Annotated in this window: 55 protein-coding genes (2 of these 55 only partly in view); 41 read left to right on the top strand and 14 right to left on the bottom strand. The window is 69.6% G+C overall.

The window, feature by feature from the left end; genetic code table 11:
• Together prfA and hemA are read right to left on the bottom strand one after the other, a co-directional pair.
• Positions 1-565, bottom strand: the 5' portion of a protein-coding gene (prfA, locus tag JJB11_RS12760; protein ID WP_201171429.1) for a peptide chain release factor 1. The gene continues 533 nt to the left of window position 1, outside the view; 565 of the gene's 1,098 nt are visible here — the first part of the coding sequence; its start codon is at positions 563-565; its stop codon lies off the left edge, out of view.
• A gap of 132 nt (positions 566-697) precedes the next feature.
• Entirely contained in the window at positions 698-1,969 is a 1,272-nt protein-coding gene (gene hemA, locus JJB11_RS12755) for a glutamyl-tRNA reductase (RefSeq protein WP_201171427.1), read from the bottom strand.
• Between the two features lie 56 nt (positions 1,970-2,025).
• Between hemA and JJB11_RS12750 the strand changes: the two genes are divergently transcribed.
• The 5 genes from JJB11_RS12750 to queF are packed head-to-tail and all read left to right on the top strand — an operon-like array spanning position 2,026 to position 5,714.
• Positions 2,026-2,322 (top strand): hypothetical protein, encoded by a 297-nt coding sequence (locus tag JJB11_RS12750; protein ID WP_201964794.1) that lies wholly within the window; start codon positions 2,026-2,028, stop codon positions 2,320-2,322.
• Positions 2,323-2,340: 18 nt separating this feature from the next.
• Complete coding sequence (yaaA, locus tag JJB11_RS12745) at positions 2,341-3,117, top strand: peroxide stress protein YaaA (RefSeq protein ID WP_201171425.1); 777 nt, start codon at positions 2,341-2,343, stop codon at positions 3,115-3,117.
• Positions 3,114-3,977 (top strand): 2OG-Fe(II) oxygenase, encoded by an 864-nt coding sequence (locus tag JJB11_RS12740; protein ID WP_201171423.1) that lies wholly within the window; start codon positions 3,114-3,116, stop codon positions 3,975-3,977. Before yaaA ends, JJB11_RS12740 begins: the two co-directional genes overlap by 4 nt.
• A gap of 4 nt (positions 3,978-3,981) precedes the next feature.
• Positions 3,982-4,872 carry an alpha/beta fold hydrolase gene (locus tag JJB11_RS12735; protein WP_201171421.1) on the top strand — a complete coding sequence of 297 codons (891 nt, stop codon included), beginning with the start codon at positions 3,982-3,984 and terminating at the stop codon, positions 4,870-4,872.
• Complete coding sequence (gene queF / locus JJB11_RS12730; RefSeq protein ID WP_201171419.1) at positions 4,869-5,714, top strand: NADPH-dependent 7-cyano-7-deazaguanine reductase QueF; 846 nt, start codon at positions 4,869-4,871, stop codon at positions 5,712-5,714. The genes JJB11_RS12735 and queF overlap by 4 nt, the downstream gene beginning before the upstream one ends.
• Positions 5,715-5,720: 6 nt before the next feature.
• Here the strand turns inward: queF and JJB11_RS12725 are convergent, their stop codons facing one another.
• The 4 genes from JJB11_RS12725 to argH form a co-directional block, all read right to left on the bottom strand.
• A complete protein-coding gene (locus JJB11_RS12725; protein ID WP_201171415.1) occupies positions 5,721-5,984 on the bottom strand; it encodes a hypothetical protein in 264 nt (87 codons plus the stop codon).
• Positions 5,985-6,076: 92 nt separating this feature from the next.
• The gene (locus JJB11_RS12720) at positions 6,077-7,327 is read right to left on the bottom strand and encodes a Y-family DNA polymerase (protein WP_201171414.1); all 1,251 of its coding nucleotides are present in this window, start codon (positions 7,325-7,327) and stop codon (positions 6,077-6,079) included.
• 33 nt (positions 7,328-7,360) lie between these two features.
• Positions 7,361-8,509 carry an alpha-hydroxy acid oxidase gene (locus tag JJB11_RS12715; RefSeq protein ID WP_201171413.1) on the bottom strand — a complete coding sequence of 383 codons (1,149 nt, stop codon included), beginning with the start codon at positions 8,507-8,509 and terminating at the stop codon, positions 7,361-7,363.
• A 55-nt stretch (positions 8,510-8,564) separates the two neighbouring features.
• A complete protein-coding gene (gene argH, locus JJB11_RS12710) occupies positions 8,565-9,956 on the bottom strand; it encodes an argininosuccinate lyase (RefSeq protein ID WP_201171411.1) in 1,392 nt (463 codons plus the stop codon).
• Between the two features lie 101 nt (positions 9,957-10,057).
• On the opposite strand from argH, the gene JJB11_RS12705 reads away from it, so the two are divergent.
• Genes JJB11_RS12705 through JJB11_RS12690 form a run of 4 tightly spaced genes read left to right on the top strand, consistent with a single transcriptional unit; the run spans position 10,058 to position 13,330 of the window.
• Positions 10,058-11,083 (top strand): sensor histidine kinase, encoded by a 1,026-nt coding sequence (locus JJB11_RS12705; protein WP_201171410.1) that lies wholly within the window; start codon positions 10,058-10,060, stop codon positions 11,081-11,083.
• Between the two features lie 19 nt (positions 11,084-11,102).
• Positions 11,103-11,840 carry a LytR/AlgR family response regulator transcription factor gene (locus tag JJB11_RS12700; RefSeq protein ID WP_201171409.1) on the top strand — a complete coding sequence of 246 codons (738 nt, stop codon included), beginning with the start codon at positions 11,103-11,105 and terminating at the stop codon, positions 11,838-11,840.
• A 49-nt stretch (positions 11,841-11,889) separates the two neighbouring features.
• Positions 11,890-13,074 carry an AI-2E family transporter gene (locus tag JJB11_RS12695; RefSeq protein ID WP_201964793.1) on the top strand — a complete coding sequence of 395 codons (1,185 nt, stop codon included), beginning with the start codon at positions 11,890-11,892 and terminating at the stop codon, positions 13,072-13,074.
• Between the two features lie 4 nt (positions 13,075-13,078).
• Complete coding sequence (locus JJB11_RS12690) at positions 13,079-13,330, top strand: DUF3297 family protein (protein ID WP_201171408.1); 252 nt, start codon at positions 13,079-13,081, stop codon at positions 13,328-13,330.
• Between the two features lie 65 nt (positions 13,331-13,395).
• On the opposite strand, the gene treF is transcribed toward JJB11_RS12690, so the two are convergent.
• The 3 genes from treF to ppc all read right to left on the bottom strand — a co-directional run bounded on the left by treF (position 13,396) and on the right by ppc (position 18,681).
• The gene (treF, locus tag JJB11_RS12685) at positions 13,396-14,985 is read right to left on the bottom strand and encodes an alpha,alpha-trehalase TreF (protein WP_201171407.1); all 1,590 of its coding nucleotides are present in this window, start codon (positions 14,983-14,985) and stop codon (positions 13,396-13,398) included.
• Positions 14,982-15,776: an SDR family NAD(P)-dependent oxidoreductase gene (locus JJB11_RS12680; RefSeq protein ID WP_201171406.1), complete on the bottom strand. Its 795-nt coding sequence runs from the start codon at positions 15,774-15,776 to the stop codon at positions 14,982-14,984. The genes treF and JJB11_RS12680 overlap by 4 nt, the downstream gene beginning before the upstream one ends.
• A gap of 106 nt (positions 15,777-15,882) precedes the next feature.
• Complete coding sequence (ppc, locus tag JJB11_RS12675; protein ID WP_201171404.1) at positions 15,883-18,681, bottom strand: phosphoenolpyruvate carboxylase; 2,799 nt, start codon at positions 18,679-18,681, stop codon at positions 15,883-15,885.
• A gap of 72 nt (positions 18,682-18,753) precedes the next feature.
• Between ppc and hemC the strand changes: the two genes are divergently transcribed.
• Genes hemC through JJB11_RS12655 form a run of 4 tightly spaced genes read left to right on the top strand, consistent with a single transcriptional unit; the run spans position 18,754 to position 22,744 of the window.
• On the top strand, positions 18,754-19,656 hold the full coding sequence (gene hemC / locus JJB11_RS12670; RefSeq protein ID WP_201964792.1) for a hydroxymethylbilane synthase: 903 nt from the start codon (positions 18,754-18,756) through the stop codon (positions 19,654-19,656).
• Positions 19,657-19,664: 8 nt separating this feature from the next.
• Positions 19,665-20,420 (top strand): uroporphyrinogen-III synthase, encoded by a 756-nt coding sequence (locus JJB11_RS12665; protein ID WP_201171401.1) that lies wholly within the window; start codon positions 19,665-19,667, stop codon positions 20,418-20,420.
• Complete coding sequence (locus tag JJB11_RS12660; protein WP_201171399.1) at positions 20,417-21,487, top strand: uroporphyrinogen-III C-methyltransferase; 1,071 nt, start codon at positions 20,417-20,419, stop codon at positions 21,485-21,487. Before JJB11_RS12665 ends, JJB11_RS12660 begins: the two co-directional genes overlap by 4 nt.
• Positions 21,488-21,490: 3 nt before the next feature.
• Positions 21,491-22,744 carry a heme biosynthesis HemY N-terminal domain-containing protein gene (locus JJB11_RS12655; protein WP_201171394.1) on the top strand — a complete coding sequence of 418 codons (1,254 nt, stop codon included), beginning with the start codon at positions 21,491-21,493 and terminating at the stop codon, positions 22,742-22,744.
• A gap of 196 nt (positions 22,745-22,940) precedes the next feature.
• Here JJB11_RS12655 and JJB11_RS12650 read toward each other — a convergent pair whose 3' ends face one another.
• The gene (locus JJB11_RS12650) at positions 22,941-26,147 is read right to left on the bottom strand and encodes an Rne/Rng family ribonuclease (RefSeq protein ID WP_201171392.1); all 3,207 of its coding nucleotides are present in this window, start codon (positions 26,145-26,147) and stop codon (positions 22,941-22,943) included.
• A gap of 499 nt (positions 26,148-26,646) precedes the next feature.
• On the opposite strand from JJB11_RS12650, the gene JJB11_RS12645 reads away from it, so the two are divergent.
• Genes JJB11_RS12645 through JJB11_RS12630 form a run of 4 tightly spaced genes read left to right on the top strand, consistent with a single transcriptional unit; the run spans position 26,647 to position 29,710 of the window.
• A complete protein-coding gene (locus JJB11_RS12645) occupies positions 26,647-27,687 on the top strand; it encodes an RluA family pseudouridine synthase (protein WP_201171389.1) in 1,041 nt (346 codons plus the stop codon).
• The gene (locus JJB11_RS12640; RefSeq protein WP_201171387.1) at positions 27,644-28,312 is read left to right on the top strand and encodes an HAD family hydrolase; all 669 of its coding nucleotides are present in this window, start codon (positions 27,644-27,646) and stop codon (positions 28,310-28,312) included. Before JJB11_RS12645 ends, JJB11_RS12640 begins: the two co-directional genes overlap by 44 nt.
• The gene (locus JJB11_RS12635; RefSeq protein WP_201171384.1) at positions 28,309-28,683 is read left to right on the top strand and encodes a Rieske (2Fe-2S) protein; all 375 of its coding nucleotides are present in this window, start codon (positions 28,309-28,311) and stop codon (positions 28,681-28,683) included. Before JJB11_RS12640 ends, JJB11_RS12635 begins: the two co-directional genes overlap by 4 nt.
• Before the next feature lie 10 nt (positions 28,684-28,693).
• Positions 28,694-29,710: a S49 family peptidase gene (locus JJB11_RS12630; protein ID WP_201171371.1), complete on the top strand. Its 1,017-nt coding sequence runs from the start codon at positions 28,694-28,696 to the stop codon at positions 29,708-29,710.
• Between the two features lie 33 nt (positions 29,711-29,743).
• Here JJB11_RS12630 and JJB11_RS12625 read toward each other — a convergent pair whose 3' ends face one another.
• Together JJB11_RS12625 and JJB11_RS12620 are read right to left on the bottom strand one after the other, a co-directional pair.
• A complete protein-coding gene (locus JJB11_RS12625) occupies positions 29,744-30,505 on the bottom strand; it encodes an SAM-dependent methyltransferase (protein ID WP_201171369.1) in 762 nt (253 codons plus the stop codon).
• Positions 30,505-31,110 carry a Maf family nucleotide pyrophosphatase gene (locus tag JJB11_RS12620; protein WP_201171367.1) on the bottom strand — a complete coding sequence of 202 codons (606 nt, stop codon included), beginning with the start codon at positions 31,108-31,110 and terminating at the stop codon, positions 30,505-30,507. The genes JJB11_RS12625 and JJB11_RS12620 overlap by 1 nt, the downstream gene beginning before the upstream one ends.
• Before the next feature lie 25 nt (positions 31,111-31,135).
• On the opposite strand from JJB11_RS12620, the gene JJB11_RS12615 reads away from it, so the two are divergent.
• From JJB11_RS12615 to JJB11_RS12555, 13 genes are all read left to right on the top strand, one after another.
• Positions 31,136-31,678, top strand: coding sequence for a YceD family protein (locus tag JJB11_RS12615; RefSeq protein ID WP_201171365.1), 543 nt, complete (start codon positions 31,136-31,138; stop codon positions 31,676-31,678).
• Positions 31,679-31,822: 144 nt separating this feature from the next.
• A complete protein-coding gene (gene rpmF, locus JJB11_RS12610) occupies positions 31,823-32,005 on the top strand; it encodes a 50S ribosomal protein L32 (RefSeq protein WP_187074695.1) in 183 nt (60 codons plus the stop codon).
• 102 nt (positions 32,006-32,107) lie between these two features.
• Positions 32,108-33,157, top strand: coding sequence for a phosphate acyltransferase PlsX (gene plsX / locus JJB11_RS12605; RefSeq protein WP_201171363.1), 1,050 nt, complete (start codon positions 32,108-32,110; stop codon positions 33,155-33,157).
• Between the two features lie 2 nt (positions 33,158-33,159).
• On the top strand, positions 33,160-34,137 hold the full coding sequence (locus JJB11_RS12600; protein ID WP_201171361.1) for a beta-ketoacyl-ACP synthase III: 978 nt from the start codon (positions 33,160-33,162) through the stop codon (positions 34,135-34,137).
• Positions 34,138-34,175: 38 nt separating this feature from the next.
• Entirely contained in the window at positions 34,176-35,126 is a 951-nt protein-coding gene (gene fabD / locus JJB11_RS12595; RefSeq protein ID WP_201171359.1) for an ACP S-malonyltransferase, read from the top strand.
• Positions 35,123-35,875, top strand: a complete 753-nt coding sequence (gene fabG, locus JJB11_RS12590; protein ID WP_201171357.1) for a 3-oxoacyl-ACP reductase FabG — start codon at positions 35,123-35,125, stop codon at positions 35,873-35,875. The genes fabD and fabG overlap by 4 nt, the downstream gene beginning before the upstream one ends.
• A gap of 94 nt (positions 35,876-35,969) precedes the next feature.
• On the top strand, positions 35,970-36,209 hold the full coding sequence (acpP, locus tag JJB11_RS12585) for an acyl carrier protein (RefSeq protein WP_187074699.1): 240 nt from the start codon (positions 35,970-35,972) through the stop codon (positions 36,207-36,209).
• A gap of 6 nt (positions 36,210-36,215) precedes the next feature.
• Complete coding sequence (gene fabF, locus JJB11_RS12580; protein WP_201171353.1) at positions 36,216-37,457, top strand: beta-ketoacyl-ACP synthase II; 1,242 nt, start codon at positions 36,216-36,218, stop codon at positions 37,455-37,457.
• A gap of 7 nt (positions 37,458-37,464) precedes the next feature.
• Positions 37,465-37,920, top strand: a complete 456-nt coding sequence (locus JJB11_RS12575; protein WP_201171345.1) for a hypothetical protein — start codon at positions 37,465-37,467, stop codon at positions 37,918-37,920.
• Positions 37,917-38,552 carry an RNA polymerase sigma factor RpoE gene (rpoE, locus tag JJB11_RS12570; RefSeq protein ID WP_201171343.1) on the top strand — a complete coding sequence of 212 codons (636 nt, stop codon included), beginning with the start codon at positions 37,917-37,919 and terminating at the stop codon, positions 38,550-38,552. Before JJB11_RS12575 ends, rpoE begins: the two co-directional genes overlap by 4 nt.
• Positions 38,553-38,572: 20 nt before the next feature.
• Complete coding sequence (locus tag JJB11_RS12565; RefSeq protein WP_201171340.1) at positions 38,573-39,133, top strand: sigma-E factor negative regulatory protein; 561 nt, start codon at positions 38,573-38,575, stop codon at positions 39,131-39,133.
• Positions 39,133-40,182 carry a MucB/RseB C-terminal domain-containing protein gene (locus tag JJB11_RS12560; RefSeq protein WP_201171337.1) on the top strand — a complete coding sequence of 350 codons (1,050 nt, stop codon included), beginning with the start codon at positions 39,133-39,135 and terminating at the stop codon, positions 40,180-40,182. The genes JJB11_RS12565 and JJB11_RS12560 overlap by 1 nt, the downstream gene beginning before the upstream one ends.
• 179 nt (positions 40,183-40,361) lie before the next feature.
• Positions 40,362-41,876: a DegQ family serine endoprotease gene (locus tag JJB11_RS12555; RefSeq protein ID WP_201171319.1), complete on the top strand. Its 1,515-nt coding sequence runs from the start codon at positions 40,362-40,364 to the stop codon at positions 41,874-41,876.
• Between the two features lie 129 nt (positions 41,877-42,005).
• Here JJB11_RS12555 and JJB11_RS12550 read toward each other — a convergent pair whose 3' ends face one another.
• Positions 42,006-42,326: a hypothetical protein gene (locus tag JJB11_RS12550; RefSeq protein WP_207189990.1), complete on the bottom strand. Its 321-nt coding sequence runs from the start codon at positions 42,324-42,326 to the stop codon at positions 42,006-42,008.
• Between the two features lie 59 nt (positions 42,327-42,385).
• Between JJB11_RS12550 and lepA the strand changes: the two genes are divergently transcribed.
• From lepA to JJB11_RS12500, 10 genes are all read left to right on the top strand, one after another.
• Entirely contained in the window at positions 42,386-44,197 is a 1,812-nt protein-coding gene (gene lepA / locus JJB11_RS12545; RefSeq protein ID WP_201171313.1) for a translation elongation factor 4, read from the top strand.
• A gap of 94 nt (positions 44,198-44,291) precedes the next feature.
• A complete protein-coding gene (gene lepB, locus JJB11_RS12540) occupies positions 44,292-45,257 on the top strand; it encodes a signal peptidase I (protein WP_201171311.1) in 966 nt (321 codons plus the stop codon).
• A gap of 20 nt (positions 45,258-45,277) precedes the next feature.
• Positions 45,278-45,634: a DUF4845 domain-containing protein gene (locus JJB11_RS12535; RefSeq protein WP_201171309.1), complete on the top strand. Its 357-nt coding sequence runs from the start codon at positions 45,278-45,280 to the stop codon at positions 45,632-45,634.
• Between the two features lie 8 nt (positions 45,635-45,642).
• Entirely contained in the window at positions 45,643-46,326 is a 684-nt protein-coding gene (gene rnc / locus JJB11_RS12530; RefSeq protein WP_201171307.1) for a ribonuclease III, read from the top strand.
• The gene (gene era, locus JJB11_RS12525; protein WP_201171305.1) at positions 46,323-47,273 is read left to right on the top strand and encodes a GTPase Era; all 951 of its coding nucleotides are present in this window, start codon (positions 46,323-46,325) and stop codon (positions 47,271-47,273) included. Before rnc ends, era begins: the two co-directional genes overlap by 4 nt.
• 33 nt (positions 47,274-47,306) lie before the next feature.
• Positions 47,307-48,053: a DNA repair protein RecO gene (recO, locus tag JJB11_RS12520; RefSeq protein WP_201171303.1), complete on the top strand. Its 747-nt coding sequence runs from the start codon at positions 47,307-47,309 to the stop codon at positions 48,051-48,053.
• Between the two features lie 25 nt (positions 48,054-48,078).
• Positions 48,079-48,861: a pyridoxine 5'-phosphate synthase gene (locus JJB11_RS12515; protein ID WP_201171301.1), complete on the top strand. Its 783-nt coding sequence runs from the start codon at positions 48,079-48,081 to the stop codon at positions 48,859-48,861.
• Positions 48,858-49,268 carry a holo-ACP synthase gene (acpS, locus tag JJB11_RS12510; protein ID WP_201171299.1) on the top strand — a complete coding sequence of 137 codons (411 nt, stop codon included), beginning with the start codon at positions 48,858-48,860 and terminating at the stop codon, positions 49,266-49,268. Before JJB11_RS12515 ends, acpS begins: the two co-directional genes overlap by 4 nt.
• Positions 49,261-50,349: a beta-N-acetylhexosaminidase gene (gene nagZ, locus JJB11_RS12505; protein WP_201171296.1), complete on the top strand. Its 1,089-nt coding sequence runs from the start codon at positions 49,261-49,263 to the stop codon at positions 50,347-50,349. Before acpS ends, nagZ begins: the two co-directional genes overlap by 8 nt.
• Positions 50,350-50,472: 123 nt before the next feature.
• Entirely contained in the window at positions 50,473-51,597 is a 1,125-nt protein-coding gene (locus JJB11_RS12500) for a tetratricopeptide repeat protein (protein WP_201171293.1), read from the top strand.
• Here JJB11_RS12500 and JJB11_RS12495 read toward each other — a convergent pair.
• The gene (locus tag JJB11_RS12495; protein ID WP_201171290.1) at positions 51,576-52,130 is read right to left on the bottom strand and encodes a hypothetical protein; all 555 of its coding nucleotides are present in this window, start codon (positions 52,128-52,130) and stop codon (positions 51,576-51,578) included. The two genes, JJB11_RS12500 and JJB11_RS12495, sit on opposite strands and share 22 nt — an antisense overlap.
• A gap of 143 nt (positions 52,131-52,273) precedes the next feature.
• On the opposite strand from JJB11_RS12495, the gene JJB11_RS12490 reads away from it, so the two are divergent.
• Positions 52,274-55,371 carry the beginning of a LysM peptidoglycan-binding domain-containing protein gene (locus JJB11_RS12490; RefSeq protein WP_201171287.1) on the top strand. Its footprint extends 10,744 nt past the window's final position, so 3,098 of the gene's 13,842 nt are visible here — the first part of the coding sequence; the start codon lies at positions 52,274-52,276; the stop codon falls past the right edge of the window.

Here is a 55,371-nt window from a genome sequence, read left to right as displayed (position 1 = left end):
CCGGCACGCGCTGCACGCGGTGGCCGCCCGACTCGAACTTGAGCTTGCCGAAGGCCCCGTCGCCGACGAAGCGCACCACCACCTCCTTGAAGCCGCCGACTTCCCCGGGACTGTCGCTCACGATCTCCGTGCGCCAGCCCTGGCGCTCGGCGTACTTCGTGTACATGCGCAGCAGGTCGCCCGCGAACAGCGCCGACTCGTCGCCGCCGGTGCCGGCGCGGATTTCCAGGAACACGTTGCGCACGTCGTCCGGGTCCCTGGGCAGCAGCAGCGACTGCAATTCGTTCTCCAGCCCCGGCAGCTCCGCGTCGGCGACGGCGATCTCCTCCTTCGCCATCTCCGCGAAATCGGGGTCGTCCAGCATCTCGCGCGCCTGCGCGAGATCGCGCTCGCGCTGCAGGAAGCGCTGGTACACGCCGTTCACCTCGGTGACCTCGGCGTGCTCGCGCGTGAGCTCGCGAAAGCGCTCCATGTCGTTCACCACCTCGGGCTGCGACAGGTAGAAGTCCAGCTCCTGCAGGCGGACGGGAAAGCGCTCGAGTTGCTGGCGGAGGAAGGGTTTCATGGATTCGCTGGTCAATGACGCTGCGGGCTTCGCCCCTTCGCGTCATTTTTCAGCGGTTCGACCAGCCAAAAAAAGCCCGGGGCGGCCCGGCGCTTCTCTGGAGACAGAAGAGGCCGGCTGGACGGGGCCCAGCTAACGCTCTTTGCGCAGGAAGAATTGCTCGATCGCGGCGCTGGCGCGCTGGCGGGCTTCGGCGTCGCCGGCGCGCAGTTCGGCCATCGGCCCGTGCAGCATCTTTTGCGTCAGGCCGCGCGACAAGGCTTCGAGCACGGTGTCGACGTCCTCGCCGCGGGCGAGGAGCTTGCGGGCGCGGGCGAGTTCGGCGGCGCGCCACTCGTCCGCCTGGTGGTTCAACTGCTGGATCAGGGGCACGGCGTGGCGCTGGTCCATCCAGTGCACGAAGCTCTGGACGCCGGCGTCGATGATCGCCTCGGCCTGGGCGACGGCGGCCTGCCGGTTGGCGGCGCCGGTGTGCACCACCTTCGCGAGGTCGTCCACCGTGTACAGGTACACGTCTTCCAGTGCCTTCACCTCGGGCTCGATGTCGCGCGGCACCGCCAGGTCCACCATGAACATCGGCCGGTGCTTGCGGGCGCGCAGCGCGCGCTCCACGGCGCCGAGGCCAATGATGGGCAACTGGCTCGCGGTGGAACTGACCACCACGTCGAATTCATGCAGGCGCGCCGGCAGGTCCGCCAGCCGCATCACCTCGCCGCCGAAGCGCGTGGCGAGCTTCTCGCCGCGTTCGAGCGTGCGGTTGGCCACGACGATGGCCTTCGGCCCCTTGGCCGCGAAGTGCGTGGCGGCCAGCTCGATCATCTCGCCCGCGCCGACGAACAGCACCCGCACCTGGCTCAGGTCTTCGAAGAGCTGCCCCGCCAGGCGTACCGACGCGGCGGACATGCTGATGGAGTGCGAGCCGATCTCGGTGGAGGTGCGCACCTCCTTCGCCACGGCGAAGGAACGCTGGAACAGCTGGTTCAGCGTGGTGCCCAGGGCGCCGGCCTGTTCCGCCACGCGCACCGCGTCCTTCAGCTGGCCCAGGATCTGCGGTTCGCCCAGCACCATCGAGTCGAGGCCGCTCGCCACGCGGAAGGCATGGCGAGCGACGCTGGCGTCCTGCAAGGTGTAGGCGTGGTGGCGCAGCGTGCTCTCGGAGACGCCGCCGGAATGCGCGAGCCATTCCACCGTGGTGTCGATCTCGTGCTGCGCACCCGCGCAATAGATCTCCGTGCGATTGCACGTCGAGAGGATCGCCGCTTCCGGCTGGCGGCCCAGGCGCGCGCCCACGTTGTCGCGCAATGCGTTCAGCGTCGGCGCGATCTGGTCGAGGGCGAACGCGAACCGGCCTCGCAAATCCAGCGGTGCCGTCGTGTGGTTGATGCCCAATGCCCAGACTGCCATTCGCCCAATTATAAAATCCGATCCAGATCAAGCACTTAGACTGGCTCGATTGCCACTTGCTCCAGATCAACCGCGTGAGCCCACTCGCCTCCCTCCTGCACCTGCTCAGCTTCTTCGCCCCGGCCCTGGTGGTCGCCGCTTTCGTCGCCCTGGCCGCGCGCGTCCTGCTGCCACCCGCCGCCCGGCCGTCCTCCTGGGGGTTCGCCTTCGTCCTGAACTTCGCGGCCGGGGCGGTCGCCTTGGGCGCCGGGCTGTGGTACTTCGGCCACGACGGGAAGATGGCGACGTATGCTGCGCTGGTGCTGGCCGTCGCCAGCACCCAATGGCTGGCCGGCCGTGCCTGGCGCGGCTAGACCCCCGACCCGAATCCCATGCTGTTCCTCCTTTCCCCGGCCAAGACCCTGGACTATGCGTCCGCCTTGCCCGAAGCGCCGCACACGCTGCCCGAGTTCGCCGACGATGCCGCGAAGCTGATCGAGGTGCTGCGCCGCAAGTCCCCGGCCGAGATCGCGACGCTCATGGAGCTCAGCGATCCGCTGGCCGCGCTGAACGTGGCCCGCTACCAGGCCTGGTCGCGCAAGTTCACGGCGCGCAATGCGCGCCCCGCGGTCCTGGCCTTCGACGGTGACGTGTACGACGGCCTGCAGGCCAGGCAGCTGGGCGCGGCCGACCTGGACTGGGCCCAGCAGCACCTGCGCATCCTGAGCGGCCTCTATGGCGTGCTGCGTCCGCTCGACTGGATGCAGCCCTACCGGCTGGAAATGGGCACCTCGCTGAAGGTGGGGACGGCCGCCAACCTGTACCAGTACTGGGGCAGCCGCATCGCCGAGCACCTGAACACGCTGCTGGCGGCGGACAAGACTCCGGTGGTGGTCAACCTCGCCTCGCAGGAGTACGCGCGGGCCGTGGACCGGCAGGCGCTGAAGGCCCGCGTGATCGACTGTGTATTCGAGGAATGGCGGCCGGGAGGCTGGAAAATCATCAGCTTTTCGGCCAAGAAGGCGCGCGGCCTGATGATGCGCTGGGCCATCCTCCAGCGCGTGGAAACCCCGCGCAGGCTGGAGAACTTCAACCTCGAAGGCTATGCCTTCGACCCGGCCGCCTCGCAGGCGCAGCGGCTGGTGTTCAGGCGCAGGACGACACCATGAACATGACCAAGAGCCAGCAGCAGGTGACCCCCGAGCTGCGCAAGTGGATCGTCGAACAGGCGCAAGCCGGCCACAGTGCCGAGTCGGTGCTCAAGGCCATGCTGGCCTCCGGCTGGACGGAAGACGTGGCGGTCGCGGCCATGGAGAGCACCTTGCGCGGCCATCTCGAAGACCAGGCGCAGGCGCAGGGCCTGCCCGCGGCCGTGCCCGTGCCCGACCCGGCGCTCGACGAGTCGCCCTTGTACCTGGACGCCGGCGACCGCCGCGTGGCCGTGCTGCAGGTGATGGCGGACCCGCGCGTGGTCGTGTTCGGCGGACTGCTCTCGGACGAGGAGTGCGAGCAGCTCGTCGCCCTGGCCAAGCCGCGGCTGGCCCGCTCGCTCACGGTGGCGACCAAGACCGGGGGCGAGGAGGTCAATGCGGACCGCACGAGCAACGGCATGTTCTTCCAGCGCGGCGAGAACGACCTGGTGCGGCGCATCGAGCAGCGCATTGCGCGGCTGGTGAACTGGCCCGAGGAGAACGGCGAGGGCCTGCAGATCCTGCACTACCAGCCGGGCACCGAATACAAGCCGCACTACGACTACTTCGATCCGGCCGAGCCCGGCACGCCGACCATCCTGCGGCGCGGCGGCCAGCGCGTGGCGACCATCGTGATGTACCTCGCCGAGCCGGAACAGGGCGGCGGCACCGTCTTTCCCGACGTGCACATGGAAGTGGCTCCCAAGCGTGGCAACGCTGTGTTCTTCAGCTACGTGCGGCCCCACCCCTCCACGCACACCCTTCATGGCGGCTCGCCCGTGCTGGCCGGCGAAAAGTGGATCGCGACCAAGTGGCTGCGGCAGCGCCGCTTCGAATGAGCGCATGAAGGTCCGGGCGAACGGCGTCGCGATCGAAGTCGAGGACAGCGGCGCCGGCGGCACGCCGGTGCTGCTGATCATGGGCATGGGCATGCAGCTCGACGCGTGGCCGCAAGCCTTCGTGGCGGCACTGCTGGGAGCGGGACACCGCGTCGTGCGCTTCGACAACCGCGACGTCGGGCTGTCGCAGCGCTTCGACGCGCTCGGCGTGCCCAACCTGCTGTGGGAAGGCATGAAGCTGCGCATGGGCCTGGCCGTGCGGACGCCCTACACCCTCTCCGACATGGCGGCCGATGCGCTGGGTGTGCTCGATGCCCTGGACATCCGGCAGGCGCACGTGGTCGGCGTGAGCATGGGCGGGATGATCGCGCAACGGGTCGCGCTGGCCGCTCCGGACCGCGTGCTGAGCCTCACCAGCATGATGAGCTCCAGCGGCGCGCGCCACCTGCCGGGGCCGAAGCCCCGCGTGCTGCAGGTGCTGCTGGCGCGGCCGAAGGACTGGAGCGAGCCCTCGGTCGTCGGCCACTACCTGCGCCTGTTCCAGACCATCGGCAGCCCCGGCTACCCGACCGATGCGGACGAACTGCGCCAGCGCATCCGCCAGTCGCTGCGGCGCGGCGGCTACCACCCCGGTGGCAACCTGCGCCAGGTCGCGGCCGTGGCGGCGGACACGGCCCGCGCGCGTGAACTGCATCGCATCCGGGTGCCGACGCTGGTCGTGCACGGCACGGACGACCCGCTCGTTCCGCTCGCTTGCGGCGAGGACACGGCGCGCCACATCCCGGGCGCGCGCTTCGTCGCGATCCCGGGCATGGGCCATGACCTTCCGCCAGGCGGGGTCGAGCGCGTCCTGGATGCACTGCTGCCGCATCTGGGGCTAGGCTCTCCCGGATGAATTCCCCCGACCTGTCGCAGCTGGGCCGGCCGGTGCACTACACCGACCAGTACGACGCCAGCCTGCTGTACCCGATCGCGCGTGCGGGCAAGCGCGAGGAGATCGGAATCGCCGGCGCGCCGCCCTTCTTCGGCGCAGACCTCTGGACCTCGTACGAGCTCAGCTGGCTGAACCCGCGCGGCAAGCCGCAGGTGGCGATCGGCCACTTCACCATTCCCTGCGAGACGCCCAACATCGTCGAGAGCAAGTCGCTCAAGCTGTACCTCGGCAGCTTCAGCGGCACGGTGTTCGCCAGTGCGGACGCCGTGCGCGACCGGCTGCGGGCCGACCTGAGCGAGGCGGTGTGGCGCGGCGCGCCGTCGCCTTCGACCGTCGGCGTGCGCCTGCTCCTGCCCGACCTCTTCGACCAGGAACAGGTGCACGAGCTCGACGGCCTGAGCCTGGACCGGCTCGACATCGAATGCACGCAGTACACGCCCGCGCCGGAGCTGCTGAAGTCCGCCGTGGACGAACCGCCGGTGGAAGAAGTGCTGACCAGCAACCTGCTGAAAAGCAATTGCCTGGTGACCGGCCAGCCGGACTGGGGCAGCATCCAGATCCGCTACAGCGGGCCGCAGATCGAGCAGGGCGGCCTCCTGCGCTACCTCGTGAGCTTTCGCAACCACAACGAATTCCACGAGCAGTGCGTGGAGCGGATCTTCATGGATCTGTGGCGGCGTTGCCGGCCCACGCGGCTGGCCGTCTACGCGCGCTACACGCGCCGCGGCGGGCTGGACATCAACCCCCTGCGCACCAGCCATCCCATGGCCTTGCCCGCCAACGTGCGGACGGCGCGCCAGTAGGGCGCTTCAGCGCACCGAGATCCAGTCGCAGCGCAGGCGGCGCGCCTTGTGGGCCTTCTCGCGCAGGCCGACGTACATGGTCGGGGCCGACATCGCGAAGGCGAGCAGCGGCGCGGCCCACAAGGCATCGAAGGTGAAGGCCGGGATCCAGCCGACCCAGCCGACCACCCACAGCGTGAGCATCGCGTCCCAGACGTAGCACTCAAGAGGGTGTTCGCGCTGGTGCGCCACGTGCCACCGCTTGATGCGCTGCAATGTGTCGAGGTCCATGCTGGTTCTCCGTCGCCGCCGGAACACCGGTGTGCGAACCACTCTAGCCCCCCGGCTCGCCGGCCACATCGACCTTTGGGCTGAGCCCCGTGTCAGCGGAAATCCTGCGTGCCCGCCAGCCCGTGGAACAGATCCGGCGTCGGCTCCGCGGCCACTCGCGGCGCGGCTTCAGGGGCCGGCAGGCTGCCCGCTTTCGCCAGCTTGCCGACGCGCACTCCGAGCAGGCGCAGCTTCTGCCGCAGGTCCACGCGCTTGAGGCACTGGCCCGCCGCGCGCCGGATGGTGGCGGCATCGTCGGTGTAGTGATCCAGGGTCTGGTCGCGGGTGGCGATGCGGAAGTCGTCGTAGCGCAGCTTCACCCCGATGGTGCGGCCCACGTAGCCCTTGCGGCGCAGGTCCTCGGCGACGCGGGTGCACAGGTCGGTGAAGATGGCGCCCAGTTCGGCGCGGTCGCGCACCGCGTGGAGGTCGCGCTCGAACGTGGTCTCGCGGCTCATGGAGACCGGCTCGCTCTCGGTGACCACCGGGCGATCGTCGCGACCCCAGGCGGCGTCGTGCATCCATGCGCCGTACGCGGCGCCGAAGTTGTCCACCAGCCATTCGCGGCTCTGTGCGGCGAGGTCGCCGATGGTGTGGATGTGCAGCGCGTGCAACTTCACTTCGGACTTCGGCCCGATGCCATTGATCTTGCGCACCGCCAGCGGCCAGATCTTCGTCTGCACATCGGCCTCGTGCACGATCGAGATTCCGTTCGGCTTGTTGAATTCGCTGGCCATCTTGGCGATCAGCTTGTTGGGCGCGACGCCGATCGAGCAGGTGAGCCCGGTCGCGTCGAAGATGGATTTCTGGATCAGGCGCGCCAGCACGCGGCCGCCCTCGCGCTGTCCGCCCGGCACGTCGGTGAAGTCGACGAAGACCTCGTCGATGCCGCGGTCCTCCACCACCGGCGCGATGTCGCGGATCACGGCCTTGAAGGTGCGCGAGAACCGCCGCACCTCCTCGAAGTCGACCGGCAGCACGATCGCCTGCGGGCACAGCTTCGCCGCCTTCATCATGCCCATGGCGGAGCCCACGCCGAACTGGCGCGCGGGGTACGTGGCGGTGGTGATCACGCCGCGGCCGACGTAGTCCTTCAGCAGCGGGAAGGCGTCGGCGGGGATCTGCGACAGCGGCCGGTCGGCGAAGCGCTGGCGCACGATCTCGTCCACCTTGCGCCGGCCGCCGCCGATCACCACGGGCAGCCCCTTCAGCTGCGGATAGCGCAGCAACTCCACGGACGCGAAGAACGCGTCCATGTCGAGGTGGGCGATGCGGCGCGGCGGACTCACGCGCTCATTGTGCATGCGGGTGCGGCGGGGCCCCTGCGGCAAACGCTGTCAGTAGGTCCCCGGCAGCAGGATGCTGCGATCCACGTCGCGGATGTTGGTGCGGCCGCAGAAGGCCATCGACAGGTCCAGCTCGTTGCGGATGATCTCCAGCGCCCGTTCCACGCCTTCCTGGCCCATGGCGCCGAGTCCGTACAGCATCGCGCGGCCGATGTAGACGCCGCGCGCGCCCAAGGCCACGGCCTTGAGCACGTGCTGGCCGGAGCGCACGCCGCCGTCCATGTGGACCTCGATGCGGTCGCCCACCGCTTCCACGATGGGTTGCAGCGCCGAGATGGAGGAGGGCGCGCCATCGAGCTGGCGGCCGCCGTGGTTGGAGACGATCACGGCGTCGGCGCCGGAGTCGGCGGCCAGCCGCGCGTCCTCGACGTCCTGCACACCCTTGAGGATCAGCTTGCCGCCCCAGCGGTTCTTGATCCACTGCACGTCGTCCCAGGACAGGCGCGGGTCGAACTGCTTGGCCGTCCATTCGGACAGGCGACTCATGTCGTCCACGCCCTGCACGTGGCCGACGATGTTGCCGAACTGGCGCCGCTTCGTGCCCAGCATGCCCAGGCACCAGCGCGGTTTGGTCGCCATGTTCAGCATGTTGGGCAGCGTGAGCTTGGGCGGCGCCGACAGGCCGTTCTTCAGGTCCTTGTGGCGCTGCCCCATGATCTGCAGGTCCAGCGTGAGGACCAGGGCGGAACAGTTGGCGGCGCGGGCGCGGTCGATCAGGCTCTCGATGAAGCCGCGGTCGCGCATCACGTACAGCTGGAACCAGAAGGGATGGCGCCCGGTGCCCTCGGCGACGTCTTCCAGCGAGCAGATGCTCATGGTGGACAGCGTGAACGGGATCCCCATGCGCTTGGCCGCACGCGCGGCGAGGATCTCGCCGTCGGCATGCTGCATGCCGGTGAGGCCCGTGGGCGCAATGGCGACGGGCATCGCCACCTTCTGGCCGACCATGGTGGTCTCCAGGGTGCGCCCTTCCATGTTCACGGCCACGCGCTGGCGCAGCAGGATGCGTTCGAAGTCGGCCTCGTTCGCGCGGTAGGTGCTCTCGGTCCACGAGCCGGAATCGGCGTAGTCGTAGAACATGCGCGGCACGCGCCGCTTCGCCAGGACGCGCAGGTCCTCGATGTTGGTGATCACGGGCAAGTCTCGTCTCCTCCTCAGGCCAGAGATGGTAACGGCTCGCCCGCGGGCGGCCACTTCAGGCCAGGCGCTGGCGGTGGCGTTCGATCTGCGCCTGCACCTGCACGGGCGCGGTGCCGCCCAGGGTGTTGCGCGCGTTCAGCGATCCGCGCAGGGACAGGGCGTCGTAGACGTCCTTCTCGATCGCCGGATTGAACTGCTTCAGGACGGCGAGCGGCAGCTCGGACAGGTCGCAGTTGTGGGTGACGGCCGCCTTCACTGCGTGCGCGACGGTTTCGTGCGCGTCGCGGAAGGGCAGGCCCTTCTTCACCAGGTAGTCGGCCAGGTCGGTGGCCGTGGCGTAGCCCTTGAGCGCCGCCTGCTCCATGGCCTCGCGCTGCACGGTGATGCCGCCGGCCATCTCCGCGAAGATGCGCAAGGTGTCCTTGAGCGTGTCCACGGTGTCGAACAAGGGCTCCTTGTCTTCCTGGTTGTCCTTGTTGTACGCGAGCGGCTGGCCCTTCATGAGGGTGATGAGCCCCATCAGGTGGCCCACCACGCGGCCGGTCTTGCCGCGCGCGAGCTCTGGCACGTCCGGGTTCTTCTTCTGCGGCATGATCGACGAGCCGGTGGTGAAGCGGTCGGCGATGCGGATGAAGCCGAAGTTCTGCGACATCCACAGCACCAGCTCCTCGGAGAAGCGGCTCACGTGCACCATCACCAGCGACGCGGCGGCCGTGAACTCGATGGCGAAGTCGCGGTCGCTCACCGCGTCCAGCGAGTTCTGGCAGACGCCCTCCATGCCCAGCTCCTGCGCGACCCACTCGCGATCCAGCGGATAGCTGGTGCCGGCCAGGGCGGCGGCGCCCAGGGGCAGGCGGTTCACGCGGCGGCGCACTTCCAGCATGCGTTCGTGGTCGCGCGAGAACATCTCGACATAGGCAAGCATGTGGTGTGCGAAGCTCACCGGCTGCGCGACCTGCAGGTGCGTGAAGCCGGGAAGAACCACGTCCACGTTGTGCTCGGCGAGCTGCAGGAGCGCCCTCTGCAGGTCTTCCAGCAGGTCGGCGATCAGGTCGATCTCGCCGCGGAGCCACAGGCGCACGTCCGTGGCGACCTGGTCGTTGCGGCTGCGGCCGGTGTGCAGCCGCTTGCCGGCATCGCCCACCAGCTGGGTGAGGCGGGCCTCGATATTCAGGTGGACGTCCTCCAGGTCCAGCTTCCATTCGAAGGCGCCGGAGCCGATTTCCTGGCGGATCTGGTCCATTCCGCGGCGGATATCGGCCAGGTCCGTTGCGGAAATGACACCCTGCCTGGCCAGCATCGCGGCGTGCGCCAGGGAGCCCGCGATGTCGGCTTGCCACAGCCTCTTGTCGAAGAACACGCTGGCGGTGTAGCGTTTGACGAGGTCGCTCATGGGCTCGCTGAAGAGGGCGGACCACGCCTCGGACTTGTGATCGAGTTGGCTCATAGAAGCTGCAGGGATGCGCTGCGGGTTGGGTCGGAGCGGCCGCTTCCCCAATAATGGGGGCAGGAGGGCCGACGGGCACGCGTGAGCATGCACTGACACTGATGGACGACTCGAAACTATTATCCGCGTTCCAGGAACTGTCCCGGCCGGCGATGCCCAAGCCGCGGATGGTTTTCGACGTGTGCCATCCGGGCGTGATGCTGCGGGCCGTGCTGTTCGTGGAGGCGGTGGTGAGCGTGGGTGCGCTGTTCGGCCCCGGCGGCTGGCAGGCGTGGCTGCAGCGCCTGGCGCTGCTCTCGGGCGCGGCACTGCCCGGCACCCTCTTGTGGGTGGTCTGCACCTGCGGCGCCAGCCGCGTGCTGGCACGGCTTTCGCCTGCAGTGCAGCAAGCGGTGGCCGTGGCCTGGGGCGCGCTCTGCGGTACCTTCAGCTGCGTCCTGCTCGCGATGGTGGGCGTGCGCCCCGCACCGTGGGCCGCCGTGACGCTCTCCGGCGCCTTGGTGGCCGCCGTGATGGTGGCGGCGCTGGTGCTGCGCGACAAGGGCCGGATGCCGGCCGAGACCTCGGCGCGGCTGGCGGAGCTGCAGGCCCGGATCCGGCCGCATTTCCTGTTCAACACCCTGAACAGCGCGATCGCGCTGGTGCGCGACGACCCGGTGAAGGCGGAGGCGCTGCTGGAGGACCTGAGCGAGTTGTTCCGCCACGCCCTGGTCGCCAAGACCGATGCCGCGACCCTGGCCGAGGAGGTGCAGGTGGCGCGCCACTACCTGGACATCGAGCAGGTGCGCTTCGGCGAGCGCCTGCGCGTGGAGTGGGCGATCGACCCGGAAGCGGGGCGCGCGAAGGTGCCTGCATTGTTTTTGCAGCCCTTGGTGGAGAATGCCGTCAAGCATGGCGTGGAACCGAGTCCGACGGGAGCGGACGTGAAGGTGACCACCCAGAGACGCGGCAGCGTCGTCGTGATCAAGGTGACGAACACGGTGCCCGCCGGCCAGGGGCGACCCGGCCACGGCGTGGCGCTGGACAACGTGCGGGACCGGCTGCGACTGCTGCACGACGTGCAGGCGCAGTTCCGGACGGCGCTGATCGACGGGCGCTACCAGGTGAGGATGGAAGTGCCGGCCTGACAACAACGGAGGGGAAGCCATGGGCTTGAAGATGCTGTTGGTGGACGATGAGGCGCTGGCGCGTTCGCGGATGCGAACCCTGCTGGCGGACTGCAAGGAGCCGGCAGCCGAAGTCGCCGGCGAGGCGGCGAATGCGGCGCAGGCGATGGAGTACCTGCGGCGGCAGTCGTTCGACGGCGTGCTGCTGGACATCCACATGCCCGGCGCGGACGGCCTCGCGCTGGCGCAGGTGCTGCGCACCCTGCCGGAGCCGCCGGTGGTGGTGTTCGTCACCGCCTATGCCGAGCACGCCGTGAGTGCCTTCGAACTGGAGGCGGTCGACTACCTGACCAAGCCTGTGCGGCTGGAGCGCCTCGAGCAGGCGCTGATCCGCGTCGACAAGGCGCGCCAGGCGCGCGCGGGCGGCCCGGAGACCGAGCAGGAGGTGCTGGTGATCCAGGACCGCGGGCGCACCGAACGTGTTCCAGTCGCGGAAGTGCTCTATTTCAAGGCGGAACTGAAATACATCACGGTCCGGACCGCGGCCAGAAGCTATATCCTCGACGGGTCGCTCAGCGACCTCGAGGAGCGCCATGGGGCGCAGTTCCTCCGCGTGCACCGCAATGCGCTGGTCTCCCGGCGCGCCGTGCGGGCGCTCGAAAAGCATTTCGACGCGGAGGAGGGCGAGGGCTGGGCGGTGCGACTGAACGGGATCGACGAATCCCTGTCCGTCTCGCGCCGGCAGCTCAGTGCCGTGCGGGAGGCCCTGGCCAGCTGACGAGGAAAGCGGGACTCGCGGTCAACATGAAAGTAATGTGAGTTCCGATTTGTCCGATCTATCCGACCCGCCCGGCGACCCGGGCCTGGCCCCCGCACCCGTCGATTCGCAGGAGCCGCCGCGCGTGCTGCTGCACATGCCGGTGGATGTGCGCAACATGGCGCTCGGGGTGCTGATGGTGCTCGCCGTGCTGGCGGTCCTGCGCTGGGCCGCGGCGTTCTTCATACCGCTGTTCCTGGGCCTCGTGTTCAGCTACGCGCTGTCGCCGCTGGTGGACTGGCTGCAGCGCCTGCGGGTTCCGCGTTCGCTGAGCGCCGCGGTGCTGGTCCTCGGGATCCTCGGCGGCATGGGCGCGGCGGCGTATTCCTTTTCCGACGACGCGAACGACCTGGTGGCCTCGCTGCCGGAGGCTGCTCGCAAGCTGCGGGACTCCCTGCATCGCACACCGAAGAAGTCCGGCGGCACGCTCGACTCGGTGCAGAAGGCCGCGACCGAACTGCAGCGCGCCGCGGAAGAGGCCGGCGGACCTGCGCCGGGGCCGGCGCGCGGCGGCGTCGCGCACGTGATCGTGGAGAAACCCAGCTTCGACCTGCGCGAGCACCTCGTGAGCGGCACCCTGGGGCTCGCGACGCTCGTGGGCCAGGTGGTGGTCGTCACCTGCCTGACCTTCTTCCTGCTCGCGGCGGGCGACACCTACCGGCGCAAGCTGGTGAAGATCACGGGGCCGGGACTCGCCGAGAAGAAGCTCACGGTGCAGGCGCTCGACGAGATCACTGCGCAGATGCAGCGCTACCTGCTGGTCCAGTTGCTCGCGAGCGTGGGCACCGGGCTCGCCACCGGCATCTGCTTCGGCGTGATCGGGCTGAAGCACGCGGCCGTGTGGGGTATCGCCGCGGGCATCATGAACCTGATCCCCTATGTCGGCCCGATCGCGATCACGGCCGGCGCGGCGCTGGTGGCCTTCCTGCAGTTCGGCGGCAGCCCGCAGATGGCCTTGCTGGTGGGCGGCGCCTCGCTGGTGATCGACACCTTGAAGGGTTACGTGCTGGTCCCCTGGGTCACGAGCAAGGCCACGCGCATGAATGCGGTGGCGGTGTTTGTCGGCGTGCTCGGCTGGGGCTGGATGTGGGGCGTGTGGGGGCTGCTCCTGGGCATGCCGATCCTGATGGCGGTGAAGGCAGTGTGCGACCGCGTGGACCACCTGAAGCCGATCGGCGAGCTGCTTGCACAATAGCGGCATGAGTGAAACCAGCCCCGACCGCCCCGCGCTCCCCGACCGCCTCTCCGCCGACCCGCGCAGCCCGCATCACGTGAAGGAGGTGTTCGCCCACGACGTCGGCATCCGCTTCAACGGCCAGGAGCGCAGCGACGTCGAGGAGTACTGCATCAGCGAAGGCTGGGTGAAGGTGCCCGCGGGCAAGACGCTGGACCGCAAGGGACAGCCGCTCATGCTGAAGCTCAAGGGAAAGGTCGAGGCCTTCTACAAGTGAGGGCCTGAGCCGGGACACGGCACGGGATGTGCCGGATGTCCTGTCGCCCCTGCGCGACCAGGGCCTCAGAGGTGCAGGGCCGCGTCCCGGTGCTGCAGCCAGCACGCGACCACGCCATTGGTCCAGCCGAAGCCGTCCTGCAGCGGGTACTCGCCGCCACCGCCTCCGGTGGCGGTGCCCGGTCGCAAGGCGTACTTCTCGAGCAGCTTGTGCTCGCGCGCGTAGACCTCCTGGACGGTCTGCAGCCAGCGCCCGCGGATCTCCTCGGCCAGCGCGGACTCGCCGCAGCGCGCGAAACCTTCGACGGCGATCCACTGCAGGGGCGACCAGCCATTGGGCCGGTCCCACTGCTGCCCGCTCATGATCTCGGTGGTCGCGACGCCGCCGGGCGCCAGCAGGCGCGTGCGCACCGTGTGCGCGAGCGCGTGCACCTCGCCGGGTCCGGCGACGCCGCAGTACAGGGGCATCAGCGTCGCCGCCGTGAGCGCGCGCCGTCGGCGTTGCCGGCGCCAGTCGTAGTCCGCATAGAAGCCCTGGTCCGCATCCCAGTGCAGGCGCGCCATGGCCGCTGCGCGCCCGCCGGCGCGCTGCCGGAACGTCCCCGCCAGGCCGGCATCGCCGTGCCGCTCGCCCACCTCCGCAATGTGCAGTTCCAGGAAATGGAGCAGCGCATTGAGGTCGACCGGCAGCAGGTCGGTGGTGCAGATCGTGGCCAGGTCCGTAGCCACCTGCCCCGAAGCGTCCTCCGCCAGCCAGCGCGTGCTGAAGTCCCAGCCCGATTCCGCGGCCGCGCGCAGGTGCCGGTACACCTCTTCCTGCGGCCGGCCGGATCGCGCCGCGGTCGCGACGTCCTCGCGCCAGGATTCCTCGCGCGGGGTGCAGCGGTCGTCCCAGTAGCGGTTCAGGCACTCGCCGCTGGGCAGGCGCACGACGCGCCGGTGCGCCTCGCCCGGCTGCACGCCGTCCTCGCCATCCATCCAGAAGGCGTGCTCGCGCAGGAGTTGCGGCAGGTAATCGGTCGCCGCGTGGCCGCCTCGCTGCTCGCACAGTCGCGTCATGAGCGCGAAGACGGGCGGGTGCGAACGACTCAGGTAGTAGGTGCGGGTTCCGTTGGGGACGTGGCCGTAGGTGTCGACGAGGAACGCGAAGTTCTCGGTCATGTCCTCCACCAGGCTGTCGGCGCCGCCCGGCAGGCCCACCATGGTGAAGAAGGAGTCCCAGTAGTACAGCTCGGCGAACCGGCCGCCCGGCACGATGTAGCGCTGGGGCAGCTGCACCAGTGAGCCGCGCGGCGGGTGTTGCTGCGGCGCCCGGGAAAGGTACGGCCAGAGTGCCTCGATGTGCTGCAGGATGTCGCGCCCCGGCACCGACACGAAGTCATCGTGCGCGAGCCGCGGGAGCGTGAAGGCGGAGCGCACGAAGGCGGAGAGGTCGAATCCGGGGCGGTGGCGCCGCGCGCGGTAGGCCGCCAGGATTTCCTCGGGCGAATGCCGCGGCGCACAGTCCACGAAGGTCTTGCTGTCGCTGAACACCGCCTGGCGCTGGACCTCGACGAACAGCTCGCCGTAGCGATCGGCCGGCGTGAGTGTGTCGGGCGGCGGCGCGTGCGCGGCGGCGGCCTCGCGGTGCTGGCGGCGCGCGTGCGGAACGCTCATTGCTCCGAGTAGTTCCAGAGCAGGCCGCCGTCCACGATGATGGACGTGCCCGTGATGTAGCTGGCGTCCGCCGACGCGAGGAAGGCGACGGCGCCGGCGACGTCCGAGGGTTCGCCCATGCGCCCGACCGGGATCTGCGCCTGCAGTGCGGCGACCTTCGCGGCATCCTGCAGCAGGGCCTCGTTGATCGGCGTGCGGATCGCGCCCGGCGAGACGTTGTTGACGGTGATGCCGAGCGGCGCCAGCTCCAGCGCCATCGTGCGCATCAGCATGCGCAGGCCGCCCTTGCTCGCGCAGTAGGGCGCGAAGTGCGGAAACGGCAGGTCCTCGTGCACCGAGCTGATGTTGATGATGCGCCCGCCGCCGCCCGCGTCCTGCACGTGCGCGGCAAAGGCCTGTGCCAGGAAGAACGGACCCTTGAGGTTGGTCGCGATCACGGCGTCGAAGTCCGCTTCGGTCACCTCTAGCACGCCCGCGTGCCGCTCGATGCCGGCGTTGTTGACGAGGATGTCCAGGCGCCCCAGCCGCGCCGCCACGTCCGCGACCAGTTGCCGCGTTGGCGCGATGCGGGACACGTCGGCGACGAACACCTCGCATGCGGCCCCGAGCGCCTGCACCTGCTGGCGTGCTTCGGCCGCGCGGGCGTCCTCCTTGTGCACGTTGAGCGCCACGGCGGCGCCTTCGCGCGCGAGCCTTAACGCGATGCCCAGGCCGATGCCCTGCGCGGCGCCGGTGACCAGCGCTACCCGACCGGCCAGGCGCCCGGCCGGCGCCTCAGGTGTTCCATCCATGACGCATTCCTGTTGTTATGGTTCTGGCGTCCGTTATAGGACGGACGGGCCTGGCGCTGCGTAGGCCTGCGGAGACAGTGAGCGCGCCAACGTGTCTTGCGGCGGCTCAGCCGGTGTTGCGCAGGCCTGCGGCGATGCCGTTGATGGCGAGGTGGATGCCCATGCGGTCGCGCTCGTCGGCGCGGCCTTCGCGCCAGCGGCGCACGAGCTCGACCTGCAAGTGGTTGAGCGGGTCGATGTAGGGGAAGCGATGGCGGATCGAGCGCGCGAGACCGGGGTTGGCGGAGAGGCGCTGCTTCTCGCCGGTGATCAGCGCCAGCGCCGCTTGCGTTCGCTGCCATTCGGCTTCGATGGTGCCGAAGATCCGGCGGCGCAGCCGCGCATCGGGCACCAGTTCCGCATACCGCGAGGCGACGGCGAGATCGCTCTTGGCCAGCACCATGTCCATGTTGGACAGCAGCGTGCGGAAGAAGGGCCACTGCCGCACCATCCGCTGCAGCAGCGCCGCCTGCTCCTTGCGGTCGCCCGCGGCCAGGAACGCGTCCACGGCGGAGCCGAAGCCGTACCACCCGTTGAGGGTGAGCCGCGCCTGGCCCCAGCTGAAGCTCCAGGGGATCGCGCGCAGGTCCTCGATGCGCTGCGAGGGCTTGCGCGAGGCGGGGCGCGAGCCGATGTTCAGCTCCGCGATTTCGCGGATCGGCGTGGCGCTGAAGAAGAAATCGACGAAGCCCGGTGTCTCGTACACGAGCGCCCGGTACGCCGCCATGCTCGCTTGCGACAAGGCCTCCGCCGCCTGCAGGAAAGCCTTGGGCGCCGGCTTGGTCGGCTGCAGCAGCGTCGCTTCCAGCGTCGCCGCTACCAGGGTCTCGAGGTTGCGCCGGCCGATCTCCGGGTTCGCGTACTTGGAGGCGATCACCTCGCCCTGCTCGGTCAGGCGGATCTGCCCCCGCACGGTGCCAGGCGGCTGGGCGAGGATGGCCTCGTAGCTGGGGCCGCCGCCGCGGCCCACCGTGCCGCCGCGGCCGTGGAACAGGCGCAGCTGGATGTCGTGGGAATTCGCGAGCTGGTCGAACAGCTCGGCCAGCGCCGTTTCGGCGCGGTACAGCTCCCAGTTGCTGGTGAAGATGCCGCCGTCCTTGTTGCTGTCGCTGTAGCCCAGCATGATGTCCTGCTCCGCGCCCGAGCGCTGCACCAGCTTCGCGATGCCGGGCAGCGCGTAGAACTCGCGCATGATGGGCGCGGCATGGCGCAGGTCGGCGATGGTCTCGAACAGCGGGACGACGATCAGGTCTGCGCGCGCCGCGCCGTCCAGGGTGCCGTGCAGCAGGCCCACTTCCTTCTGCAGCAGCAGGACTTCCAGCAGGTCGCTGACCGCCTCCGTGTGGCTGATGATGTAGTGGCGGATCGCCTGCGGCCCGAAGCGCGCGCGCATCGCGACCGCCGTTTCGAAGATCGCCAGCTCCTTGCGCGCATGCTCGCTGTACTCGCCGCCCAGCACGCGCAGCGGCCGCGCGTCGCACAGCAGGCGCAGCAGCACCTCGCGCCGGGCCGCTTCGTCGAGGCCGCGGTAGTCACGTTCCACGCGCGCCGTCGCCAGCAATTCGGCGACCACCTCCTCGTGCTGGTCCGAGCTCTGCCGCAGGTCCAGGGTGGCCAGGTGGAAGCCGAAGACTTCCACGGCGCGGATCAGCGGATGCAGGCGTTGCTGCACCAGCGCGGCGGCATGGTGGGCGAGCAGCGAGTCGCGCATGGTGCGCAGGTCGGCCAGGAACTCCTCGGCGCTGCGATACGGGTTCTGCGGCGGCACGGCGTGGCGCGCGGCATCGCCGCCGGTGAACTCCTTCAGCGTCGCCGCCAGCCGCGAATACATGCCGGTCACCGCGCGCCGGTAGGGTTCGTCGCGGCGATGCTCGTTGCTGTCGGGCGAACTGTCCGCCAGCGCCCGCATCTGCGGCGTGATCCCCACCAGCAAATCGGACAACGAGAGCTCACCTCCGAGCCAGTACAGCTCGGTGAGGTAGTAGCGCAGGGCGACCTCGCATTGCCGGCGCAGCGCGTAGGCGAGGGTTTCGGCCGTCACGTTGGGATTGCCGTCGCGGTCGCCGCCGATCCACTGCCCCATGCGCAGGAAGCTCGCCACCGGCTGCTGGCCGAGCGCCTGTTCCAGCTGCGCGTACAAGCGGGGAATCTGGCGCAGGAAGGTCGCCTCGTAGTAGCTGAGCGAGGTCTCGACTTCGTCGGCCACGGTGAGCTTGGTGAAGCGCAGCAGGCGCGTCTGCCACAACTGCATCACGCGGGCGCGCATGCTTGCCTCGTTGGCGGCGAGCTCGCGCGGTGCCAGTGCATCGCGCGGCAGGGCGCGCGCGCGGATCTCGTCGCGCTCGGCGAGCAGCCGCGCCAGGTCGCGCTCGGCGTCGAGCACGCTCTTGCGCTGCACCTCGGTCGGATGCGCGGTGAGGACCGGCGACAGGTAGGCGTGCGCGAGCGTCTGGGCGACGCTCTTCGCGCCGATGCCGGCCCAGCGCAGGCGGGCCAGCGCCACGTCGATGCTGCCCTCCTGCGTGTCGCCGGCGCGCTCGTGCACTTCGCGCCGGCGGATGTGGTGCCGGTCCTCCGCCAGGTTGGCGAGCAGGCTGAAGTAGGTGAAGGCGCGGATCACGCGCACGGCGTCGTCGCCGGAGAGCGACTTCAGCAGGGACTTCAGCTCGCGGTCGGCCGCCTGGTCGTCGTGCTGCCGGAACGACACCGACAGCTTGCGGATGCGCTCCACCAGCTCGTACGTGTCCACGCCCTCCTGCTCGCGGATCACGTCCCCCAGGATGCGGCCCAGCAGCCGGATGTCTTCGCGCAGCGGACGCTCGTTGTCCTTGGCTCGCCGCGCGGGCGGCAGCTCGGTGGCAGGCATTCTTGCTTCCAGTGGGGGGATGCGGGGGATGCTAGCATCGACCCACACCGATTGATTCAGGCAGGTTACGACGTGAGCCAGTTCACCATCGCCACGCGCGAAAGCCGGCTCGCCCTCTGGCAGGCCGAACACGTGAAGGCCTTGCTCGAACAGCGCGGGCACGAGGTCGCGCTGCTCGGAATGACCACCCGGGGCGACCAGATCCTGGACCGCTCCCTCAGCAAGGTGGGCGGCAAGGGCCTGTTCGTGAAGGAGCTGGAGCTCGCGCTGGAGGAAGGCCGCGCCGACCTCGCGGTGCATTCCCTCAAGGACGTCCCCATGGAGCTGCCCGGCGGCTTCGCGCTGGCGTGCGTGCTCGAGCGCGAGGATCCGCGCGACGCCCTGGTCTCGCCGCACCACGACAGCCTGTCGGCGCTGCCGCAGGGCTCGGTGGTCGGCACGTCCAGCCTGCGCCGCATCGTGCTGCTGCGCGCCCTGCGTCCCGACCTGCGCATCGAGCCGCTGCGCGGCAACCTCGACACGCGCCTGCGCAAGCTCGACGACGGCCAATACGACGCCGTCGTGCTGGCGGCCGCGGGGCTCAAGCGCCTGGGACTGGCCGGCCGCATCCGCCAGCTGTTCGAACCCGAGGACATGCTCCCCGCCGCAGGGCAGGGCGCGCTGGGGATCGAGATCCGCAGCGAGCGGTCGGAGGTGGCCGAGGTGCTGGCGCCGCTCGCGAGCCAGTCCACCTGGCTGTGCGTGGCAGCGGAACGCGCCGTGAGCCGCGCGCTGGGTGGCAGCTGCTCGATGCCGCTGGCGGCGCATGCGCGCTTCGACGGCGAATACCTGCAGCTGCAAGCCGCCTGGGGCGATCCGGAGCGCGCCGGCGTGCTGGTGCGCGCCCGCGGCGCGGACGTGATCGCCGACGCGGAGCAGGCCGCCGCCCTGGGCGAACAGGTCGCCGCGCGGCTGCGCGCGGGCGGCGCGCACTGACGCCCGCCATGGCCGTGGTCCTCACGCGGCCGCAAGCCGAGGCCGAACGCTGGGCCGCGCGCCTGCGCGAACGCGGCCTGGAGCCCTTGCTCCTGCCCTTGCTGCAGATCGGACCGCCGCCGGATCCGCAAGCGTTGCGGGCAGCCTGCACGCGCGCAGGCGATTGTGCGGCGGTGATGTTCGTCAGCGCGAATGCGGTGCAGGCGTTCTTCGCCGCGGCGCCGGGCGTGCAGCTCGCGCGTGCGTGGGCGCCCGGCCCGGCGACGCGCGATGCGCTGCTCGCCGCCGGAGTGCCGGCCGAGCGAATCGATGCACCCGCGGCGGAGTCCGCGCAGTTCGATTCGGAAAGCCTCTGGCAGCAGGTGCAAGGCCAGCTTCGCGCGGGCGACCGCTTGCTGCTGGTCCGCGGCGGGGATGGCGCGGGCCGGGAGCAGGGCCGCGACTGGCTGCTGCAGCAGCTCGCCGCGCGCGGCGTGCAGGTGGAGACCGTGCTCGCGTACACGCGCCAGCCGCCCGCATGGACGCAGGCACAGCAGGCGGCCGCGCGGCGCGCCGCTGCCGACGGTTCGACCTGGATCTTCAGCAGCTCGGAAGCCGCGACGCATCTCGCAACCCTGCTCCCGGCACAGGACTGGTCGCGGGCGCGGGCCGTTGCCACGCACCCACGCATCGCGGCTGCGGTGCGCGCCCTCGGCTTCGGGGCGGTGCGTGCTGCGCGTCCCGGGCTGGAAGACGTGCTCGCGTCGATAGAATCGGTCGCATGAGCGCACTGCCTCCCTCGTCGCCGGAGCCTGCGCCGGCGCTGCCGGTGCAGGTGCTCGGCGTACCGCCCGCCCAGCGCCCTTCCGCCGCTTCGCGCGCGGGCTGGTTCGCGCTGGTCGCGATCGCCGGGGCCGCGCTGCTTTCCAGCGTGATGCTGTGGCAGCGCCTGTCCTCCATCCAGCAGCAGCTCGCGCGGCAAAGCGCGGACTCCGGCGCCAATGCCATCGAGGCCCGGGCGCTCGCGCGCCAGGCGCAGGACGTCGCGCGCGATACGGCCGCGCGGCAGGCGGTCATGGAGTCGCGGCTGTCCGAAGTCGCCCTGCAGCGCAGCCAGCTCGAGGACCTGATGCAGAGCCTCTCGCGTTCGCGCGACGAGAACCTGGTGGTCGACGTCGAGTCCAGCCTGCGCCTCGCGCAGCAGCAGACCCAGCTCACCGGCAGCCCCGAGCCGCTGCTGGCGGCGCTGCGCACGGCCGACCAGCGCATTGCGCGCGCGGCCCAGCCGCGGCTCGCGCGGGTGCGCTCGGCGATCGCGCGCGATACCGACCGCATCCGCTCCGCCAGCGTGACCGACGTTCCGGGCCTGCTGGTGCGCATCGACGACATCGTGCGGCAGGTGGACGACCTGCCGGTGGCGAATGCGGTGCCCGCGCGCGCCGTCGACGAGCCGCCCCGGCCGGCCGCGGCGGCCACCTCGCCGGCTGCTGCGTGGTGGGGACGCTGGCGCGACGCGGTGCTGGCCGAAGCGCGCGGCCTGGTGCGCGTCAGCCGGATCGACCATCCGGACGCGATGCTGGTCGCGCCGGAGCAGGCCTACCTGCTGCGCGAGAACATGAAGCTGAAGCTGCTGGACGTGCGGCTGTCGCTGATCGCCCGCCAGAACGATTCGGCGCGCGCCGACGTCACCGCGGCGTCGCAGGCCCTCTACAAGTATTTCGACCCCGCCTCGCGCCGCGTGCAGGCGGTCGCCACGCAGCTGCAGCAGGTTCAGTCGCAGGTGCGCACCGCGGAGCTGCCGCGCATCGACGAGACGCTGGCCGCCCTCGCGACCGCGGGCGCAGGGAAGTAAGCGATGCGCGCCGCCATCTGGCTGCTGCTGCTGTTTGCCGTTGCCGTGGCGGGCGCGCTGTTCGCCGGCAACAACCAGGGCACGGTCACGCTGTTCTGGCCGCCTTACCGCGTCGACCTGTCGCTGAACCTGGTCGTGCTGCTGCTGGTGGGCTCTTTCTTCTTCGTGCATGCCGTGATGCGCGCGCTCTCGGCGCTGCTGGACCTGCCGCGCCAGGCGCTGCGCTGGCGCACGCAGCAGAAGGAGCGCGCGATGCATGCCGCGCTGCTGGAAAGCATCTCGCACCTGCTGGCCGGGCGATACCTGCGCGCGCGCAAGGCGGCGGACGACGTGCTCGCGCAGGAGGCATCGCTCGCGTCCTCCGGCCACAAGCCCGCGAACGGCGCCCAGCTGCGCGCATTGGCGCACATCGTGGCCGGCGAGTCGGCGCATGCGCTGCAGGACCGCGCCGGGCGCGACGAGCACCTGAAGGAAGCACTGGACCAGGCGTCGGCGCGCGAGGCCCAGGAGACGCGCGACGGTGCGCTGCTGCGGGCCGCGCGCTGGGCGCTGGACGACCGCGAGCCGGAGAACGCCATCCGCCTGCTGCAGGACCTGCCGCTGGGCGCAGGCCGCCGCACGCTGGCGCTGCGCACGCGCCTGCGCGCTTCACGCCAGGCCGGCCAGCCGATGGAAGCGCTGGAGACCGCACGCCTGCTCGCCAAGCACCATGGCTTCTCGCCGGTGGCAGCGCGCAGCATCCTGCGCGGGCTGGCCATCGACCTCCTGAACGGCGCCTATGACGTGGCGCAACTGCACCGTGCGTGGAGCGCGCTCGAACCGGCGGAGCGGCAGATGGCCGAAGTGGCCATTCACGCGGCGCAGCGCCTCACGTCCCTGGGCGGCGATGCACACGTCGCGCGCGAGTGGCTGCTGCCCGTGTGGGAGCAGCAGGCCGAACTGGCGGACAACCTGCGCATCAAGCTGGTGTGCGCGCTGGAGGAAGGCATGGATTCGCTGGACGCCACCTGGCTGGCGCGCATCGAGGCGGCACAGAAGGCCAACCCGCGCGACGCCACGCTGCAGTACCTCGCGGGCATGGCATGCATGAAGCGCCAGCTGTGGGGCAAGGCGCAGCAGCTGCTGACGCAAGCGGCGCTGTCGCTGCACGATGCCAAGCTGCACCGCAACGCCTGGCGCGCCGTCGCCGAACTCGCCGAACAACGCGAGGACGCATCGGCGGCCGCACTGGCGTGGAAGCGGGCGGCAGGGGAGTAGGTCGGTCAGAAGGCGGGAGCGGACTGCCGGACGCAGAGGTCGCGAAAAGGAGAAAGGACGCAGAAGAATTCTTTGAAGGAATTCTTTTGCGTCCTCTGCGTACCCTTTGCGACCTCTGCGTCCGGATGTCCGTTCCCGTTCCCGTCCGAAAAGAAAAAGGGCGCCCTGAGGCGCCCTTTTCGTTGCGTGCGGCCGCTCAGAACGGCAGCTGCAGGTTGCGCAGGTCGCGCTTGGTTTCCACCAGCACCAGCGGGCCTTCGTCGACCACGACCGCGGGCGGCCGCTCGCGCGGCACGTGGGCCGGCTTGGGCTCGGACGCGATGGCAGCCTGGGCGGCGGCGATCTTGTCCGTGTCCGACAGCACCCACTGCAGGCCCGAAGTTTCGGCGACGTTCTTCAACTCGTCGACCGGCAGCTGGAAGGGCTGCACGCGCGGCACGGCGCGCGGGCGGACCGGCTCTGCCGTGCTGCGTGCTTCGGGAGCGCGCACCGGCGCCGGCGCGCCGCTGGCATGGTGCTCCTGCGGCAGCGGCGCGTGGCCGGCGAACACTTCCATTTCGGCGGGCGACACTTCGGCGCCGGCGGCTCCGATCGCATCCGACGGGCGCTCGCCGCGCTCACGACGGTCGCGGCCGTATCGATCGCGGGAACGGCGGTCGCGCCGCTCGCCCGGCTCGCCCTGCTCGCCTTCGGGGCGGCGCTGGTCGAAGTGGGTGTGCGACTCCAGCACCGGATCGGCGCCCGGGGGCAGTTGCGCCTCGGGCGACTCGGTGACGGCGCCGACCGAACTGGCGGCCCCGGCGAGCGCATCGGCCTCCTCGGCCGGCGCACCTTCGCGCGGTCCGCGCTCGCCGCGGCGCTCGCCACGGTCACCGCGTTCACGGCGGCCATCACGGCGCTCGCCGCGCTCGCCACGTTCGCCGCGTTCGCCACGCGGGGCGCGGTCCTGCTGCGGCTCGCCCGCTTCGGCTTCCACCGGAGGGACGGCACCGGCGTCGGGCGCCTCGCCGCGAGCGGCGGCGAGTTCCCGGTTCTCGCGGGCCACGCGGTCGGCCTCGCGGCGCTGGCGCGCCTCGTGGCGTTCCCGGCTCTCGCGCGGTTCGCGGTCGTCCCGCGGTTCGCGGCCCTGCCGCGCTTCGGCGGGTTCGCGCGGTTCGCGCGGTTCGCGCACTTCGCGCGGCTCACGGTTCTCGCGGGGCTCGCGTGCTTCGCGCGCCTCGCGGCTCTCACGCGGCTCGCGGGCTTCGCGGGGCTCACGGTTCTCGCGCGGCTCGCGGCCTTCACGGGCCTCGCGCGGCTCGCGCTGCTCCCCGCGCTGCTCGCGGTTGCCGCGCTCACCGCGCTCGCGCCGGCCTTCGCCCTGGCCGCGGCCCTGCTGCCCGTCCGGGCGCTGCTGCTGCGCACCCTCGGCGGCTTCGGCGCCGGTGCGCTCGCGGCGCGGTTCGCCTTCGCGCCGGCCCTCGGCATTGCGGCGGTCGCGTCCGCCGCGCTCGCCCCGGCCGTCGCCACGGCGGCCGCCGCGTTCACCGCGCTCGCCGCCGCGCTCACCGCGTTCGCCGCGGCTTTCGCCACGCTTCTCGTCGCGGCGCGGTTGTGCGGCAGTCGGAGCGGGCGCCGGCGCCGGCTCGGCCGCCGGTGCCAGGCCAAAGGCGGTCTTCAGCCAGGAGAAGAAGCCGCGTTCTGCCGGAGCGGCAGGCGCGGGCGCCGGAGCGCGCGCGGGAGCCGCTGCTGGCGACGGAGCCGGAGCGGCTTTCGCCACCGGTTCCTGCACGGGAGGCTTGGGCACCGGCATCGGGGCCGGAGCGTCGGGCAGCACGCCCTTGATCAGGGGCTCCTGCTTGTTCACGCGCTCGTGCGAGCGGCGGGTGACCTGCGTGGACTCGTCGAAGTCCTCGGCCATGTGGTAGCTCGCCTTCAGGCTATCGAGGCGGGCGTCGTCGTGCTTCAGGCGCTCGAGCCGGTAGTTCGGCGTCTCGAGCGTCTTGTTCGGCACCATCAGCACGTTCACGCGCTGCTTCAGCTCGATCTTGGCGATCTCCGGGCGCTTCTCGTTCAGCAGGAAGGAAGCGACTTCCACGGGCACCTGCACCTGCACGGCGGCCGTGCCGTCCTTCATGGACTCTTCCTGGATGATCCGCAGGATCTGCAGCGCGGAGCTCTCGGTGTCGCGGATGTGGCCGTGGCCGCCGCAGCGCGGGCAGGGGATCGATGCGCCTTCCGACAGCGCCGGCTTCAGCCGCTGGCGGCTCATCTCCATCAGGCCGAACTTGCTGATCGAGCCGAACTGCACGCGGGCGCGGTCCTGCCGCAGCGCGTCGCGCAGGCGGTTCTCCACCTCGCGGCGGTTCTTCGACTCTTCCATGTCGATGAAGTCGATGACGATCAGGCCACCGAGGTCGCGCAGGCGCATCTGGCGCGCCACTTCGTCTGCGGCTTCCAGGTTGGTGCGGGTCGCAGTTTCCTCGATGTCGCCGCCCTTGATGGCGCGCGCCGAGTTCACGTCGATGGAGACCAGCGCTTCGGTGTGGTCGATCACCACCACGCCGCCGGAAGGCAGCTTCACCTCGCGGGCATAGGCCGACTCGATCTGGTGCTCGATCTGGAAGCGGGAGAACAGCGGCGCATCGTCGCGATAGCGCTTCACGCGGGCGGCATGCTCGGGCATGACGTGCGCCATGAACTGGTGCGCCTGGTCGTAGATGTCGTCGGTGTCGATCAGGATGTCGCCGATGTCGTGATTGAAGTAATCACGGATCGCGCGGATCACCAGGCTGGACTCCTGGTAGATCAGGAAGGCGCCCTTGCCGCCCTTGGCCGCGCCTTCGATCGCGGTCCACAGCTTCAGCAGGTAGTTCAGGTCCCACTGCAGTTCCGGCGCGCTGCGGCCGATGCCGGCGGTGCGCGCGATGATGGACATGCCGTTGGGATACTCCAACTGGTCCATGTTCTCCTTCAGCTCCTGCCGGTCCTCGCCCTCGATGCGGCGCGACACGCCGCCGCCACGCGGGTTGTTCGGCATCAGCACGACGTAGCGGCCGGCCAGCGAGATGAAGGTGGTGAGGGCCGCGCCCTTGTTGCCGCGCTCTTCCTTCTCGACCTGCACCAGCAGTTCCTGGCCTTCCTTGATGGCCTCGTTGATCCGCGCCTGCGAGACCGACACGCCGGGGGCGAAGTACTGCTTGGAGATTTCCTTGAACGGCAGGAAGCCGTGGCGGTCCTCGCCGTAGTCGACGAAGCACGCTTCGAGCGAGGGCTCGACCCGCGTGACCACCGCCTTGTAGATGTTGCCCTTGCGCTGTTCGCGCCCCTCGATCTCGATTTCGTAATCGAGCAGTTTCTGCCCGTCCACGATCGCCAGCCGGCGTTCTTCCGCCTGTGTGGCGTTGATCAGCATCCGCTTCATAGCGTTACCTTCTTGTCGTCATGCATCCAGGACCTCGGTGGGTCCAACGATGCCGGACAGGCGCTTCGAAACGGAGGGAATTGCCGGAGTGCGGTGAGGCTTGCCGGAGCGTCTAGCTCAGCAACCGTCGCAAGGGCACAGGGATGGGGGCGAGGAGGCGACGGCGCGACACTGCCAGTGCAGCAGTGGGAAACGCGCCGAAGAGGGGCCATGGGACCTGCATGGCGGGCGCCGGCAGCAGCCAGCGCCAGAAAGCCAGGAGGAGAACCATCAGCACCGTTGTCTCGCTTTGATCCGTCCGCGAGCCGGGAGGCTTGCGGACTTTTTATTCCGTTCAGTGTTTCGAAGAGCCGGACCCTGCCGGCATCGACCGCGCCACGACGGGCTCTGGCCCGGAATCTGCGCGCTACGATGCCGGTGGCATCGACCTTCCAGAGCCGTCAAGGGCGGGGCGTGGACTAAACTGCCAGCCAAATCAACCACTTACGGCGTAACTCTGGTGAAACGGATTATAGGGGGCCGCCCGCCCCCTGCAAGCGCGGAAGTCCAATTTCTGACAGTAGGCGAGGAATCGGAAGGCCAGCGGCTCGACAACTTCCTCATCCGCCTGCTCAAGGGCGTGCCCAAGACGCACGTCTACCGCATCATCCGCTCCGGCGAAGTGCGCCTCAACAAGGGGCGCGCGGCGGCGGACTCGCGGGTCGCGCTGGGCGACATCGTCCGGGTCCCGCCGGTGCGCGTCTCGGAGGCGCCGGCGGAGAAGGCCGAGCGACCGGCGCCCGCGCGCGAATTCCCCGTCCTGTTCGAGGACGACGCCATGCTGGCCATCGACAAGCCGGCCGGCGTGGCCGTGCATGGCGGCAGCGGCGTGAGCTTCGGCGTGATCGAACAGCTGCGCCAGGCGCGCCCGGCGGCGCGTTTCCTCGAACTCGTGCACCGGCTCGACCGCGAGACCTCGGGCATCCTGCTCCTGGCGAAGAAGCGCTCGGCGCTGACCCGGCTGCAGGACCAGTTCCGCGAACGCGAGACCGGCAAGACCTACCTGGCCCTCGTCACGGGCGCCTGGCCGGCCAACAAGAAGGTGGTCGACCAGCCGCTGCACAAATACCTGCAGGCCGACGGTGAACGCCGGGTGCGCGTGGTGGCCAGGGACGACCCCGACGGCATGCGCGCCATCACCCTCGTCAAGGTCCAGGAGTCGCTCCCTGCCTCTCCGGGGGAGGGCGGGGGTGGGGGCACTCCCGGCTTCTCGCTCCTCGAAGTCACCATCAAGACCGGCCGCACCCACCAGATCCGCGTCCACCTCGCCAGTGCCGGCCATCCCATTGCCGGCGACGACAAGTACGGCGATTTCGAGCTGAACAAGGCGCTCGCCCGGCAAGGCCTCAGGCGCATGTTCCTGCATGCGTGGCGGTTACAGTTCGATCACCCGGCGACGGGCGAGCGCATCGCCTTGCAGGCACCGCTGCCCGCCGAGCTGCAGAAATTCACAGACCATGTCCGCGCCCACCCCTCGCCAGTACGACCTGATCGCCTTTGACTGGGACGGCACGCTGTTCGACTCGACGAAGATCATCGTGCGCTGCATCCAGCAAGCCGTCGCCGACGTCGGCGGCGCCGTGCCCACCGACAGTGCCGCCGCCTACGTGATCGGCATGGGACTGATGGACGCGCTGGCGCATGCCGCACCCGACGTGCCGCGCGAACGCTATCCCGAACTCGGCGCCTCCTACCGCAAGCACTACCTGACGCACCAGGAGGACCTGAGCCTGTTCGACGGCGTGCTGCCCATGCTGGCCGAACTGCGCGCGCGCCGTCACTGGCTGGCGGTCGCCACCGGCAAGTCGCGCCGCGGCCTCGACGACGCGCTGCGCACGGTGGAACTGGCCGGCATCTTCGATGCTTCGCGCACCGCCGACGAGACCGCCGGCAAGCCGGACCCGCGCATGCTGCACGAGCTGATGCGCGAGTTCGGCACCGAGCCCGAGCGCACGCTGATGATCGGTGACACGACGCACGACCTGCAGATGGCGCTCAACGCCGGGTGCGCCAGCGTGGCCGTGAGCTACGGCGCGCACCCGCCCGACGGCTTCGAGGCACTGCGGCCCAAGGCCGTCGTGCATTCGGTGCGCGAGCTGCACGACTGGCTGCTGGGCAACGCATGACGCCGGACACCGCGCTCGTTGCCCTCTGCAACTCGGGCGAGCTGGTCGACGGCGGCATGGCCGTGCCTTTCGACGTGGAGTACGCCGGCCAGACCTGCCGTGCCTTTGCCATCCGCTACCAGGGCAAGCCGCACGCCTTCCTCAATCGCTGCACCCACGTGGCCATGGAAATGGACTGGCAGCCGAACCGCTTCTTCGACGACACCGGGCGCTGGCTGCTGTGCGGCACGCACGGCGCCGCCTACGAGCCGGACACCGGTGCCTGCGCCGGTGGGCCGTGCCGCGGCGCGCTGGTGCGCATCGCCCTGAGCGAAAGCGATGGCGTCGTGCACTGGCATACTGAGTGGAACGTCCAACCGATCTCCTTCTGAGATTCCCACGATGAACGAGCCCCTGCCACCGGACCGTCCGGCCGAACCCATCGCGGGCGCGCCCGCACCCCTCAACGGCGTCGCGGCACCGGCCGGCACCGCCCCCGGATGGGAGCGCAGCACCATGGAGCGCCTGCTGTTCGCGACGCTGGAGGAACAGAAGGCGGCGCGGCGCTGGCGCGCATTCGTGCGCCTGGCCTGGCTGGCGTTCTTCATCTTCCTGGTCTGGGCCCTGAGCTATCGCAACACGCCGAGCGACAAGTTGACGCCGCACACGGCCGTGATCTCCATCGACGGCGAAATCGGGCCGAAGACGGACGCGAGCGCCGATGCGGTGCTGGCCGCCGCCAAGGCGGCGTTCGAGGACGAGGGAACGCGCGGAGTGGTGCTCCTGATCAACTCGCCCGGCGGCAGCCCGGTGCAGGCGGGCATCATCAACGACGAACTGCGGCGCATGAAGGAGAAGTACAAGAAGCCGCTCTACGTGGTGGTGGAGGAGTCCTGCGCCTCCGCGGCGTACTACATCGCCGTCGCCGCAGACCGCATCTACGTCGACAAGGCCAGCATCGTCGGCAGCATCGGCGTGCTCATGGAAGGCTTCGGCTTCGTCGGCCTCATGGACAAGCTCGGGATCGAGCGGCGGCTGCTGACCGCCGGCGAGAACAAGGGCTTCCTCGATCCCTTCAGCCCGCAGACCGACAAGCAGAAGGAGCACGCTCAGCAGATGCTGGACGTGGTGCACCGGCAGTTCATCGACGTGGTGAAGGCCGGCCGCGGCAAGCGCCTGAAGGCCGACACGCCGGGGCTGTTCAGCGGACTGTTCTGGACCGGCCAGCAGGCCGTGGACCTGGGCCTGGCCGACCAGTTGGGCAACCTCGATTACGTCGCGCGCGAAGTGATCAAGGCCGAAGACCTGGTGGACTACACGCAGCGCGAGAACGTGGCCGAGAAGCTGGCGCGGCGCTTCGGCGCGGCCATCGGCGAGGGTGCCGTCAAGGCGATGCAGAAGCTGCCGGCCCTGCGCTGACCGGCGCAACGGCGCGCCCGGAACCGGTGCGCCTCAGGCGCCGAGTGCGAACACCGCGGGCACGTCGTTGCGCACGGGCGCCGGCCGCTGCTTCCAGGCCGAAGCGCTGGCGGTGTGGCAGCGAGCGGTCGGCAAGGTCAGACCCGATGCGACCGCGACGCGCGTCGCGGGCTTCAAGCCGTTCAGCAGCGCTTCCCACAAGGCCGCGTTGCGGTACGGCGTCTCGATGAACATCTGCGTCTGGCCCGTGCGCTGCGCCAGCGCTTCGAGTTCCCGCAGGCGCTGCGCCCGCTGGCCCGCGTCCTGCGGCAGGTAGCCGACGAAGGCAAAGTTCTGGCCGTTCAGGCCGCTCGCGGCGAGCGCGAGCAGCAGCGACACGGGGCCCACCAGCGGCACGACCTCGATGCCCAGTTCGTGCGCCGCACGGACCACCGACGAGCCCGGATCCGCGACGGCGGGCATCCCTGCTTCGCTCAGCAAGCCCAGCTCGTGGCCTGCAACGGCGGCTTGCAGCAGGGGCCGCGCGTCGAAGCTCGCCGGCGCATGGTCGCCCTTCTTGTGCACCTCGCGCGGCAGCTCGAGGATGTCCTGCTGCTGCAGCGGCGCGGCCAGTGGCTGGACCTCGCCCACCCGCTTGAGGAAGGCGCGGGCCGACTTCGCGTTCTCGCAGATCCAGTGCGTCACCCGCGCGGCGACCGCGATCGTGCCCGCGGGCAGCACCTGTGCCAGAGGCGCCTGCGTGTCGCAGCCGAAGTCCAGCGGCGTCGGGACGAGGTAGAGGCGGCCGGCTGCCATCAGAGCACGCGCACGCCGGCCGCGCGCAGCATGCGGCAGGTGCGGATCAGGGGCAGGCCGACGAGCGCCGTGGGGTCGTCGCTCTCGATCGCTTCGAGCAGGGCGACGCCCAGTCCCTCGCTCTTGGCGCTGCCCGCGCAGTCGTACGGCTGCTCGGCCCGCAGGTAGGCTTCGATCTCCGCGTCGTCCAGCGCGCGAAAGCGCACGCGCACCGGGGCGAGGTCGTGCTGCGCAAAACCGGTCGCGTCGCACAGCACGGTGAGCGCGGTCTGGAACACCACCGTGCGCCCGCTCATGCGGCGCAGCTGGGCCACCGCATTCGCGTGCGTGCCCGGCTTGCCGAGCGGCTCGCCGTCGAGGTCGGCCACCTGGTCGGAGCCGATCACCACCGCGTCCGGATGCAGGCGCGCCACCGCGGCTGCCTTCGCTGCGGCGAGCCGGCGCGCCAGCGCCAGGGGCGTTTCGCCCCGCGCCGGCGTTTCATCGACCTGGGGTGGCTCGACCGTGAACGGCAGGCGCAAGCGCGACAGCAGTTCGCGCCGATAGGGCGAGGTGGAGCCGAGCACCACGGCACGGGACGGGTTGCTTGCGGGGAACGGGGGCATGCGCCGATTCTCTTACACTGGGTTCATGGCCAAGGACTTCGACCCGCATCGCCTGGACGTTCACCGTTTCGCCGAGGAAGGCGCGGGGATCGCGGCCGACGAAGGCCTCGCCAGGTTCAGGCGGCTGGCCGCGGAAACCGTGGGTTCGCCGAACGAGACCACGGTGCATTGGGACGCAAAGGGCGAGCTGCTCAATCCGCGCCACGTGCATCCGCAGGTGTGGCTGCACCTGAACGCCAGCGCGACACTGCCGCTGGTGTGCCAACGTTGCCTCATGCCGGTCGACGTCCCGGTCACCGTGGACCGGTCCTTCCGCTTCGTGACGGACGAGGCAACGGCCGCGGCGGAAGACGACACCTCCGAGGAAGACCTGCTGGCCTTGTCCCGCAGCTTCGACCTGCTGGAACTGGTCGAGGACGAGCTGCTGATGGAGATGCCCGTGGCGCCGCGCCACGAGGTCTGTCCCGAGCCCGTGAAAATGTCTGCCGTCGACCCCGACTTCGACACGGGGGACGCGGAACGGGAGAACCCGTTCGCCGTGCTGGGCCGGATGAAGACGGGGAAGTAGGCTTGGGCTATAATCGCGGGCTTCGCGCCTGGGAGGCTGCTGCACTGTCTGCAGGCCCTGCCGCCCCGATGCGCCTTGTCCAACCCTTCCACCCGCTGCTGGCGTCATGCATGACGGGCGGCACAACGAATCCAGGAGCCCGTCATGGCCGTCCAGCAAAACAAGAAGTCGCCGTCCAAGCGCGGCATGCACCGTTCGCACAACGCGCTGACGGTGCCCGGCATCGCGGTCGAGCCGACCACCGGCGAGACGCACCTGCGCCACCACATCAGCCCGAACGGCTTCTACAAGGGCCGCAAGGTCCTCAAGACGAAGAACGACGCCTGATTCCGCATCACGTCCAGGGCCCGGCTGCGCACGCACGCCGGGCCTTTTTCTTGTCTCGCCCCCGTCCCTGGACGCCTGCCGTTTGCCTCTACAGTTGAAGCCATGACGACCACCCTGGCTGTCGATTGCATGGGCGGCGACCATGGCCCCCGCATCACCCTGGCTGCCTGCCGCAACTTCCTGCAGGCGCACGAGGACGCGCACCTGCTGCTCGTGGGCGCGCCCGCGGCCCTCGCATCCCTGCAGCATCCCCGTGCCCGCGTCGTGCCCGCCACCGAGGTGGTGGCGATGGACGACCCCGTCGAGGTCGCCCTGCGCAAGAAGAAGGATTCGTCCATGCGCGTGGCGATCCGGCAGGTGAAGGAGGGGCAGGCGCAGGTCGCCGTCTCCGCCGGCAACACGGGCGCGCTGATGGCGCTCGCGCGCTACCTGCTCAAGACGCTCGACGGCATCGACCGCCCCGCCATTGCCACGCAGATGCCCAACGCCAAGGGCGAGGCGACCACGGTGCTGGACCTCGGCGCCAACGTGGACTGCACGGAGCAGCACCTGCTGCAGTTCGCGGTCATGGGCTCCGCGCTGGTCTCCGCGATGACGGGGCACGACAGTCCGAGCGTCGGCCTGTTGAACATCGGCGAGGAAGTGATCAAGGGCAACGAGGTGATCAAGAAGGCCGGCGAGCTGCTGCGCGCGGCCGGCGCGGCCGGCGACCTCAACTACTTCGGCAACGTCGAAGGCAACGACATCTTCAAGGGCACGACCGAGATCGTGGTGTGCGACGGCTTCGTCGGCAACGTGATGCTCAAGACCAGCGAAGGGGTCGCCTCGCTGATCGTCTCCTTCCTGAAGGAGGAGTTCGGCCGCAGCCCGCTGACCAGGCTCGCCGCCATCGCTGCCTATCCGGTGCTGTCGGCGCTCAAGAAGCGCGTGGACCATCGGCGCTACAACGGTGCGGCGCTGCTGGGCCTGCGCGGGCTGGTGGTCAAGAGCCACGGGTCGGCCGACGACTATGCGTTCGAGCAGGCCCTCAACCGCGCGTATGATGCGGCCCGAAACAATTTGCTGGACCGCGTCCAGAGCCGCATCGCCCACGCGCGTCCGCTCCTTGCGAGCAGCGCAGGGGACGCGCAGCTGGAAGCGGCCACGAACTAGAAATGACCAGATATTCCCGGATCACGGGCACGGGCAGCTTCCTGCCGCCTCGCCGCGTGACCAACGCGGACCTCGCGGCCGAACTGGCCGCCGCCGGAGTGGAGACCTCGGACCAGTGGATCGTGGAACGCACGGGCATCCGGGCGCGCCACTTCGCCGCACCCGACGTCGGCAGCAGTGACCTCGGCGTGCACGCCGCGCGCCACGCGCTGGAGATGGCGGGCCGCCAGGCGTCCGAGATCGACCTGATCATCGTCGCCACGTCCACGCCCGACATGGTGTTCCCCTCGACGGCCACCATCCTGCAGAACAAGCTGGGCATCGCGGGCTGTCCGGCCTTCGACGTGCAGGCCGTCTGCAGCGGCTTCGTGTATGCCCTCACCGTGGCGGACGCGATGATTCGTACCGGCAGCGCGAGCAAGGCCCTGGTGATCGGCTCCGAGGTGTTCTCGCGCCTGCTCGATTTCAGCGATCGCACGACTTGCGTGCTGTTCGGCGACGGCGCCGGCGCCGTGGTGCTGGAAGCATCGGACACGCCCGGCATCCTCGCGAGCGACCTGCATGCCGACGGCAAGCACGTGGAGATCCTCTGCGTGCCGGGCGGCGTGTCCGGCGGCAAGGTGCACGGCAATCCGCTGCTGCGCATGGATGGCCAGGCCGTGTTCAAGCTCGCCGTGGGCGTGCTCGAGCAGGCGGCCCGCGCCACGCTGGCGAAGGCGGGCAAGACCGAGGCCGACATCGACTGGCTGATCCCGCACCAGGCCAACATCCGCATCATGCAGGGCACCGCGCGCAAGCTGAAGGTCCCCGCCGACAAGCTGGTGGTCACGGTCGACGAGCACGGCAACACTTCGGCCGCGTCGATCCCGCTGGCCATGGACGCCGCGGTGCGCCAGGGCAAGATCAGGAAGGGTGACACCCTCATGCTGGAAGGCGTGGGCGGCGGCTTCACCTGGGGCGCGGTCCTGCTGGACTTCTAGGCCGCGCGCTGCGCGGCCATCCGCAAAGAGAGACAAGCATGCATCCGTTCGCCTTCGTGTTTCCCGGCCAGGGCTCGCAGTCCGTGGGCATGCTCGACGCCTGGGGAGACCACCCCGCGGTGCGCGAGACCCTGAAGGAGGCTTCCGATGCGCTCGGCGAGGACGTCGCGCGCCTGATCCACGAAGGGCCCAAGGAAGCGCTCGCGCTCACCACCAATACGCAGCCGGTGATGCTGGTAGCCGGCATCGCCGCCTACCGCGCCTGGCGCGCCGAAGGCGGCGCCGAGCCGGCGGTCGTGGCGGGTCACTCGCTGGGCGAATACACCGCGCTGGTCGCCGCCGGTGCGCTCGCGCTCGCCGACGCCGCGCCGCTCGTGCGCTTCCGTGCGCAGGCGATGCAGGAAGCCGTGCCCGTGGGCACCGGCGCGATGGCGGCCATCCTCGGGCTCGATGCCCAGAAGGTGATCGAGGGCTGCGCCGAGGCGCTGCGCCAGCTCGGCGTGAACACCGGCGAAGTGGTCGAGGCCGCGAACTTCAACGATCCTGCGCAGACCGTCATCGCCGGCAGCAAGGCCGGCGTCGACAAGGCGTGCGAAGTGCTGAAGGCGATGGGCGCCAAGCGCGCGCTGCTGCTGCCCGTCTCCGCGCCGTTCCACTCCAGCCTGATGAAGCCGGCGGCCGAAAAGCTGAAGGCGCGGCTGGCCGAAACGAAGCTGGAGAGTCCGCGCATCCCGGTGGTGAACAACATCGAGGTCAAGGTTGAAACGGACCCCGACCGCATCCGTGCCGCGCTGTACGCACAGGCGTTCGGGCCGGTGCGCTGGGTGGAATGCGTGCGCGCGATCCAGGGCCGGGGCGTCACGACGATCGTCGAGTGCGGCCCGGGCAAGGTGCTCGCCGGACTGGTGAAGCGCATCGACGCGTCGCTGGCGTCCGCCGCCATCCTCGATCCCGCGACACTGGCGGAAGTGAAGGGAATGCTGCAATGAGCACGCACATCGACATGCACGGACAGGTGGCGCTCGTGACCGGCGCGTCTCGCGGCATCGGCGCGGCCATCGCCCACGAGCTCGCGGCGCGGGGCATGAAGGTGATCGGCACGGCGACGACGGACGAGGGCGCCGGCAAGATCACGCACGCGCTGGCGCAGTTCTCGGATTGCCGCGGCGCCCGGCTCGACGTCAACGACGTCAAGGCCGGCGAGGCGCTGGTGGATGCGATCGCGAAGGAGGCCGGTGGTCTCCACGTGCTGGTGAACAACGCCGGCATCACGCGCGACCAGCTCGCCATGCGCATGAAGGACGAGGACTGGGACGCGGTGCTGGACACGAACCTGAAGGCCGTGTTCCGGATGAGCCGCGCCGTGATGCGCACGATGATGAAGCAGCGCTACGGCCGCATCGTGAGCATCACGAGCGTGGTGGGTGCGTCCGGCAACCCCGGCCAGGCGAACTATGCCGCCGCCAAGGCCGGCGTCGCCGGCATGACGCGCGCGCTCGCCCGCGAGCTCGGCAGCCGGGGCGTCACGGTGAACTGCGTGGCGCCCGGGTTCATCGAGACCGACATGACGGCCGCACTGCCGGAAGAACAACAGAAGTCACTGCTGGGCCAGATCCCCCTCGGCCACCTCGGCAAGCCGGCCGACATCGCCCACGCGGTGGCCTGGCTGGCCTCGCCGCAGGCCGGCTACGTGACGGGCCAGGAGCTCCACGTGAACGGCGGAATGTTCATGGGCTGACCGGCCATCGCGCTGCCCGCCCGGGCCCTGCCCAGCCGGACCCTCCGCCCGGCTTAAAATCGCGGATTCATCACAAACCCTCTGAGGGAACCCCATGAGCGATATCGAAGCACGTGTCAAGAAAATCATCGCCGAGCAACTCGGCGTGGAAGAGTCCCAGGTCACCAATGAAAAGGCCTTCGTGGCCGACCTCGGCGCCGACTCGCTGGACACGGTGGAACTGGTCATGGCCCTCGAAGACGAGTTCGGCATCGAGATCCCCGACGAAGACGCCGAGAAGATCACGACGGTGCAGAACGCCATCGACTACGCACAGCAGCACCAGAAGGCCTGATCCAGAATGCGTCGCCGCGTTGTCGTGACGGGACTGGGCTGCGTCAGCCCGGTGGGAAAGACCGTCGCCGAGTCCTGGTCCAACCTGCTCGAGGGCAAGAGCGGCATCGAGGCCATCACGTCCTTCGACACCGCGAACCTCGCGGTGAAGTTCGCCGGGCAGGTGAAGGGCTTCAACGTGGCCGATTACATGCCGGAGAAGGAAGCGCGTCACATGGACCGCTTCATCCACCTCGGGCTGGCCGCGGCCGACGAGGCGATCCGCGATGCGGGGCTGCCCTCGGGTGAGCAGCTCGATCCGGAACTGGCCACGCGCATCGGGGTGAACGTCGGCTCCGGCATCGGCGGGCTGCCGATGATCGAGGAGACGCACTCGGAAATGATGAGCCGAGGCCCGCGCCGCATCTCGCCTTTCTTCGTGCCGGCGTCGATCATCAACATGATCTCCGGGCACGTCTCCATCCGGCACGGCTTCCAGGGTCCGAACATCGCCGTCGTCACGGCCTGCACCACCGGCCTGCACGCCGTCGGCCTGTCGGGCCGCCTGATCGAGAGCGGCGATGCGGACGTGATGATCGCCGGCGGTGCGGAGTCGTGCGTCTCGCCCCTGGGGGTGGGCGGATTCGCCGCGGCCCGCGCGCTGTCCACGCGCAACGACGATCCCAAGACCGCCTCGCGCCCCTGGGACAAGGACCGCGACGGCTTCGTGCTGGGTGAGGGCGGCGGCGTGCTGGTGCTCGAGGAATACGAGCACGCGAAGAAGCGCGGCGCGAAGATCTACGCCGAGCTGTCCGGCTTCGGCATGAGCGGCGACGCGTACCACATGACCGCGCCGAACGTGGAAGGCCCGCGCCGCTCCATGGCCGCCGCACTGAAGAACGCCGGGATAGCCCCCGACCAGGTGCAATACGTCAACGCCCACGGCACCTCCACGCCGCTGGGCGACATCAACGAGACCAATGCCATCAAGCTCGCGCTGGGCGACCACGCGAAGAAGGTGGTGGTGAATTCCACCAAGTCGATGACCGGCCACCTGCTCGGTGGCGCGGGTGGCATCGAGTCGGTCTTCACCGTCCTGGCGATCCATCACCAGAAGAGCCCGCCGACGATCAACATCTTCAACCAGGATCCGGAATGCGACCTGGACTACTGCGCCAACGTGGGGCGGGACCTGAAGATCGAATACGCGCTGAAGAACAACTTCGGCTTCGGCGGCACCAACGGCTCGCTGGTGTTCAGGCGCATCTGAGCTCCCCATGCACGCGCCCCCATCGGTGACGTACCCGGTGGGTCGCAGCGCGTTCGCGGCCCGTGCCGCCGCCGCGCTGGTCGCGGCGGGGCTCGCTGCCGCCGTCGTCTTCAGCTTCCAGTCCCCTGCGGGCTGGCGCCCGCTCGCCGCGTATGCGGCCGTCGCTGCCTCTGCGGCCCTCGGGTGGCGAGCGTGGCTTCGTTCCCCCGTGGGCTTGCTGCGCTGGGACGGCAGCGGCTGGTGCTGGGACGAGGGCGGCACCAGCGTGGCCGGCCGCCCCGAGATCGCGCTGGACCTGCAGTCGCGCCTGCTCCTGCGATGGCGTGGCGAAGGTGGCCTGCGCTGGCTGTGGCTGGAGCGCGCGTCGGACGTGTCCCACTGGGATGCGCTGCGCCGTGCGGTATATTCCCGCGCCAGCACGCACGTGCCCGCCGCAGGCCAGCCGCCCGCGGCCGAACAATGACCAAGATCCCCCCCGCTCCCGCGCCGTCTCCCGGCGATACCGACCAGATGCTCGTGGAGCGTACGGTGGCGGGCGACCAGAAAGCGTTCGAACTGCTGGTGATCAAGTACCAGCGGCGCATCGAGCGCCTGATCGGGCGGATGGTGCGCGACACCGACCTGGTCGAGGACATCGCCCAGGAAACCTTCATCCGCGCGTACCGCGCGCTCGCCCAGTTCCGCGGCGAGGCGCAGTTCTATACCTGGCTATACCGGATCGCCGTCAATACCGCGAAAAAAGCCCTGGTCGACCTCAAGCGCGACCCGGTGGTCTCGGAGAGCTCGCTGCGGGGCGGCGACGACGAGGAAGAAACTTCTGGCGTCGAGAACGAACTAACCTCCGCCGAGACGCCCGAGACGGTGCTGGCGGCCAAGGAGATCGCGGTGACGGTGAACTCTGCCATGGAGGCGCTTCCGGACGAATTGCGCCAGGCAGTCACGTTGCGCGAGATCGAAGGCCTCAGCTACGAGGAGATCGCGGAAGTGATGAACTGCCCGATCGGCACGGTGCGCTCGCGGATCTTCCGCGCGCGGGAGGCGATCTCGGCGAAGGTGAAGCCCCTGCTGGAAAACCAGTCGGGCAAGCGCTGGTGATGCGGGGCAAGGTGAATCGAATGAACAAGATGGACGACCAGGAACTGATTTCGGCGCTCGCTGACGGGCAGCTGCAGGGCGAGGCCTTCGCCCGGGGCGTGCTGGCCGCGGCCGCCGATGCCCAAGGGCGCGAGGCCTGGTGTGCCTACCATGTGGTGGGCGAGGTCCTGCGCTCGGGGCGCGCGCATGCGGGCGTCCCCACGGAAGTCTTCCTCGCCCGCCTGCAGCGCCGACTGCAGGCGGAGCAGCCGGTGCTCCAACCGGTTGCGTCGCAGGCAGTGGTGCGGCCGGAGCGTGCGTCCGCCAACGACATGATGTGGAAACTGGCGGCCGGCGTCGCCTCCTTCGCCGCGGTGGCCGCGGTCGGATGGAACCTCTGGGGTGCCGGCGCCGCAGCGAACTCGCAGCCGCAAGTCGCGGCCGCGGCTGCTTCGGCCCCGGTGCTGGAGGCCAGTGCGGCGACCACGCGCGACGCGCGACTGGACATGCTGCTGGCGGCGCATCGCCAGTTCGGCGGCGCAACCGCCCTGGGCACCTCGGGCTTCCTGCGCAACGCCACCTTCGAAGGGCCCTCCCGCTGATGGCCCGGGCCACGGCGCGCGCCGCTTCCGCTGCCGCCCGCCTGCGCTTCGCGCAGGGCGCGCTCGCCGTCTGGACCGCCGCGGCGCTGACGCTGGCGGCCAGCCAGGTGCTGGCCGCCACGCCGCCGGGAACGGACCCGCATCCGGGAGACGGGCGCGGGGAGCGCACCGTCAACGAATGGCTCGCGCGCATGCAGGATGCGTCGCGCGTGCGCAGCTACGTCGGCACCTTCGTCGTGTCGTCCGGCAACGGCGCGATGTCCAGCGCGCGCATCTGGCACGCCTGCGACGGGCGCCGCCAGTTCGAGCGCATCGAGTCGCTGTCGGGCGAGCGCCGGTCGACGTTCCGCCGCGACGACGAGGTCCTCACCTTCCTGCCGCAGACGCACACGGTGCGCCGGGAGCGCCGTGAATCCCTCGGCGAGTTTCCGGAGCCGCTGAAGCCGGACGAAAGCCCGATCCCCGAGTTCTACGCGGCGCGCCGCGTCGGCAGCGACCGCGTCGCCGGTTTCGAGACCGACGTCGTGCAGGTCGTCCCCAAGGACAACCTGCGCTATGGCTACCGCATCTGGAGCGAGCAGAAGACCGGCCTGATGGTGAAGCAGCAGACGCTCGACGAAAACGGGGGTGTGCTCGAACAGGCGGCCTTCTCCGAGCTGCAGATCAACGCGCCGGTCAGCATCGAGCGGCTCTCCCAGATGATGGCGGTCCCCGCCGGCTGGCGCGTGGAGAAGCCGCAGGCGGCCAAGACCACGGCCGCGGCCGAGGGCTGGGGGCTCAAGGCGTCCGTCGCCGGCTTCAAGCCGATGAACTGCTACAAGCGCCCGGACGAGGGCGTGCTGCAGTGGATCTTCTCGGACGGGCTCGCGTCCGTCTCGCTGTTCATCGAGGACTTCGACCGCGAACGCCACGTGCAGGAAGGCGTGTTCGCCAGCGGCGCGACGCACACGCTGACGCGACGCGTGCAGGACTGGTGGGTGACCGTCGTCGGGGAAGTGCCGCCGCAGACGCTGCAGGCGTTCGCGGCCGCGCTCGAGCGGCGCCGTTGAGGACCGCGGGTCCGATGCAGCAGCGCTGAACCCGGGGTAAGGCAGGGGTCGCGCCTTCGGCTGACGCGCAACTTGCCCCGCTTGGTCGTATTCTCAGCAGGTTGGCGGGTCCACTCGCGTTGGTAGCGGCGGGCCGGCCCCGTTCGCGTTTCATGTCCGACCGCTCTGGAGACGTCTGTATGTTCCGCATGGATTCCAAGAACCTGCGCGGCTGCGGACTGGCGATGGCCCTCGCCTTCGCCGGCTTCGCCGCCTTTACGCCGGGCGCGCCGGCGCTGGCCCAGTCAGCGCCGCAGCCGCACACGCTGCCCGATTTCACCGAACTGGTCGAGCAGGTCGGCCCCGCCGTGGTGAACATCCGCACCGTGGAACACGTGCGCAGCAGCGGCCGCAACGGCGGCGACGGCCCTTCGGACGAGGAGATGCAGGAATTCTTCCGCCGCTTCTTCGGCGTGCCGATGCCCAACGTTCCGCATCCGCAGCGGCCCGCGCCGCCGGCGCCGCGTGGCGGCGACAGCGACGAGGACCAGCCGCGCGGAGTCGCCTCCGGCTTCATCCTCACGCCCGACGGCTACGTGATGACGAACGCGCACGTCGTGGAAGGTGCGGACCAGGTGATCGTCACGCTCACGGACAAGCGCGAGTTCAAGGCGAAGATCATCGGCTCGGACAAGCGCACGGATGTCGCCGTGGTGAAGATCGAGGCCACGGGGCTGCCGAGCGTGCGCATCGGCGACGTGAGCCGGGTGAAGGTGGGCGAGTGGGTGATGGCGATCGGCTCGCCGTTCGGGCTCGACAACACGGTGACGGCCGGCATCGTCAGCGCCAAGGGCCGCGACACCGGTGACTACCTGCCCTTCATCCAGACCGACGTCGCGATCAACCCCGGCAATTCGGGCGGCCCGCTGATCAACATGCGCGGCGAGGTGATCGGCATCAACAGCCAGATCTATTCGCGCTCGGGCGGCTTCATGGGCATCTCCTTCGCGATCCCGATCGACGAAGCGAGCCGCGTCGCCGAACAGCTGCGCGTGAGCGGACGCGTCCAGCGTGGCCGCATCGGCGTGCAGATCGACCAGGTCACCCGCGACGTGGCCGAGTCCATCGGGCTGGGCCGGCCGCAGGGAGCGCTGGTGCGCAGCGTGGAGACCGGCTCGCCCGCCGAGAAGGCAGGCATCGAAGCCGGCGACATCATCACGAAATTCAACGGGCAGGTGATCGACCGTGCCACCGACTTGCCGCGCATGGTCGGCAGCACCAAGCCGGGCAGCCGCGTGAACGTGACGGTGTTCCGCCGTGGCGCGGCGCGCGACCTGGCGATCACCGTCGCCGAGATCGAGCCGGAGCAGGCCGTCGCGCAGGCGCGGCCCGCGTCGGCCCCCGAGGAGAAGGCGAAGAGCTCCTCGCCCGCGGCGCAGACGCTCGGCGTGGTCGTGACGGAGCTCACCGCGGCGCAGAAGAAGGAAGCGAAGGTGAAAGGCGGCGTGCGCGTGGAGTCGGTGGCCGACGGCGCTGCGCAGCGTGCCGGCGTGCGCGAGGGCGACATCATCGTCGCCGTCGGCAACACGGAGATCAACAGCGTGCGCGAGTTCGATGCGGCGCTGGCGCGGCTCGACAAGAGCAAGCCCATCCCGGTGCTGCTGCGGCGCGGGGACCTGGCCAGCTACCTGCTGCTTCGCCCTGCACGCGGCTGAGCCGGCCGGCAAGAAAAAGCCCCATACCCGTGCGGGGGCGTGGGGCTTTCTTGCCAGCGGTGCTCCAAAAACGACAGGCGGCAAAGTTTTTTTGGTGAGCCGTTCGGGATCTTCCAGGTTGGCGGTCACTCACATGAGGGGCGGGCTAAGAACCGGTTTGGGTAGAATCGAGGCCACCGAGCGGCCATTCAGCGCATATCGCGCGGGGTCCCCACCACCATGCGGGATGTCCTCCAGCCGCTTCCCGGCCGATCCACAGGTGGCCCACATGTTGTCCTTGCGGGCCTTTTCCAGGATTGTTGAAAAGCTGTGCACAACATGCGAGTTGCGGACCTGCAACGGCCGGGTCGGACCGACCCCGAGGATGTACGCCCGGCGCGTTTTGCCTACAATGAAGCTCCAACTATCGCAGTTGCCATAGATTGTTGGTTCAGGGCGCGTCACCTTCATGACGCGCCCTTTTTTCTTTGTGCGCGGCTTTTGAATCAATCACTTATCCGTTCCCGTTGATGAATCACATCAGAAACTTTTCGATCATCGCGCACATCGATCACGGCAAATCAACGCTCGCAGATCGACTGATCCAGCGTTGCGGCGGACTCTCCGATCGCGAGATGGAAGAGCAAGTGCTGGACTCGATGGATCTCGAAAAGGAGCGTGGGATAACCATCAAGGCGCAGACCGCCGCACTCAAGTACAAGGCGCGCGACGGACAGGTCTACAACCTCAATCTGATCGACACGCCGGGACACGTCGACTTCTCTTATGAAGTGAGCCGCTCGCTCTCCGCGTGCGAAGGCGCGCTGCTCGTCGTCGATGCGAGCCAGGGCGTCGAAGCGCAGACGGTGGCGAACTGCTACACCGCGCTCGACCTCGGCGTCGACGTCGTGCCGGTCCTGAACAAGATGGACCTGCCGCAGGCCGATCCCGAGCGCGCTAAGGAGGAGATCGAGGACGTGATCGGCATCGACGCCACCGACGCGATCCCGTGCTCCGCGAAAACCGGCATGGGCATCGACGAGATCCTCGAGGCGATCGTCGCGCGCATTCCCGCGCCGCGCGGCAACCCGGACGGACCGCTGCGCGCGATGATCATCGACAGCTGGTTCGACACCTACGTCGGCGTCGTGATGCTCGTGCGCGTCGTGGACGGCCGCCTCGCCAAGGGCGATCGCATCAAACTGATGGCCACGGAGGCGACGTACGAGACGACGCAGCTCGGCGTGTTCACGCCCGCCAACTCGCCGCGCGATGTGCTCGAAGCGGGGCAGGTGGGCTACATCATCGCCGGCATCAGGGAGTTGCAGGCCGCGAAGGTCGGCGACACCGTCACGCTGATCAAGCCGGGCACGGGTGGTGCCGCCTTCACTGCCACGGAACCGCTGCCCGGCTTCAAGGAGATCCAGCCGCAGGTGTTCGCGGGCCTGTACCCGGTCGAAGCGAACCAGTACGACTCGCTGCGCGACAGCCTGGAGAAGCTCAAGCTCAACGACTCCTCGCTGCACTACGAGCCCGAGGTGAGCCAGGCGCTGGGCTTCGGCTTCCGCTGCGGCTTCCTGGGCCTGCTGCACATGGACATCGTGCAGGAACGCCTGGAGCGCGAGTTCGACCAGGACCTGATCACCACGGCACCCAGCGTGGTCTACCAGGTGCTCAAGCCGGACGGCGAGGTCATCATGGTGGAGAACCCCGCCAAGATGCCGGACCAGGGGCGCATCCAGGAGATCCGCGAGCCCATCGTCACGGTGCACCTGTACATGCCGCAGGAGTACGTCGGCGCGGTGATGACGCTGGCCAACCAGAAGCGCGGCGTGCAGATGAACATGGCCTACCACGGCCGCCAGGTGATGCTCACGTACGAGCTGCCCCTGGGCGAGATCGTGCTCGACTTCTTCGACAAGCTGAAGTCGGTGAGCCGCGGCTACGCGTCCATGGACTACGAGTTCAAGGAGTACCGCGCCTCGGACGTGGTGAAGGTGGACATCCTGCTCAACGGGGACAAGGTCGACGCGCTGTCCATCATCGTCCACCGCTCGCAGGCGCAATACCGCGGCCGCGCGGTCGTCGCCAAGATGCGCGAGATCATCAGCCGCCAGATGTTCGACGTGGCCATCCAGGCGGCGATCGGCGCCAACGTGATCGCCCGCGAGACGGTCAAGGCCCTGCGCAAGAACGTGCTGGCAAAATGCTACGGCGGCGATATCACCCGCAAGCGCAAGCTGCTCGAAAAACAAAAAGCTGGCAAGAAACGCATGAAGCAGATCGGCTCGGTCGAAGTGCCTCAGGAAGCGTTCCTGGCCATCCTCCAAGTCGAAGAATGAACGCCTACGCTCCGTACCCCGCGCTCCCTCGGTTCCCCGTTCCGCATCCGCCGGCACAAGCCTGCACCGGTGCACGCCGGCGGGAGGCCTGAGCATGCCCTTCCTCACTGCGGCCGTCCTCGCGGCCTTCGTCGCATACGCGGGCGCCTGGTACTTCGAGATCGTGGAGGGCAACTTCGCCCTGCTGCTGTTCCTCGCCACCGTCGTCACCGGGCTGTACTGGCTGGCCGAGCGCTTCTACTTCCTGCCCCGCCGCCGGCGCGCCGCGACGGCGCTGGAGGCGCGCACCGCCGAACGCAACGCGGACCTGAGCGCGCGCGGCATCGCCTCCGACGAACCCCAGCTCGCCGAGGCGAAGCAGAAGGTGCTCGCGCAGCCGTGGTGGCTGGATTGGACGGCGGGCCTGTTCCCGGTGATCCTGGCGGTCTTCGTCCTGCGCTCGTTCCTGTTCGAGCCGTTCAAGATCCCGTCGGGCTCCATGATCCCCACGCTGCTGGTGGGCGATCTGATCCTCGTGAACAAGTTCACGTACGGCCTGCGCCTGCCGGTGCTGAACACCAAGCTCACGGAAGGGACGCCGCCCAAACGCGGCGACGTGATGGTCTTCCGCTACCCGCCCAAGCCGAGCCTCGACTACATCAAGCGCGTGGTGGGCCTTCCGGGCGACGAGGTGGCATACCTGAACAAGCGGCTCACCATCAATGGGGTGCCGGTGCCGGAAAACCGGCTGCCCGACTTCTTCGATCGCGATGCGATGCGCTACTTCAAGCAGTTCCAGGAGCAGCTGGGGGACCACACGCATGCACTCCTGAACGACGACGAGCGCCCCGCGTTCGTGCCGGGTGTGGAGGATTTCCCGTTCAAGCAGAATTGCCGCTACAGTGTCGAAGGGGTCGTCTGCAAGGTGCCGAGGGGCATGTACTTCATGATGGGCGACAACCGTGATAATTCACTGGACTCGCGCTACTGGGGCTTCGTGCCGGACCAGAACATCGTCGGCAAGGCCATCCTGATCTGGATGAACTTCGGCGACTTCAAGCGCATAGGCTGGTTCCAATAAAACGAGGACGGAGGGGTTCCATGGGATTGAGGACGCGGGAGGCGGGGGCCTCGCTGTTGACGGTCATCTTCTTCCTGGCGGTGCTGGGCGTCATCGGCGCCGTGGGCCTGCAGGTCTTTCCGTCGCTGCTGGAATACCAGGCGGCGCTGAAGGCCATCAACAAGGCCAAGGACGAGCCCACCGTCGCGGCCGTGCGCACCTCGTTCGACAAGGCGGCGGACATCAACATGATCTCCTCCATCACCGGCAAGGACCTGCAGGTCGTGAAGAACGGCGACGAGATGCAGGTCTCCTTCGCCTACGAGAAAGAGTTCCACCTGGCCGGACCGGCGTGGCTGACCATGAAGTACACGGGCGAGTCGCACCCCGGAAGGTAAACGTTCCCGTGCAAGACGCGCATGCGGCGCTGCAGGACCGGCTGCGGCACCGCTTCCAGGCCCCCCGGCTGCTCGCGCGGGCCCTCACGCATCGCAGTTTCTCGGCCGAGCACAACGAGCGGCTCGAGTTCCTGGGCGACTCCGTGCTCAATCTCTCGGTCGCCTCGCTGCTCTACGAGCGGCTGAAGGACCTGCCCGAAGGCGACCTGTCCCGCGTGCGCGCCAACCTCGTCAAGCAGGAGACCCTGCACCAGCTCGCGGTCGGCCTCGGCCTGCCGGGGCTGCTGCGCCTGGGAGAGGGCGAGGCGCGTTCGGGTGGGCACAAGCGGCCCTCCATCCTGGCCGACGCGCTGGAGGCCGTGATCGGCGCCGTCTACCTCGATGCGGGCTATCCGGCCGCGGAGGCGCTCGTGCAGCGCCTGTTCGCGAACGTCGAGATCAAGCCCGAGATGTCGGCGGCGGCCAAGGACCCCAAGACGGAGCTGCAGGAGCTGCTGCAAGGCCGCAGGATGAAGGTGCCTGTCTACCGCGTGGTCGGCACGCTGGGCGCCGCCCACAAGCAGACCTTCGACGTCGAGTGCGAGATTGCCGAGCTGGGCTTGGCCGAGCGCGGAATCGGGGCATCGCGCCGCGCCGGCGAACAAGCCGCCGCAGCGGCTATGCTCCTGGTCTTGAAGGCCAGATTCAAATGAACACCGAAGGCGAGTCCACCGGCGGCGAAGCCGGTGCCCAGGCGACGGCCGGCGGCCAGCGCTGCGGGCTCGTGGCCATCGTGGGCAAGCCGAACGTGGGCAAGTCCACGTTGCTCAACGCGCTGGTCGGGCAGAAGATCAGCATCACCTCGCGCAAGGCGCAGACCACGCGCCACCGCATCACGGGCGTGCGCACCGAGGGCAACACGCAGTACGTGTTCGTCGACACGCCGGGCTTCCAGACCCGCCACAGCTCCGCGCTGAACCGTTCGTTGAATCGCGCCGTGACCGGCGTGGTGGGCGACGTGGACCTGGTGCTGTTCGTCGTCGAGGCCGGCAGCTTCACGCTGGGCGATGCAAAGGTGCTCGCGCTGCTGAAGCCGGACATCCCGGCGCTGCTGATCGCCAACAAGCTGGACCTGGTGCATCGCCGCGGCGAGCTGGCGCCGTGGCTGCGCGACATGCAGCAGCGCCACCCGTTTGCCGAATTCATGCCGATCTCGGCCAAGCAGCCCAAGGACATCCAGCGGCTGCTGGAAGTCTGTGCGAAGTACCTGCCCGAGCAGCCCTGGTTCTACGAGGCCGACGAACTCACGGACAAGAGCGAGCGCTTCATGGCCGGCGAGATGATCCGGGAGAAGCTGTTCCGCTTCACCGGCGACGAGCTGCCCTATACGTCCACGGTGGTGGTCGAGAAGTTCGAGGAAGAGCCCAGTCCCAAGTTCAAGCGCATGGTGCGCATCGCGGCGACGGTGGTGGTGGAGCGCGACAGCCACAAGGCGATGGTCATCGGCGACGGCGGCGAGAAGCTCAAGCGCATCGGCACCGAGGCGCGCCAGGAACTCGAACAGCTGTTCGACGCCAAGGTGTTCCTGCAGATCTTCGTCAAGGTGCGTTCCGGCTGGGCCGACGACGAAGCGCGGGTGCGGTCGTTCGGCTACGAATGACGAAGGACCGCGCGCGCGGCAAAGTCGTCCGTCATGGCTAGGCGCATCGGCGACGAACCCGCCTTCGTCCTGCACCGCTACGACTGGAGCGAGTCCAGCCTGATCCTGGAGGTGCTCACGCGCCACCACGGGCGCATCGCGGTCGTCGCCCGGGGCGCGAAGAAGCCCAGCTCCAATTTCCGGCCCGTGCTGCTGCCGCTGCAGCCGCTGCACATTGCGTTCGGCGGCGACGCGGAGATCCGCAACCTGAAGTCCGCCGAGTGGGTCGGCGGCCAGGTCATGCCGACCGGCGAGGCGCTGCTCTCGGGCTACTACCTCAACGAGCTGTTGCTGCGCCTGCTGGCGCGCGACGACCCGCATCCCGCCTTGTTCGACGTCTACGCCGCGGCGGTGCGCCTGCTGGCGAGCGACGAGCCGCTGACGCTGCAGCCGGCGCTGCGTGCGTTCGAGCTGCTGCTGCTGCGCGAGATCGGCTTGCTCCCCACCCTCGATGCGCAGACCGGGACGCTCGCGCCCGTGGATCCGGAGCAGCGCTACAGCCTGCGGGCCGAGGGCGGCCTGGTCGAGGCGCAGGACGACGACCTGCGCGGCAGCCTGCCAGGCGCGCAGTGGCTGGCCCTGCAGCAGGCGCTGGACGATCCGGCGCCTTTCCATGCCACGCTGCAGCTGGTGGGGGACATGAACGAGCTCAAGACGCAGCTGCGGGCCCTGCTGCACTACCATTGCGGCGTCACGACCCTGCGCACGCGCCAGCTGATGATGGACCTGCAAGCCCTGTGAGGTCCGCAGCGCGGGCGGCGGTCCCATGCACGGAGGCCCTCGAGTGAATCCAACCGCCTTGTCGGTGAACCTGAACAAGGTCGCCCTGGTGCGCAACACGCGCCACCTCGGCATCCCCAGCGTCACCCGCGCCGCGACGCTGTGCCTGCAGGCCGGCGCGCACGGCATCACCGTGCACCCGCGGCCGGACGCCCGGCACATCCGCGGCGACGACGTGCGCGCGCTGCATGCACTGCTGAAGAAGGACTGGCCCCGGGCCGAGTTCAACATCGAGGGCAACCCCTTCCACAACCTGATGGACTTCGTGCGCGAGCTGCGGCCGCACCAGTGCACGTTCGTCCCGGACAGCGAAGGCCAGTTCACCAGCGACCACGGCTGGGACCTGGAAAAGGACGGCGAGCGCGTGAAGCCCCTCATCGCCGAGGCGAAGTCGCTCGGCGTGCGCGTGAGCCTGTTCATGGATGCCGATGCCCGCGCGATCCCGCTGGCCAAGGCCGTGGGCGCGGACCGCGTGGAGCTGTACACCGAGCCGTATGCCGCGGCCTGGGGCACCACCCGGCAGGGCGAGCAACTGCGCCGCTTCGCAGCGGCGGGGCAGGCCGCGCATGCCGCGGGCCTGGGCGTCAATGCCGGCCACGACCTCAATCGCGACAACCTGCCCGACTTCCTGCGCGCCGTGCCGGGCGTGCTGGAGGTGTCCATCGGCCACGCTCTGATCGCCGACGCGCTGGAGATGGGCTACGCCGCCACCGTGCGCGCCTACCTCGCGGCGATCCACCGCGCCGCCGGAGGCGGCAGCGACCAGTGATCTACGGCATCGGCACCGACATCTGCGACGTGCGCCGTATCCGCGCCTCGCTGGAGCGCCACGGCGACCGCTTCGCCGAGAAGATCCTCACCGACGCCGAGTTCAAGACCTGGAAGGCGCGCAGCGCGCGCTGGCCCGAACGCGGCGTGCGCTACCTCGCCACGCGCTTCTCGGCCAAGGAAGCGTTCAGCAAGGCCGTGGGCCTGGGCATGCGCATGCCCATGACCTGGCGCGCCTGCGAAGTCGGCAAGCTGGCGAGCGGCCAGCCCGTGATCGTGCTGCACGGCGCGCTGAAGGCGTGGTGCGAGGCGCGGGGCCTGAGCGCGCACGTGAGCGTCACGGACGAAACGGATTACGCGGCGAGCTTCGTCGTCGTCGAACAAAAGGAAGAGAAGAAGCATGAGTGAACACGCACCGGTGATCATCGACGTGGCCGGCGTCGCGCTGCACGCGGCAGACCGGCGCCGCCTTGCGCACCCGCTGGTGGGCGGCATGATCCTGTTCGCGCGCAACTGGCAGGACCGCGAGCAGCTCGCGGCGCTGTGCGCGGAGATCAAGGCCATCCGCGAGGACCTGCTGATCTGCGTGGACCACGAAGGCGGGCGCGTGCAGCGCTTCCGCACCGACGGCTTCACGCACCTGCCGCCGATGCGCCGCTTCGGCGAGATGTGGATGAACGACGGCGACGGACGCGAAGGCTCCGGCGCGATGCAGGCCATGGCCGCGGCCACGGCGGCCGGCTACGTGCTGGGCGCGGAGCTGCGCGCCTGCGGCGTGGACTTCAGCTTCACGCCGGTGCTGGACCTGGACTACGGCGCGAGCTCGGTGATCGGCGACCGCTCCTTCCACCGCGACCCGCGCGTCGTGACGGTGCTGGCGCGCAGCCTGATGCAAGGCCTGCTGCAGGCGGGCATGGCCAACTGCGGCAAGCACTTCCCCGGCCACGGCTTCGTGCGCGCGGACTCGCACCTGGAGATCCCGGTGGACGACCGCAGCCTGGAGGAGATCCTGGCGGAGGACGCCATCCCCTACGAGTGGCTGGGCACGGCGCTCACCAGCGTGATGCCCGCGCACGTCGTGTACAGCATGGTCGACGCGCTGCCGGCCGGCTTCTCGGCCCGGTGGCTGCAGGACATCCTGCGCGAGCAACTGCAGTTCCAGGGCGCCGTCTTCAGCGACGACCTGAGCATGGCGGGCGCCCGCCAGATCGAGGGCCGCAACGTGAGCTTCACCGAGGCGGCCGTCGTGGCGCTGAACGCGGGCTGCGACATGGTGCTGCTGTGCAACGAGTCGGTGAACAGCGAGGGCGGTGCGTCCATCGACGAGATGCTGGACGGGCTGGAGGAGGCGCAATCGCGCGGCGAGTGGCGCGCCAGCGAGCAGGGCGAGCAGCGCAGGCTGGCGCTGCTGCCTTGTGGGCCGTCGATCACGTGGGATGCGCTGATGACGGAGCCGCGGTACATGCGGGCGCTGACGATGCTGCCCTGAGCCGGGCTGCGGCGAGCGGCGGCAGCGCTGCGGGTATTAAGTCGCACTGCACAACGTCGGACTTGCCTTGATCCGGGGCGGACCGTCGCTTCCAATCGCCGCATCCTCTCGCACCGGTGCGTCATGAACCAGCCCGCCAGCCCTCCGCCGTCCCCGCGCCTGGTCCGGCTCGCGGGCTACCTGGCGCAAGACCCGGCCAACGCCGGCCTGCTCGCGGAGGCCTGCGAGGAGGCGATGGCCTGCGGTCGCCACGAGCAGGCCGCTGCATATATCGAAAGCGGCGAGCGGCTCGCGCCCGGCGCGGCCGAGTGGAGGTTCCGCCTCGCCCAGTGGAGCATCGCCACCCGCGACCTGGCGCGCGCCCGCAGCTTGCTCGAGGAGCTGCGCGCGAGCGCCCGGGGTGACGCGGTGCTGGTCCATGACCTGGCCTACGTGCGTTTGCTGGAGGGAGACGCCGCCGCGGCCTGCGAGCTCTTGCAGCCCCTGCTGGACGACTTTCCCCCGCACCTGACACTGCCGCCCGAACTGGCGGGGCGCTCGCAGGCGCTCTGGCTGCGCGCCTGCCACGAGCGAGGCGCGCTGGACGCCGCCTGGGCGTGGACCTGCGAGGCGCAGGCGGCAAAGCGGCTGGCCCCCGTGGCCGCGGGCGTGGCAAGCCTCATCGCCCTGGACCTCGACGAGCTCGCGTCCGCGCGGTCGCTGGCGGACTTCGCGCTGCAGTCGGATCCGCGCCAGCCCGAGGCTCTGGTGGCGCGTGGCTCGCTGGCTCTGGCGGCGCGTTCGCCCGACGAAGCGCGTGGCTTCCTGCAGCAGGCGCTCGCGCGCAAGCCGCAGGACGGCCGCACGCTGTTGGCCTGGGGCTTTGCCTGCCTGCTGGAGCGTGACTTCCCGGCCGCTTGCGACGCGCTGGAACGCGCTGTGCAAGCCATGCCTTCGCACGCACAGAGCTGGGTGGCGCTCGGCTGGACGCGGCTGCTGCTGGGGGAGACCGCCGGCGCGCTGGCCGCACTGCGATCGGCGGTGCAGCTGGACCCGGCGGACGCACAGGCGCACGGCGCACTGGCACTCGCGCATGCGGTATCCGGCGACGCCGACGGCGCGGCGCGCGAGGCGACTCAAGGCGAGGCGATCGATGCCTCGGACGCGCTGTGCAAGCTCGCGCGGGAACTGGCGCATGCAGCGCCCGGCGCACGGCGCGTCGAGGCTTTGCTCGAAGCCCTGTCCGATCAGTGGAGCCCGCGCGCGTAGGCTGCCAGCAGCACGTGCGCCTCGCCCCGTGGGGCGCTTTCTCCTGGAGATGAGAGCAGGGCGCGCAAGCCGGCGGTCACCTGCCGCACGTCGCTCGCGACGGTGAGGTTCAGGTCGTCGCAAGCCAGCCCCGCCTCGAACAGCGCCAGTGCTTCCTGCAGGCCGTCCTGCGCGAGCGCCGCGAACGCGCGCACGAAGCGGCCCAGCGAGGCCTGCCTGCCCAGGCCGAACAAGGGTTGCCAGGTCACCAGCGCGATGGCGGCGCGGCCGGCACTGAACTGCAAGAGCCCCAGCTGGTAGCGGGCCAGCTCGAAGCCGGGCGCCAGCAGCACCGCATTCGCGAATGCGGACTCGGCCGCTTGCAGGTCGCCGGCTGCCGCGTGCTCGGAGCCGATCAGGAAATGCGGAATGCCCGACGCGGGCCGCAGCGCGCTGGCGCGGGTGAACAGGTCGATGGCCGCTTGCCGCTGCTGCCCGCTGCTGGCGGCGAGCCCTTCGCTGATCAGCCCATCGAAGCGCGTGTCCTGGTCCATGGGATCTCCCGCTGTGTGCCCACGTATATCCGCGAAAAACCGCACCGGTTTAGCCGCTAAACAAAGTCGCTCGCCCGAGGACGTATTGGGGGCAGGGCACGAGCTTGGGTGCCGCTTCCTCAACCCAGATCCAGGGACACGCGATGGTCGAAATCGTCAGCGGCTTGCGAGCGGGCCTGAGCCTCGCCTCCGGCGAAGTGCTTGGCTTCAAGGACCTCGTGGGGGGCGCCCAGCAAGGGCGCAACGGCCAGGAGGTCGCGGTCAACATCGCCAGCGGGCAGCTGGTGGTGCAGGACCAGGACGACCTGCTGGTCGCACGCGGCCAGGACGCCCCGGTCCTGAGGACGTACAACAGCAATGGATCGCTCATCGATCACAACGCCGACGGGTGGGCCAGCGGCATCGGGATGCTGGTGCTCTCCGGCGTGCTCAACACGGCGGGTAGCACCATCCAGCGGGTGGACGCCGACGGCGCCGCAGCGCTCTACACCTTCGATGCCGGCCGCGCTGCGTACGTATCCACCGAGGGCGGCGGTGCGTACGACACCATCGCCTACGTCGCAACCGATGAACAGTACGAGTGGCGCGATGGCGCGAGCGGCACCACGCAGCGCTATGAAGGAAGCGGCGCGATGCGGCTGGTCTCCAGCAAGGACCAGGCCGGCAACGCCGTAGCGTACGCATACGGAGCGAACGGCTTCCTGAGCGCCGTGACCACCGCGAGCGGCGAGTCGGTCTATTACGACTACAGCGGCAACAACCTCGCCCAGGTCCGCACCGTCGCCGCGGGCGTGACCACCACGCGGGTCCACTACGGCTACGACGCGAGCAATCGTCTGGCCAGTGTCGTGGTGGACCTCACACCGGCCGACAACAGCACGGCCGATGGCAAGGTCTACCAGACCACCTACACCTACGACGGCAGCAGCAAGCGCATCGCCAGCATCACGCAGGCCGACGGGACCAGTGTCGCCTTCACGTACGTCGACGCCGGCGGCGGCAACTTCAAGGTCGCCACCGTGCGCGACGCGCTCAACCAGACGACCAGCTTCACGTACGGGATGCGCTTCACGACGGTCACGGATCCCCTGGGGCTGGTGACGCGCTACGACTACGACGCCTCGGCCCAGATCACCGCGATCACCGGCCCTGCCGTAGCGGGCGCGAGCGCCGTACGGCAGTTCGCGTACGACGCGACGGGCAACGTGCTGTCGGTGACGGATGGCGAAGGCAAAGTCGCCACGTTCCAGTACGACGGCAACGGCAACCAGGTGCTCCAGCGCGATGTCGCCGGCGACACGATCACCCGCAGCTTCGACGCGCGCAACCAGCTGCTGTCGCAGACGACGTACACCGTTGCGGATCCGGATGGGGCTGGGCCGGCGCTGCCCTCGGGCGCACTGACGGATCGCTGGGTGTACGAAGCGGGCGCCCGAAACCTCCTGCGCTTCAGCGTCAGTGCCGCGGGCAACGTCATGGAATACCGCTACGACGGGTTCGGCCAGCGGGTCGCCAGCATCACGTACGCGGGGGCGTTGTATCCGGTGCAGGGGCTCGCGCCCGAGGCAGCGTTGACCGAGAGCACGGTGGCGGGATGGGCGTCGCAGCAGGATCTCACGCTCACGCAACGGGTCGATCTCGCCTATGACGCGCGGGGCCAGTTGCAGGCCCGGACCTCTTACGCGCGCGTGGCCAGCGATGGCTCCGGCATCGCCGACGGCTCGCAATCCGTCCAGCGCTACGTCTACAGCGCCGCCGGCCAACTGCTCCAGACGGTATCGGCCACCAACGGAAGCACCACCTTCACCTACGACGGCCTTGGGCGCGCGCTCGCCACGACCAACGCGCTGGGGCAAGTCACGGTCACGCAGTACGACGACGTCGGCCGCAAGACGCTGGTGACGCAGGCAAACGGGCTGCTCACCACCAGCTCCTTCGATGCCGCAGGCCGGATGTTCTCGGTGGTGCAGTCGAATGCGGCCGGTGCGGCCCTGGGCGAGACGCGCTACTTCTACGATGCCGAAAACCGCCTGCGCATGACGCAAGACCCCACCGGGGTGCGGAAGTGGACCCTCTACGACGAGGCGGGCCGCAAGACCGCCGACATCGACGGCAACGGCTCGATGACCGAGTACGCCTACGACCGGCGGGGACTGGTGACCTCCACGATGGCCTGGGGCACGGCGATCAACACCGCGGCGCTCATCGATGCAACAGGCCTGCCGGTTCTCACGCTCACTGCCGCGGGGCTGCGTCCCGCCGAGTCGGCGAACGACCGCGGCGAGTGGCGCCAGTACGACGCCGCCGGCCGCCTGGTCCGCACCGCCACGAGCACTGGCATGGGAGCCACCGCACTGGTTACGGAGCTGCGCTACGACGGCGCCTCACGGCTCGTGCAGACGGTGAGCTACGCGAGCACCATCCCGACCGCTGCCAGCGCCGGCTATGTCGGCCCGGGCACGGTGGGGCTGCCCGCGGCCAGCGCGCAGGACCGCGTCGCCCGCAACTTCTACGACGACGCCGGCCGGCTGGCCGGCACGCTCGATGCCGAGGGCTGGCTCACGGTCCAGAACTACACGGCGGCGGGGCAGCTTTCCGAGCGGGTGCGATTCGCGACCGGGACCGACAGCACGCTGCGCGCCGCCGGCACGCTCGCGCAGCTCACACCGGCTGCATCCGCTTCGGACATCCACGAATTCTCGCTGTACGACGGCGAGGGCCGGGTGGTGGGTCGCATCGACGGCGAGGGCTACCTCACCGAATCCGTGTACGACGGCAACGGCAACGAGACCTGGTCCACCCGCTATGCGACCCGGGCGAACACGGCAGCCGTCGCGCTGGGGAACCTGGCGGCTGTCCGGCCTGCACCGACTCCGCAGGACCGCTGCACGCTGCGCAGCTTCGACAGTCTCGACCGGCTGATGCAGGAGACCAGCCCCGAAGGCGTGGTGACCCAATACGCGTACGACAGCGCCGGTAACCTGGTCTCCACCGTGCGCGCCGCCGGCACCGGCGAGGTCCGGACGCTGCTCGTCCGCTACGACGTGCAAGGCCGGCTCACGGGCGAGCTGTCGGCGGTCGGTGCCTCCCTGCTCACCGGCGGACAGACCCAGGCGCAGGTCGATGCCGTGTGGGCCCAGTACGGCACCAGCTACAGCTACGACGCGGCCAGCCGCCGGATCTCCAGCACGGACCCGCCCGGCAATCGCACCGTCTACTTCTACAACGCGGATGGCGCGCT

The organism is Ramlibacter ginsenosidimutans, from assembly GCF_016654015.1.
Classification (GTDB): Bacteria; Pseudomonadota; Gammaproteobacteria; order Burkholderiales; family Burkholderiaceae_C; genus Ramlibacter; species Ramlibacter ginsenosidimutans.
Note: the sequence above shows the minus strand (reverse complement) of the source record. Positions and strands in the feature narration are given on the sequence as shown.

Excerpts from the sequence above, each read along its gene's own strand:
- hemA (WP_201171427.1), bottom strand. The coding sequence starts at position 1,969 with ATGGCAGTCTGGGCATTGGGCATCAACCACACGACGGCACCGCTGGAT.
- yaaA (WP_201171425.1), top strand. The coding sequence starts at position 2,341 with ATGCTGTTCCTCCTTTCCCCGGCCAAGACCCTGGACTATGCGTCCGCC.
- JJB11_RS12740 (WP_201171423.1), top strand. The coding sequence starts at position 3,114 with ATGAACATGACCAAGAGCCAGCAGCAGGTGACCCCCGAGCTGCGCAAG.
- JJB11_RS12735 (WP_201171421.1), top strand. The coding sequence starts at position 3,982 with ATGAAGGTCCGGGCGAACGGCGTCGCGATCGAAGTCGAGGACAGCGGC.
- queF (WP_201171419.1), top strand. The coding sequence starts at position 4,869 with ATGAATTCCCCCGACCTGTCGCAGCTGGGCCGGCCGGTGCACTACACC.
- JJB11_RS12725 (WP_201171415.1), bottom strand. The coding sequence starts at position 5,984 with ATGGACCTCGACACATTGCAGCGCATCAAGCGGTGGCACGTGGCGCAC.
- JJB11_RS12720 (WP_201171414.1), bottom strand. The coding sequence starts at position 7,327 with ATGCACAATGAGCGCGTGAGTCCGCCGCGCCGCATCGCCCACCTCGAC.
- argH (WP_201171411.1), bottom strand. The coding sequence starts at position 9,956 with ATGAGCCAACTCGATCACAAGTCCGAGGCGTGGTCCGCCCTCTTCAGC.
- JJB11_RS12705 (WP_201171410.1), top strand. The coding sequence starts at position 10,058 with ATGGACGACTCGAAACTATTATCCGCGTTCCAGGAACTGTCCCGGCCG.
- JJB11_RS12700 (WP_201171409.1), top strand. The coding sequence starts at position 11,103 with ATGGGCTTGAAGATGCTGTTGGTGGACGATGAGGCGCTGGCGCGTTCG.
- JJB11_RS12690 (WP_201171408.1), top strand. The coding sequence starts at position 13,079 with ATGAGTGAAACCAGCCCCGACCGCCCCGCGCTCCCCGACCGCCTCTCC.
- treF (WP_201171407.1), bottom strand. The coding sequence starts at position 14,985 with ATGAGCGTTCCGCACGCGCGCCGCCAGCACCGCGAGGCCGCCGCCGCG.
- JJB11_RS12680 (WP_201171406.1), bottom strand. The coding sequence starts at position 15,776 with ATGGATGGAACACCTGAGGCGCCGGCCGGGCGCCTGGCCGGTCGGGTA.
- ppc (WP_201171404.1), bottom strand. The coding sequence starts at position 18,681 with ATGCCTGCCACCGAGCTGCCGCCCGCGCGGCGAGCCAAGGACAACGAG.
- JJB11_RS12665 (WP_201171401.1), top strand. The coding sequence starts at position 19,665 with ATGGCCGTGGTCCTCACGCGGCCGCAAGCCGAGGCCGAACGCTGGGCC.
- JJB11_RS12660 (WP_201171399.1), top strand. The coding sequence starts at position 20,417 with ATGAGCGCACTGCCTCCCTCGTCGCCGGAGCCTGCGCCGGCGCTGCCG.
- JJB11_RS12655 (WP_201171394.1), top strand. The coding sequence starts at position 21,491 with ATGCGCGCCGCCATCTGGCTGCTGCTGCTGTTTGCCGTTGCCGTGGCG.
- JJB11_RS12650 (WP_201171392.1), bottom strand. The coding sequence starts at position 26,147 with ATGAAGCGGATGCTGATCAACGCCACACAGGCGGAAGAACGCCGGCTG.
- JJB11_RS12640 (WP_201171387.1), top strand. The coding sequence starts at position 27,644 with ATGTCCGCGCCCACCCCTCGCCAGTACGACCTGATCGCCTTTGACTGG.
- JJB11_RS12635 (WP_201171384.1), top strand. The coding sequence starts at position 28,309 with ATGACGCCGGACACCGCGCTCGTTGCCCTCTGCAACTCGGGCGAGCTG.
- JJB11_RS12630 (WP_201171371.1), top strand. The coding sequence starts at position 28,694 with ATGAACGAGCCCCTGCCACCGGACCGTCCGGCCGAACCCATCGCGGGC.
- JJB11_RS12625 (WP_201171369.1), bottom strand. The coding sequence starts at position 30,505 with ATGGCAGCCGGCCGCCTCTACCTCGTCCCGACGCCGCTGGACTTCGGC.
- JJB11_RS12620 (WP_201171367.1), bottom strand. The coding sequence starts at position 31,110 with ATGCCCCCGTTCCCCGCAAGCAACCCGTCCCGTGCCGTGGTGCTCGGC.
- JJB11_RS12615 (WP_201171365.1), top strand. The coding sequence starts at position 31,136 with ATGGCCAAGGACTTCGACCCGCATCGCCTGGACGTTCACCGTTTCGCC.
- rpmF (WP_187074695.1), top strand. The coding sequence starts at position 31,823 with ATGGCCGTCCAGCAAAACAAGAAGTCGCCGTCCAAGCGCGGCATGCAC.
- plsX (WP_201171363.1), top strand. The coding sequence starts at position 32,108 with ATGACGACCACCCTGGCTGTCGATTGCATGGGCGGCGACCATGGCCCC.
- JJB11_RS12600 (WP_201171361.1), top strand. The coding sequence starts at position 33,160 with ATGACCAGATATTCCCGGATCACGGGCACGGGCAGCTTCCTGCCGCCT.
- fabD (WP_201171359.1), top strand. The coding sequence starts at position 34,176 with ATGCATCCGTTCGCCTTCGTGTTTCCCGGCCAGGGCTCGCAGTCCGTG.
- fabG (WP_201171357.1), top strand. The coding sequence starts at position 35,123 with ATGAGCACGCACATCGACATGCACGGACAGGTGGCGCTCGTGACCGGC.
- acpP (WP_187074699.1), top strand. The coding sequence starts at position 35,970 with ATGAGCGATATCGAAGCACGTGTCAAGAAAATCATCGCCGAGCAACTC.
- fabF (WP_201171353.1), top strand. The coding sequence starts at position 36,216 with ATGCGTCGCCGCGTTGTCGTGACGGGACTGGGCTGCGTCAGCCCGGTG.
- JJB11_RS12575 (WP_201171345.1), top strand. The coding sequence starts at position 37,465 with ATGCACGCGCCCCCATCGGTGACGTACCCGGTGGGTCGCAGCGCGTTC.
- rpoE (WP_201171343.1), top strand. The coding sequence starts at position 37,917 with ATGACCAAGATCCCCCCCGCTCCCGCGCCGTCTCCCGGCGATACCGAC.
- JJB11_RS12565 (WP_201171340.1), top strand. The coding sequence starts at position 38,573 with ATGAACAAGATGGACGACCAGGAACTGATTTCGGCGCTCGCTGACGGG.
- JJB11_RS12560 (WP_201171337.1), top strand. The coding sequence starts at position 39,133 with ATGGCCCGGGCCACGGCGCGCGCCGCTTCCGCTGCCGCCCGCCTGCGC.
- JJB11_RS12555 (WP_201171319.1), top strand. The coding sequence starts at position 40,362 with ATGTTCCGCATGGATTCCAAGAACCTGCGCGGCTGCGGACTGGCGATG.
- JJB11_RS12550 (WP_207189990.1), bottom strand. The coding sequence starts at position 42,326 with ATGAAGGTGACGCGCCCTGAACCAACAATCTATGGCAACTGCGATAGT.
- lepA (WP_201171313.1), top strand. The coding sequence starts at position 42,386 with ATGAATCACATCAGAAACTTTTCGATCATCGCGCACATCGATCACGGC.
- lepB (WP_201171311.1), top strand. The coding sequence starts at position 44,292 with ATGCCCTTCCTCACTGCGGCCGTCCTCGCGGCCTTCGTCGCATACGCG.
- JJB11_RS12535 (WP_201171309.1), top strand. The coding sequence starts at position 45,278 with ATGGGATTGAGGACGCGGGAGGCGGGGGCCTCGCTGTTGACGGTCATC.
- era (WP_201171305.1), top strand. The coding sequence starts at position 46,323 with ATGAACACCGAAGGCGAGTCCACCGGCGGCGAAGCCGGTGCCCAGGCG.
- recO (WP_201171303.1), top strand. The coding sequence starts at position 47,307 with ATGGCTAGGCGCATCGGCGACGAACCCGCCTTCGTCCTGCACCGCTAC.
- JJB11_RS12515 (WP_201171301.1), top strand. The coding sequence starts at position 48,079 with ATGCACGGAGGCCCTCGAGTGAATCCAACCGCCTTGTCGGTGAACCTG.
- nagZ (WP_201171296.1), top strand. The coding sequence starts at position 49,261 with ATGAGTGAACACGCACCGGTGATCATCGACGTGGCCGGCGTCGCGCTG.
- JJB11_RS12500 (WP_201171293.1), top strand. The coding sequence starts at position 50,473 with ATGAACCAGCCCGCCAGCCCTCCGCCGTCCCCGCGCCTGGTCCGGCTC.
- JJB11_RS12495 (WP_201171290.1), bottom strand. The coding sequence starts at position 52,130 with ATGGACCAGGACACGCGCTTCGATGGGCTGATCAGCGAAGGGCTCGCC.